The following is a 57,120-nucleotide window of genomic DNA, read 5'->3' as shown; positions in this document are numbered from 1 at the left end:
ATCTGCAATAGCCTGGCCGCCAGGGTCTGAGCAAATCAATCTTCTGACGTCTGGCTTGCTATAACTCACCAAAGGATAGCCTCATGGAAACGGTAAAACTGAATAACGGTCTCAACATGCCCCTGCTGGGCTTTGGTGTCTTTCAGATGACGGATGCCGCCGAGTGCGAGCGCGCGGTGATCGACGCCATTGAAACCGGCTATCGCCTGATCGATACCGCCGCCTCCTATCAAAACGAAACGCAGGTCGGCAATGCCATCAGGCAAAGCGGCGTAGCGCGTGATGAGCTGTTTGTGACAACCAAGTTGTGGCTGCAGGACACCCACTATGACGGTGCGAAAGCGCAGTTTGAACGTTCTCTGAATCGTCTGCAGATGGACTATGTGGATCTGTATCTGATTCACCAACCTTACGGCGATGTGCATGGAGCCTGGCGTGCGATGGAAAAGCTGCATCAGGCAGGCAAGATCAAAGCCATTGGTGTCAGTAATTTCCAGCCAGATCGACTGGCCGATCTCATCGCCTTCAATAAAGTTGTTCCTGCAGTCAATCAGGTGGAAGTGAATCCCTTCAATCAGCAGCTGCACGCCGTGCCGTGGATGAAGAGCAGAAACATTCAGCCCGAAGCCTGGGCACCGTTTGCCGAGGGCAAAAACGGTCTGTTCCAGCATCCTCTACTGGCCGCGATTGGCGAAAAGCATGGCAAGAGTGTCGGCCAGGTGGTGCTGCGTTGGATCTTCCAGCGCGGTATTGTCTCGCTGGCAAAATCCGTGCGCAAAGAACGTATGGCAGAAAACATCAACGTGCTGGACTTTGAACTTAACGGTGACGAAATGTTGCAAATCACCGCACTGGATACCGCCACCAGCGCCTTCTTCTCGCACCGCAATCCGGCGATGGTTGAGTGGTTGACGGGGCGTAAACTCGATGTTTAATCACGCAGTATGAAACCTGAAGGAGTGAGAAATGCAAAAACGCTATTTAGGCAACTCCGGACTTGAGATCTCAGCACTCGGCCTGGGATGCATGGGGCTGAGTCATGGCTACGGCCCGGCAACCGATACGCAGCAGGCCATTGCGCTGATCCGTGCGGCAGTAGAGCGTGGTGTGACATTTTTTGATACTGCCGAACTGTATGGGCCTTACCTGAATGAGGAGGTCGTTGGCGAAGCCTTAAGACCTTATCGCGGCCGGGTGGTTATCGCCACGAAATTTGGTTTTACCTTTGGTGACGATAATAAGCAGCAAATATTAAACAGCCGTCCGGAGCATATTCGCCAAGCCGTTGAGGGTTCACTGCGTCGCCTTAAAACCGATGTCATCGATCTCCTTTATCAACACCGCGTTGATCCGAATGTGCCAATTGAAGACGTTGCCGGCACGGTAAAAGATTTAATTAACGAAGGTAAGGTAAAACACTTTGGTTTATCAGAAGCGGGGGCGAAGACCATTCGCCGCGCCCATGCCGTGCTGCCGGTGACTGCGCTACAAAGTGAATATTCCATGTGGTGGCGCGAGCCAGAACAGGAAATCTTGCCGCTGCTGAAAGAGTTAGGAATTGGTTTCGTGCCATTCAGCCCTTTAGGCAAAGGTTTTTTAACCGGGGCGATTAAATCCGGCGACACCTTTGGTGAGGATGATTTCCGCAGCAAAGCGCCACGTTTTGCCGCTGAAGCCATTGCGGCAAACGAAAAATTAGTGGCTTTAGTCGCACAACTGGCAGCGGATAAAGGTGTGACATCTGCGCAAATCGCGCTGGCCTGGCTGCTGGCGCAAGCGCCGTGGATTGTGCCGATTCCAGGCACAACTAAGCTGCATCGGCTGCAAGAGAACCTTCAGGCGAGCGATATCATGCTCTCCCGGGATGACTTGCGCAAACTGAACCAGGCGTTGGATAAGATACAAGTAGTCGGCGAGCGTTATCCTGCTGCCTTACAGGCGCGGGTAGGCGGTTAATATTGATAAAGCTTGCGGCATTTTTTTAATGTGTGGCAAGCTTTTTAGTCGGTAAAATGTATTAGTCGCGACTTGATCTGACACTAAATATTGAAAGGTTGAGAGTTACTGGTTTGATATGGTTGTCGAACCCTTATACAAAACATGAGGTAACTCTCATGCTAATTCCATCATCTGTAGTAGCACACTGAATTTGGCCACCTGAACAGAGGTGATATCATCGCCTCACAGTCAAAACAGGTGACATTATGACCGGACGTAACAGATGCGATTTTAGCCCCGAGTTTCGCCCTGAAGCTGCCCGGCTTGTACTCGATCAGCATTGCACCGCTGCCTGACAATGAATATCGGTAAATCCACGATGGATAAGTGGGGCCGTCAGTTGAAAGAAGAGCGGGCGGGAAAATCACCCATACTGCTGTAGTCCAGGCGGATTGTGATTTTTGTCTGCCAATGTTTCATTTCGTTTTCCTGTCGTTTAAAATTCATCAGTCTTCTTAACCAAACAATCAACAGCACTGTCATTACAAGGGATTGATTATGTCAGCATTGCAGTTTCCCTGCACAATTTATCAGACACAGCACGGTTTTAACGATTACAGCTCAGATGACATGCGCTATGGCGATTTAACAGAAAAGCAGCTCAGGCAAGAATTCGGACTGGATGACGTGTCAGATGTTGTGAACCCTTGGACAGGTGAAGAGGTTTCACTGTTCAGTGCTTTCATTAACTCTCGCCCTAAATCAAAAACGGAAACAGCCAAATTGCTCTTTGAGGAGTTTCTGCGCCTGTCCATGCCAGCATACTATTTCGGGCAGCGGCAGTTGTTTACTGATTTGGTTAAGCATTTTTACAGTGGCCGGGGAAATGCGTTTTCCAGCCCCTTTCTCGACAGGGCTTACAGGGAACAAATTCTAAACGATAAATCTGAGAAAAGTAGTTCTTTGCTGGCGATCAAGAATACTATACGTGATGGTATAGACTGGGATAGTGGCATATTCTCTGAGTCAGCAGACAACAACTTCAATAAGAATATTCGTGGTACTGTTCTACCTAAATTCAGTCGTTGGATAGATTATTTCAATGGGTTAGGCATGTCAGTGCATGATGTGTATGCCACCAAGATTCAGATCATAAGTATTGATATTTATGAACATGATTTCACCGCTACTATTAAATATAGTGGGCAAGATCATTTCGGTCTCGACCGAAGTGATATTATGAATAATAAATTTCATTTCTTAAGGGCTTTTCGTATCTGGTTTGTACTCCAACGTTGGAAAGGATTTGGCTTTAAGCCATTTTTTACTAATATCAATGCTGTTGTCACAGTGAAGGGGAGGAAATAAACTTGTTTAAGAATAAGGATTTGGGTTTGTTTTTATTATTTTTATTGTTGGTTTCTTTTATTATTTTTAATTTTTTATTGCCAGTGAAAATAATTGCGGTTTATTCTGATGGAAGTTATGCTGATGTTCTCGTTAAAAACTTTCCATTAACAGACAATTCTAAGATAAAATGGTGGCAAAAAAATATTCCAATGATGAAAAAACGTTTTAATGTGCCAGAGCCTTCAGAGAATGGAGTGTTCCACGTCAGTTTTTGGAATTTTGATGATGGCTATAAACCGGCAGGCAAAGAAGATCTTCTGTGTTTCAACCAAATGAAATCTGAAGTCAGATGTGTTGAAAAGAAAAAGTTAATGGAAGTTAAGAAAAATAAAAATGGAGAAGTGAGTATTTTGACCGATGATGCTTATGTCCTTTCGAAAAAAAGTACTTTTATTAAGAGGGAGTAATTTTTCTTAAAAATAGCCAAATTAGTTTGTAACTAAATTTTCAAATATTCATCTCGGTTAGTTAGGTGTTTGATTATCCCTTATATGCTGAATTTTTAATAATCTAAGAGCTGAGTTACCTATCAATACATTGTGATAAAATCCTAACTAACGCAGCAATATCATGGGGTTGAAATATGCTGGTTGTGATTTAGTTTAAATAGCTGCGCCTAATACCACTACACATGCCATTTATGGGCATCTGGCAGGCACGTTAGAACTAAGCATGACAAGCCTGATGTAACGCCACATGGCAGCGAAAACGCCCCAATCCCCTATTACGCAAGGGATGACCAAAAGTGGAGCACTATTCCGCGCAGCTTAACCTTTGCAAACAGCGACCTGATGACCAGGTTAAGGTTCACTTCACTTATACAGCCTGTCGGCATTTCACTGCCGACTCCCTGCGGGAAACTCTCTCCCGCACAGGAAAGATGTTTCTCCGCACCCTGTTTATCGCTACTCCGGAGAAAACACCATGACTGCAAACGCGAATACTCCCCCTGCTTCAAATGGCTCTGCTTCTGGCTCTCAGAAAAAAGAGTATTTCAACCTTAACGTCAATGGTATCGGCTATCTCAGTTCGATCCGCCGCGTTCAGGGACCTAACGGTGAGTTTACCTGCGCCGTTATCAACGCCCTGACCGGTCCGACAGATAACGCGTCCTATACCCGTTTTGACGTCACCATTGCTGGCGCTGATACCACCAAGCTTATCAACCGCTGCCAAAAGGCGGTCGACGAAGAGGAGAAAGTCCTGCTGGGCTTTGTTCTCAGTGGACTTAAAGCCGATGTTTTTACCCTCCAGCCGGGTGAACATGCCGGGGAATCCCGTCCTTCTCTGAAGGCCCGCCTTATCAAGGTGGACTTTATCAAGAAAGGGCAGGAGGTGGTCTACACCGCGCCGAATGCGTCCAACACACCAGAACAGGGTTCAGCTTCTCAGGCTGAATACGACCCTAACTCGTTTTAACCCGATTTTTTTCAACCAATTATTCAACCTTCTGTCTGTCGGTAAATCTCTCTCGCAGGAGATTTACTGCAGCTTAATTACGGAGAATAGCGCAATGGAACACATCAACGGTTTTTTAGCAGCAGAAAATGGATATCAGTTACCCGTCGAGGTGCTGTCAAGCGGTCGCGGTTTTTATATTGGCACCGCAAACGAACAGGGACCTGTGTCCCGCGAGTCAGCTGAGTATTACAAAACCCGTCGGCAGGCCGATATTGCTCTCGAAAAGAGGCAGTGGACGCAGCGTAAATGGGCATAGGGGTAACATTATGGCAAGTCGTGGAATTAACAAAGTTACCCTCGTTGGCCATCTGGGCCAGGATCCTGAAGTACGTTCGATGCCGAACGGTAATGCGGTGGCCGGGTTAAACCTAGCTACTTCAGAAACCTGGCTACTTCAGAAACCTGGCGTGATAAACAAAGCGGTGAAACTCGTGAAAAAACCGAATGGCACCGTGTGGTGCTGTTTGGCAAGCTGGCAGAAGTGGCCGCTGAATACCTCCGCAAGGGGGCTCAGGTCTACATCGAAGGTCAGATGCGCACACGCAAATGGACGGACAACAACGGTACTGACCGCTGGACGACGGAAACGGTGGTGGGCGTTAACGGCACGATGCAGATGCTGGGCGGACGCCACGGCAGCGACACGGGCGGAAACAACGCTCAGCAGGGTGGCCGGGGGCAGTCTCAACAACCCCAACCATCTCAGCAGCCCCAGTCTGCGCCAGCGAATCCGGCGAATCAGCCACCGATGGACTTCGACGATGACATACCTTTTTAGGATTTACTTTTAAAAAATACCCTCCAATGCGCCAGTTTGACTGGCGCTTTTTTATGCAAGATAATCGTGTCAGAAGCGAGGTGCCTCATTAATGCCGGTTATACTCAGACTTAACGGATTTAAGTTTTTCTTTTACTCGAATGAGGGCAACCCTCGTGAACCAGCCCATATTCATGTCCGCAGCGCCGAAGGTGAAGCAAAGTTCTGGACAGACGATGGGGTAAAGCTGGGCAGAAATGATGGCTTTAATGCCCGTACGCTCAGGGAGTTAACAAAAATGGTTGAACAGAACCAAACGCTGTTTGTGGAGGCCTGGAATGACTATTTCAGCTAAGAATGTACGCTTTGATCAAACCACCATGTGGGTCGAATTGAGCGATGGTCGGGTGATGGGCGTTCCTCTGGCCTGGTTCCCGCGACTACTTAATGCTTCTGTAAAGGAGCGCAGCGATTATGAACTTAGTCAACGCGGTATTCACTGGGATGCGCTGGATGAGGATATCTCTGTGGACGGCCTGTTGGCGGGGCGCGGTGATGTGACCCATATTCCGCATCACGTTGCCTAACGGTGATAAACTGTTCTGACTAAGCGCCGAATGATCGGCGCTTTTATTTCGCCTGAATGGTGTGAATTTTCCAACGCATGCCCTGTACGCCTGACCGCCTTTTTTCTTCAATCCCAAGACATAGTTTCATACGCACACAGCAGGTCAGAGTACCCGGATCTCGCGCTGGAATGATGGCCTATGGCAAAGTGTCAGTGAAAGGAAAGCCGGATTATGCGAAGTGTGATGTCTAAAATTATTGCCTCGATATTCTTCCTGGTACTGGCCTTCTGCATTACAGCATGGGTCAAACCAATTAATCGCCTGTATCTTTGGTCCTCTTCTGAACTTTTTGATTTTTTGAGGTCCAGCCAGCTAATAAAAGGCGATTACGAATGGGGTTTGGATCCGGCAAGTAATATTATGCTAATAGTTTTTGTATTGGTTATAGCCATAGTGCTTTCGATTTTGTTTAGGGTTATTAAAAAAAGAGTGTAGTTGGCAGGCGATGACAATATTCACCTGCCTGGCAAACCTGGCGGTGCCACATTTGGCACTTCCTGCGCATAAAGACATTAACTTTCTGCGCTAATTTCCTACTGATCTCAGCACCCCTCATGCCGCGATAAGCATAGATCTGCTTAATCCGCTCGACTGAAGCTGGTATTTGGCCCGAAGTAGACGTAAATCATTGAGTCCAGTTCACTGATATTGATTTTGTCCAATGTCATATCTCCGGAAAGGCTGATGTCATAGCATAAAGGTACTCAGTGACCTTTATCCTGCAGAGCCTTACTCACTTTTTCTCTGACCAGAGATAAAAAGGCACCTGCAGTCGTTCCCCATAGTTCAGGTGCAAAATCAGAATCATAGCGCTCTCTGAAATCTGCCTCCAGGTTATCTGATTCTTCCAGGAAGAGGTCAATATCGGCAATCAAACCATGCTGCAATGCAAAGTGAGTATCGGCAATATAGGCGTCAATCTTTGGTTCAATTTCAGGACTGTCATCGATAAGGTCACAATCCTGCCCAAAGTAAACAGTGATAAAACAGTTAAGCTCATTGATGTTTATTTTGTTCATATTCAAACCTTCGGGATTACCCGATGCCCGGAGAGGGGCGGGTTTTATCTGCATCGTCAGATGTATAGATACTGTACGGCTGTCAGTATTCTGCATCCTGCAACGCCTTACTCACTTTTTCTCTGACCAGCGATAAAAAGGCATCGGCGGTCGTTCCCCATAGTTCAGGTCCAAAGTCATACTCATAACGTGCGTCAAAGTCTTTTTCGAGGTCGTCACATTCTTCCAGGAAAAGGTCAATATCGGCTATCAGGGCATGTTTCTGACCTTTATGCGAGGCTGCTATATAGGCCTCGATTTTTGGCTCAATTTCAATGCCATTTACGATGAGATCATGATCCTGTCCAAAATAAATTTTGACGAGATCATCCAGTTCACTGATGTTAATCTTTTCCATATTCAGATATCCGGAAATGCGGTGAGGATAAAGTAGGGTTTACCATTCCACTGTTTGAAGTCGAGAACAACCCGAACGCCGTAGCAGGCTTTCACTTCCTGCGAACCCCTTTTAATCATAATGCCGGTCTGGTGTGAAAAAGCACGATTCAGGCGCATTCTGGCTGGCACTCCCGGATGAGTGTGCTTCACCCACATCTCAATCTGGTTCTTGTTATCACGGAGAACCTTAGAGATTAATTGTTCAGCTTCACGGGTTGTTCTGAAGCTACTCGCTGCTCTCATGTCAGAGTTACTTGCCAGTCTCGCTTTGAGGTCATCCGGGGTTTTGCCAATATGTCTCTCCAGCGTGTGCCCCCCCGGCGTTCGTCCTGAAAGGGATTCATGCTTCGCCAGGCTAATTCGTCCACTGCGAATCGCTGCAACGCGTACCGCGCCCACCGCAGAAGCAAAGCCCATCGGGATAGCCAAATCCACGGTCATGCCGACATTCATCGCGGTGCTTTTATCGGCACCCAACGATTCTGCCAGGGCGACGGCGGAGTTATAGGTATCGGTATTGGTCTGACGCCCGCTCCAGATTTGCCGGACGGAGGCCTGAATGGTATCGAGACTGTGGGTACCGACAAACACACAACCTGCTTTTGTCAGCATGCTCGGTTCAGGGACGACACACATCACCCCGGCACCGAACATTTCCACCACTCCGCCTGCCAGTCCCAGCCCGCCGAACAGCCGGTTACTCAGCGTTTCGCCCTCACTGATGCTCTTGTCTGACAGTACCGCCGCCATTTGCACCGGGGATAAGGCGAGTTTTATTCCATATTCATCATCCATTTAAGTGAACTCCCTTATTGTTGAAATAACCCGCATAATAACAGCAATGACGTAACCTGACGCAATACCGCATCCTTGTCGTTGATCAGAAAGCTGCCCTAATCCATCAACCGTCCGCTTTTATTTTTGCAGACCCATAAACAATTTACTGCTGTAAGCCCTGCGGCTTTACGTCACTCTCCCGACCATCAGTTACCCGGGAGAGCCGCCTGTGCGATACACCAAACCCCTTCTTTTGCTGCTGATGATGTCAGCAATGTCTGTGATGCCGTGCCAGGCCTCTGAGAAAGACGAGCTGGCGCTGGTCATGCGTCAGCTGGACCAGGTGCAGGCCAGCCTTGACCGCGCCCGCGTGGTGGCCAACCAGAATCAGGACGCCCGCTTTTATTTCGACTATCAGCAGGCGACACGCGATATCACCACCATCAGGCAGGGGATTTCCACTTACCTCGAACCGTCACGCGCCCAGCCCTCATCTCGTTCTGCTGCGGTTAGCGGCCAGTACCGTGGCGAGGAGCCGTCATGGCGATGAACGCAGCCCAGCTCTCCGGCTGGAGTGCCGGCACCGGCAGCAGCCTGACGCCCGCGCAGCTCAATACGCTGATTCTTGGCTCCCTGGCCATTGTCCTGTTGCTGTTTGCCGCCTGGGCGATGGTGCAGGCCTATCGTGGGCTGGCCAGCAAAGCCGTGACGTTCCGCCAGTTCAACGAGCTGCTGATACGTCTGGTGGTGCTTATCCTCCTGACCTTGTTTCTCTTCTTCCACTGAAAGGACACCGTTATGAAATTCGTTACGCTATACCGTGCGGCGCTGCTACGTGCCAGGCTTCTGCTGCTGCCGGGGCTGCTCTGGGGCGGGCAGGTCATGGCAGATCTGCCCTCTGTTGAACAGCCGACCACCGGCGGCGGTGGCGGCACCTATAACACCGTGATGGGCTACATCAAAATGGGCGGTCTGGCGCTCGGCCTGCTGGTCTGCGTGGCTGCTTTTCTCGCCGTGGCTCACGCGGTGATCACTTCCTTCCATGATATCCGTCGCGGCAAGGGCTCCTGGACCGAGTTTCTGCTCTATCTGGTGGTCGGTATCGGCCTCATCCTGCTGGTTATCTATCTGGCCACCAAAGCTGCCGACATCATTTAAGGAGTTTTCATGGCCGTCATCGACTTTCTTCCTGACAGACTGAACAACCCCCCTGTGGTGTGGAAAGGGTTCACCTCCGGTGAGTTTTTGCTGGCGGCCGTTACCGGCATTCTGGCCGGCCTTCCGCTGGCCGTGCCGCTGTCGCTGGTGCCGTTTATCGGCTGGCTGGCATTCCCCACCTGCATGCTGCTGACGCCGCTGGTTGTGGTGTTTCTCGGCGGCGGCTGGATTGCCGGCTACAAGCGCGGCAAGCCGGAGAACTATATCTGGCAGCGCATGGAGGAGCTGCGCTGCCGCGCCCGGCTGTCGCGCTCGATGATCCTCGACAGCCGCGTGTGGGAGATGAAACGCGGCGCGCCGGTGAAGCGCGGAGGTCAGGTATGAGCCGTTTTCGCAACGGGATGACCGCGCGCGACAACCCTATTTTCTCGCTGCGCATCGCCTGCGTGCTGCTGTTTAGCGGCCTGTTATTCACCAGTCTTGGCTGGATGCGCGCGCCGTCTGAGCTGACCATCCATAACCCGCCCGATCTGCGCTCCGGCAGTACCCGTAAATGGTGGGAGGTGCCGCCGTCAACGGTGTACAGCTTTGCCTTTTATATCTTCCAGCAGCTCAACGCGTGGCCGAAAAATGGCGAGATGGACTACCCGGCGAAGATTGCGCAGATGAGCGCCTACCTGACGCCGTCCTGCCAGGACTTTCTCAACAAAGACGCGGAGATGCGTAAGAACAGCGACGAGCTGCGCGACCGCGTGCGCGTGGTGTATGAAATCCCACGGCGCGGCTACAGCAGCCGCAGCGTCACCATTATCGGCCAGGACAACTGGATCGTCCGGCTGGATCTGGCGGCCGACGAGTATTACCACACCGAACCGGTGAAACGGGCGCTGGTGCGCTATCCGCTGAAGGTGGTGCGCTGGGAGGGCGATGCGGAGCGTAATCCTTTCGGCCTGGCGCTGGACTGCTATGCCGCCACGCCGCAACGGCTGGAGGCCATGCCGCTGCCGGAAGCGGAGAAAAAGTCGGGAGCATTCAATTGAAAAAAATCACACTGATACTGCTGGCCCTGCTGCTGACGTCAGGCGCAGCACGGGCGGTAGAGCTGATGAAGTGGGAACGTATTCCACTACAGATCCCGTTAACGGTCGGTCAGGAGCGCATCGTCTTTGTGAACAAAAATGTGCGCGTGGGCTTCCCGTCCGTCCTGAATAATAAGCTGCGTATTCAAAGCAGCGGTGGCGTGGTCTATCTCGCCGCCAGCGAGGCGTTTGCGGTGACGCGCCTTGAGCTACAGAACAAGGAAAACGGTGAAATCATTCTGCTCGACGTCAGCGCTGAACCCGGCAAAGCCACGCGCGAGCCGGTAAAGATCGTCTGTGACGGTGAGGTGGCTAACGCCAGCGCCAGTGATAAACAGACGGTCAGCGGCGACGGCAGCGCACGCCAGCCACCTTCGGATGATGCGCAGGCCAGCCGTAAGCCGGCAAAGCTTAACGCCCCGCTGCCCGTGGTGCTGACCCGTTATGCGGCGCAGAACATGTACGGCCCGCTGCGCACGGTGGAAGCGGTGCCGGGTATCAGCCCCGTCTCCCTGAAGCTGCCGTCTGCCATCACCACGCTGATGCCGTCCGAAGCGGTGAGCGTGACGCCGATGGCGGCCTGGAGCCTGCAGGGCAGTAGCGTTATTGCGCTGCAGGTGCGTAACCGCGCCGCTGACAAGGTTATTCTCGACCCGCGCGTGCTGGAAGGGCAGTTTGTCACCGCCACCTTTCAGCACCGCTGGCTGGGCAGCTCTGGCACGCCGGAGGACACCACGGTGCTGTATCTGGTGACGGCGGGCCGTGCGGAAAGCGCGTTTATTGCCGAACCGGCGGTTAAAAGCAGCAGGAGAGCGAAATAATGAAAGCGCCATCTTCGAATCTGTTGGTGAAAGTAGCCGTTCCGCTGGTGCTGACCGGCGCTATCGTGCTCGGCGTCAAATCCTGTGCTGAAAGCAGCAGCCAGACAGCCGGCGGGCAGAAAACCAGCAACGTGGCGCTAAAGGATCTGACGCCGGAAGACCTGAAAGCGCTGGGCATTGAGGGAGATACGCCTCAGGACACGCTGCGCACCATCGTGGGTAATTTTCGCAAGGTACAGGAGCGTCTCGACGGGATTGCGGATGANAATAAAAAGCTCAGCGATGAGAACAAGGCGCTGAAAAAAACCAACGGCAACGTGGATCGGCAGATAAGCCAGGTGGTGGACAATGCCCGTGCCGAAGATACGCTAAAGCGCTCACAGCTCGGCGCCCAGGTTACCGATCTGAGCACCCAGGTCGACAGGCTGATGGAGCAGCTTCGAAACGGCGCTTCCGGCGCAGCAATGGTCGGTAAAAACAGCATTTCCGGCAGTGATATCCCGGTCGGTATGGGTTATGACAACGGCTCTGGCGTGAACGACAGTACGCCACCGGCAGACGGCATGCAGTGGGTCGAGCCGAAAGACGGTATCCCGACCGACGCCAGTGGTCGTCCGGTGTCGGGCAGCAACGGCAATAACGCCACCGGCTTTGCTTTTGCCAGCACCTTTGANGATGTCAGTGATGCCGGCAAGACGGTTAATGCGGCGACCTCCGCCGTGCAGAAAACGTTGTCTGAAGCCGAAAAAACGACTGACCCTGTCTATACCCTGCCGGAGAACGCCACGCTGGTTGGCAGTCAGGCCATGACGGCGCTGCTGGGGCGCGTGCCGGTTGACGGCAAGGTGACCGATCCTTATCCCTTCAAGGTGATGGTCGGCAAAGACAACCTGACGGCCAACGGCATCGAGCTGCCCGACGTGCAGGGAGCCATCGTATCGGGGACGGCGACCGGCGACTGGACGCTGTCCTGCGTACGCGGTGCGATTACCAGTATCACCTTTGTCTTTACTGATGGCACCGTGCCGTCACCGAACGGGCAGAACGGCAGCGGCGCTAATCAGAACGGCCAGGGCGGCAACGGCAATAACAGCAGCATCGGCTGGCTGTCGGANGACAACGGTATCCCCTGCATTTCCGGTACGCGTAAAAGCAACGCCTCCACCTATCTGCCGACCATCGCGGCGCTTGCCGCCGCCGGCGCGGCCGGNGACGCGCTGGCGCAGAACCAGAATACCACCCAGACCAACGGCTACGGCGGCGTCACCTCCAGCCTGACCGGCGATGCAGGCCAGGCCGTANTGGGTAAGGCGTTTTCCGGCGGCATGCGTGAAACCGTTGACTGGGTTAAGGCGCGCTACGGCCAGACTTTCGACGCCATCTACGTACCNCCCGGCCAGAAGGTGGCGCTGCATATCACGCGCCAGCTGGCGATCGATTATGAAGAGAAGGGCCGCAAGGTGAAATATGACTTCAGCCTGGCCGGTAGCGGCACGGGCATGGACTGATGGGGATAATGATGTACGACAACGATAATCTCAGGATGCGCAGGCATAACCTTCTGGTCGTCATGGTGCTGTTGCTGGCGGGTTGCAGTACCTCTAAAGATGAGATGCTGCCCGCCGGCGACAGCTCGATGCTGGAGCTGTGGAATAACGGCGCATCGTCCAGCCACGCCACGACGGAAAGCCGCACCACGCTGCGCAGGCCGGTTGCGGACAGCGAGCGCACGCTGGCACAGCAGACGCGCGACAGNTACAGCCGCAGCCAGCAAAATGAAATCCAGCAGACGTTTCCGCGCCTGCCTAACCCTGACATGGTGATGTACGTATTCCCGCACCTGGCGGGCGGTAACACGCCGGTGCCGGGCTACAGCACCGTGTTTCCCTTCTACGGGCAGGTGCAATATGCGCTGCCCGGCGAGCGCACCGAGGATCTCTGATGACATTCCCTCTTTTCCGCCGCAGGCCGAAGCGGCAGGACGCACACCAGTACGGTGACGGGCCGTTTGCCGTAAACGGTCATCAACCCCTGACCCGCGACGGACGCCTGACGCGCACCGACGAAGCGCGTCTGTACGCTACCGCACCGTCGGTTATCGATCATGTGCCGTGGGGCGAGTACCTCCCGGAACACCAGTGCCTGCTGCTTGATGACGGCGTGTCGGTTGGCGCGGTGTATGAAATTATCCCGACGGGCACCGAGGGGCGTCCTGCATCGCGACTGGACGAGATCCGCGACGTGGTGGAAAACGCGCTGCAGGACAGCCTGCCGGAGCTNGACTCCCATCAGTGGGTGGTGCAGTTTTACTGTCAGGACGAATCTGACCTCTCCTCTTATATGGATAAGGTCAGGGGCTACGTCAGGCCGTGGGCGCAGGGAACCGCTTTTACCGAAGCCTGGCTCAGCGAACAGGCGCGTCACCTGCAAAACGTTGCCGTTGAACAGGGGCTGTTTATGGATGACGCGGTGACCGGAGCCCCCTGGCGCGGGCAGATGCGCCGCACCCGCATGGTGGTCTATCGCTGGGTGGAAACGCCGTACCGTGACCCGATGGCTCCGGAAGTGCTGTTGAATCAGGTATGCGACCGGCTGACCGCCGCCATAAGCGGTGCCGGCATCCAGAGCCAGCGCCAGAACGGCGAGCAGATCCACAGCTGGCTGCTGCGCTGGTTCAATCCCGAACCGCAGTGGGTGGACAAGGCGACGCTGTATCGCTGCGCCCGCTACCGCGATGATGCGCCGGGCGATCTGCCGCTGCTCAATGATTTCAGCGAAAGCCTGTGGTTCACCCGTCCGCGCAGCNATGCGGAGAAGGGCGTCTGGTGGTTTGATGACGTGGCGCATAAGGCGGTGCCGGTTGCCCGTCTGCGTACTGCACCCTCGACCGGGCATTTAACCGGCGAGGTCAGGCGCGGCGACAACATCAACGCCATCATGGATCTGCTGCCGCAGGGCACCGTTCTGACGCTGACGCTGGTTATCCAGCCGCAGGACAAACTGGAGGAGAATTTTGCCCGTCTGAGCCGCGACTCGATGGGGGAGAACGTCGACTCGCTGCGCGCCCGCGAGGATGCCGCCCGCGCACGAACCTTCCTCGGGAACAAGCATAAGCTCTATCGTGCGGCCATCTCGCTGCTCATCAAGGCGCGGGATCTGGAAACCCTCGACAAACGCTATCTCGACCTGAGCAGCAAGCTGCTGAACTGCGGCCTGGAGCCGGTCAATCCGGAGCATGATATCGGCCCACTCAGCGGCTACCTGCGCGCGCTGCCCATGTGCTTTAACCCACAGCAGGATCGCCATCACTGGTATACGCGCCTGATGTTCGTTCAGCACTTTGCCTGCCTGGCACCGGTGTATGGCCGTGATACCGGCACCGGCAACCCGGGCTTTACCTTTTTCAACCGTGGCGGCGGTCCGCTTTCCGTCGACCCGCTGAATAAAAATGACCGTACCCAGAATGCACATAAGCTGCTGTTCGGCCCGACCGGTGCCGGTAAGTCGGCTACCGCACTCTGCGAACTGGCGCAGATGATGGCCATCTACCGGCCGCGCATCTTCCTGCTGGAGGCGGGCAACAGCTTCGGCCTGTTCGGGGATTACTGCGCTTCGCTGGGGCTGACGGTGCACCGTGTCAGCATCAAGCCCGGCAAGGTCATCTCACTGGCTCCGTTCGGTGATTCGCACCTGCTGATGCAGGCCAGGCCGGATGCCCTGCTGGTCAGCGAGGAGGCGTTGCCGGATATCGATGAAGACGATGAGGACAAGGATGAAGAGCGTGACGTGCTGGGTGAGATGGAGATTGCGGCACGCCTGATGATCACCGGCGGTGAGGCGGCGGAGGAAGCGCGGATGACGCGCGCCGATCGCGGCATGATCCGCGAGGCGATACTGATTGCGGCNAGAACCGCTTTTGGCGCAGACCGGCAGATGCTGCCGGAAGACCTGATGTATGCGCTACAGAATATCGCGCGTGATGTCAGCACCGGCGACGACGGCCGCGAGAAGCGCACGCCCGCACGCCGCGCCCGTGCCGAAGAGATGTCGGAAGCGCTGCGCATGTTTACCGAAGGCTTTGAAGGTGAGCTGTTTAACCGTCCCGGCACGCCGTGGCCGGAGGCCGACGTCACCATCGTCGACCTGGGGACGCTGGCGCGTGAAGGGTATGAGGCCCAGATGGCGGTGGCCGTCATCTCTCTGCTCAACACCATTAACAATATCGCCGAGCGCGAGCAGTACAGCGACAGAGAAACCCTTGTCCCGATCGATGAAGCGCATATCGTCACCGCCAACCCGCTGCTGGGGCCTTACGCCACCAAGATCGTCAAGATGTGGCGTAAGCTCGGTGCCTGGCTGTGGCTGTTTACCCAGAACCTGGCGGACTTTCCCGATACGGCGAAAAAGATGCTCAATATGGCGGAGTGGTGGATTTGTCTCGTTATGCCGCCTGACGAGGTGGAGCAGATAGCGCGCTTTAAGACGCTGACGGACGAGCAAAAGACCATGCTGCTGTCTGCCACCAAACTGCCGAGAAAATACACCGAGGGCGTGATCCTGTCGCGCAAGGTGCAGGCGCTGTTTCGTGCCGTACCACCGAGCCTCTATCTGGCGCTGGGGGTGACGGAGAAAGAGGAGAAAGCCGAAAGGCGGTCGATTATGAATGAACACCATTGCTCCGAGCTGGAGGCCGCTTTTCACGTTGCGCGGCGTCTTGATGAGAGTCGCGGTATGGTTATCTGACAGGGGACACGATGAAAAAGCTGACCATGACACCGCCGATGGTCGTGCCTGACAAGGCGCTGATCGCTTCCGTTATTTTTACCGTGCCGCCGCAGGGTACGGCATCCGTTGGCCAGTCTGACCGTCGGTCGCTTGACCAGCTACAGAGTGAAATCCTCAACCGGCTGGAGAAACCGGTGCTGCTGTCGGTCTATCCACACCGCGTTGGCCGGCGCAGCTGCGTGGCGGTGCATCTCTCTGACGTGCAGGATAAGACGCTGGATATTCTGGTCACCGTCACCGGNAATACGCTGTGGCCGGGTGAATCCGAATACAGAACGGGTATCCGCTGGAATATCTGTGTGCCCGATGCAACGGATATGCTCTGGGTGCTGAAGGAGATTGACCGGGTAACCGGCGAGCGGGGGGATAAGTAGAAGAACCCCGGTATTTGTCAGGCAGCGGGGTGTTGCTGCCTGGCAAATACCGGGGCTGCGGGTGCGGGCGGCATAGAGCCCGTGGTGGTGATTTATTTTTCTACAGCAGAGATGATTTTGAAATTTGGGGCATTATGAAACTTAGACTTAATTTGTTCTTTTGCCTGAGCAGCGCTGCTTGCCTGTACTCGCACCGTGGATGTATTACCGCTGGAACCATTAACAAACTTCACTTCAAAATACTTGCTCATTTTATGTCCTTATTTACCATCAATGATTATTTCAAATATCGGATAATCAGCTTGGAAACTATTTAGATCCTCACTGATTATGCGTGTCCTTAAATTTCCTGTCGGCATAAATACTTATTTCTTTAACTCTTCAGCCTGAACATCAGAATGACTCTTGAACCCACACACGGAGTCTTCCCATGCGCTATCCCTTTGAACTCGATCCGCAAATTATTCATCACATTATTTATAGCCAGGCTGGCTCGATTGGCAAGGCCCTTATTGAACTGATGATGAACAGTGTCGATGCCGGTGCCAGTATGGTGAGCATTGATATTACGCCTGAGGGCTTTTCCTGCCGTGATGATGGCCGGGGCTTTGCCTCATATGAAGACGTAAAGCGCTATTTTGGTCGTTTCGGTACGCCGCATAAGGAAGGGGATGCCACCTATGGCCGCTTCCGTTTGGGGCGCGGGCAGATTATGGCACACGCCCGTACGCTCTGGCGTTCGCAGCGCTGGCAGATGTCGGTGGACACGCTTGAGATGGGGTATCACTACGAACTCGAAGAGCTGGTGACCGCTGAACAGGGATGCTCCATCACCGGTGAGTGGTACGAGCCACTGACCAGCCAGGAGCGCATGTCATGTATTCAGGAAATCCGCGACCTGGTTCGCTATACCCCGAACACCGTACATCTCAACGGCACGATAATTACCCGTCAGCCGCAGCTTGAAAAGTGGGATGCCGAGGACGATGTGGCCTGGTACCGTTTACGCGAGGATGGTGCCGTCTCCATCTATAATCAGGGCGTGCTGGTACGCCATGACCCAGGGCACCAGTGGGGCGTTGGAGGGCTGATTATCAGCAAGCAGCCGATCGCGCTGAATGTGTCGCGCACTGAAATCCTCCGTAAAACTTGCACAGTCTGGAAGTCGATCGCAGCTCAGTTTGGAACGCTTGCCGCCGCGTTCTCTGACAACCAGGGTCATCACCGTAAGACTGAGGCTCGCCGGGAAAAAACCGCCAGAACACTGCTTGCTGGCGAAGGTGATGTGCAAAAACTGGTTAACGGTGAGGAGGTGATTACGTTGCTGCCAGGTAAGCAGCACGTCACGCTGGAGCATTTTCTGTGTAAATGCCGTTATCACCCCTCGGCGGTGGAGAAAAACTTCTTCACCATCGTTCGGAGCGCCCAGGACGTGCCGAGGGGGGAGCTGATTGCTCGCGGTGGCATTGCGCCGGTCGTCCATCCCGTCACCCTGACCCGCTTCGGCTGCTATGAGCCGGAAGAATTTATGGAGTGCCTGAGCCGCATTCGGGCGAATCTGATAGCCTGGCGCGAACAGCAAGAGGGGCGTCAGCGATGGGGATTCGGCTGGCAGTCAGAACCTGGTCTGATTGATTTCGCTACCCTGAGCGCAAATTTTATCGATTGCACGCAGATGGTCAGTGAGAAGCAGCTCGATAAAGAAACCCGGCGTGCATGGACGGCGTTGCGCTGGTGCCTCCGAGAGTACGCTGCGCTGTGCTCTGGCGGCGAGGAGTGGTACCAGGCGAGTACGCGCGGAGGGATTCGCTTTCAGATCCTGCTGGGTGAATCGACATCGGCTGAGGCGTGGACCGATGGCCAGACATACATCACCTATAACATCGATATCGTGCGCCGGCTGAAAACCGACCCGCTGCGCACGGCCAGCCTGCTGTTCAGCCTGACCGAGCATGAGGTGTCGCATCAGGGAGACAGTATGGACTGTGGCCACGATGAAGCTTTCTACCAGCGCTTTCACGATATCAGTACGCTGCATGCCCCTGATAGGCAGCGTTATATGCACGTCTGGCTGATGAAATATACCACCAGTCTTGAAGCGGAAGGTAAACGTGCCGCTGGTATCGCCTGGCGTGAGCGCTGGCTTGAAGAACGTGCCAGCATTGGTCGTGAGAAAAAAGGTTTGTCCGCCGTTATTGACGATACTGACTTGGTGGAGGCCATTAATGCGCCAGAGGAGCCAGAAGATACCGCGAGACTTAACTTTCTTAATCTGCAGCTAGCCGGTGCGGGTGCAGCCGCGCCAGAGGGGCCGGACTGGGAGGACGTGATAGCGCAGGGTATTGCAACAGCGCTGAGTAACCAGGCGCAATACCGTGAGTGTCATCAGCGTTATAACGAGTTGATGCAGCAGCCGGAAGATGGCTCCGAAGCGCAGGATCAGGAAGCTGATCGCCGGCAGATGATCGAAGAAAACCGCAATTGTTACCTGTCGATGCTTCCCGATGCCACGGCTGAGCTGCTGACGGATGAGGTGGTTTGCTATCTATTGGAGCTGGATGCCTGGACGCGTCGTACGTGGGAACAGGGCGGCCCTTATCGCCTGATCTGAACAGGATGAGTTGATTTGTAGGTGTAGTGTCGGGTTCAGGACAAAGTAAGCCGCCGGTATTCTTCGGCGGTTGTGCCAGCGAACGAAGCGACTGCGGTTTTGTCCTATCTATATTTTTTTCAGTGAAAGACCGTGAGGTATAGCTGCGCGCGTTACAGTTAAATCTGGAGGCGGCTATGTGCCAGGAGCGGACGTTGCTTGCTTCACTATGTCTTCATAATTGGGGTGCAGGCCACTCAGCTGTATCTAACCTTAAGGAAACATCATTTTAACCAATTGATTTTTATTCCTTTATTTTTACGATCAACTTGTTGTAATGCGTTGATTTTAGCCAGATTAAGTAGGAAAATGGAGAAATTTATAGGGTTCTTCAGGGATTTGCACAGATGGGTATGTTAGAGTGGAAAAGAAAAAATGGCACAGATAGCTTAGTTCTTTTTATACATGGGCTTAAAGGTGGAAGCGACACGTGGTCATTTAATAAGTCTATTTCGTTTCCTATGCTGCTCTGCTGTGATATCGAGTTGGAAAATTACGATATTGCTTGTTTTGAATATTTCACTAATTTTACCAATTTGTTCGGTAATAAAACAGGTATGTTACGAAAGCTTTTCAATAATACGAAGAAAAGAGAAATTAACCTTCCTGTAAGCGAAATATCTCAGCTCTTAGTTACAGAGATGGATTTACATTTAGGCCAGTACAATAATATCATAATTATAGCTCATAGTATGGGGGGATTGATTGCAAAGTCATGTATCCTCAAACTGATCAACTATGAGCGTTCAAGAAACATTAAGGGGTTCATTTCTTTGGCTGTGCCTCATTCTGGCTCAACCATTGCAAATATCATGTCATCTTTAGTTACTAAGAATATTCAAGCGTCAGATTTAAATGTCTTTAGTAATGAGACAGATGCTTTAAATCGCGATTGGCTTAATTCTCATAACTTGCCTAAGGCAAAATTTGTTTATGGCACTAGCGATAATATAGTTAAGAAGCAAAGTGCACTGCCATTGCATATTCAAGAAAAAGACTACATTGCGGTTAATGAAGATCATCAATCAATTTGCAAACCTGAAAGCACTGAAAACAATGTATATGCTATGGTCAAAAAATTCATAATTGAGATTTCTAACGAAGAATCTGATCTACTCACACAGGCAGAATTTATTGACGAAAACCAATATGATAATGAGTTTTTTGTTTTAAAATTAATGCTTGCAGATGTGCATAATGATTTCACTAATCATGCCAAAGAATATTACTATAATGCTGAGTTGGCTCGTAATTTATTTACAAGCGATCATGATAGAAATCTATTGGATAAAATTTACAGAAAAATTAAAAGTCTTTATCAAACACAATACCAATTAGCATTATCCAACAGATTGTCTTCAGATCAATTAGTTGCATCAATACATAGTAAGATTGATCAAGAAGATAAAAAGGAATTGTCAACTATTTTATCTACTTTAGATAATTTGCACAAGAAAGGAATGCTTCATCAGTTAGCTAATAAATTGAATAGAGATATTGTTTGGTCAGCAGATACAACAGTGGAATCTTTAAGTATTCTTAAGGGTAAAAAATGAATGCATTACCATACATTCCCTTGGATGAAGAGCTATCATTAAATTTGGCTATTTTCTCAAAGATATTACACGTACTGGGGAAGAACAAACTTGGCAAACCAACTATGGATATAGACAAAGCCAAGATTTTTATGTATCTAATAAAAAACCCATCAAAAATAGAGAGGGTCATGATATTAGCGGATAAAAAACCTCCTTCAATTGAAACGACTGAAATATATACAATAAAAAGCATGTCAATCAATGTTGATATCCTGTTCTCTAAAGAGAAAATTAAAGAAATATTAATTAATATGTCAGCCCTAGGTTTCCTAACTGTAAAAAAGATTGAAGAAGTTACCTTTTTGGAATTATCAGAGTCTGGAGTAAGTTTTGCAGAGTCGTTAGCAGGTGGATATTATGATCAGATATATTTATATATTGATGGAATTTCTTCTTTGAAATCATTAAATGCTAGTAAACTTTATAAGATTTTAAACAATGTTTTCACGGAGGCAGAATGAAATCTTATCTACGGATTGATAGATTAATATTGGTGGGAAACCGGAAAAATTATTTTGTGAATTTTGATGATGGATTGAACGTCATTCATGGAGATTCTGATACAGGAAAATCCAGTATTTTGGAATTTGTAAATTATTTGCTCGGTAGTAGTAACATTGAACTTGCTGATGAAATGCTAACTTCTCTTGAATATGCTTCCTTAGAGCTAACAATTAATGATGAACCATGCACAATAGTGCGGAATATATTCAAGCCTAATGAGCTAATTGACGCTTATAATTGTAATTTTCATGATATATCAAATTATGTACCGAAAAAACTCGCACCTAAATTTAATTCAAAACCTGGTCCGGATGGTTTTTTTTCAGATTATTTAATGGATTTATTAAACTTCCCAAAACTGAAACTTAAAGTATCACCTACACAAGAGAGTTCAAAGTTTAGGCGGCTAAGTTTTAGGGATTTAATGAAGTTCTGTTATGTAGATCAAGACGACATGGGTAGTAAATCTCTACTACATTTAACCGAATGGACAAGATACGCTCATGTTAAAGAAGTTTTTAAATATATATTTAATGTTTTTGATGCTGATATTTCTGATTTAGAATCTCAAATATCCGAGAAAAATACCCAGCTAAATACACTGTCAAAAAAGTATGAAAATGTATCTGATTTTTTACGCGAAACTGGTTATGAGTCGGTTTTATCAATTGATGATGAAATAAATTCTTGTGATATTTCACTTATAGAGATTAACGAGACTATTGGTGCTCTTAATCAGAACATGACTTCGGATTCTGAAACCTACAGAGAACTTAAAGCATTCCATACTGAGTTTAATCTCAAACTTAAATTAACCATTAAAAAAATATCGGAACTATCAACAAAACAAGAACAGTATATTCGGCTAAAAAACGATTATAAAAATGACATATCCAAAATACAAGCGATACACTTAGCCAATTCAAAAATAGGAAAAATTAATGAATTGAAATGTAATTGCCCTATTTGTGATAATGTTATTAGTATTAATGATGCTGGTAGCTTGAACAAATCAAAACCCGAAAAACTTGATGAAGAATTAGGCTCTCTTATTCGTAGAGTGAAATCCCTTGAAGATCTCATTTTTGCTCTTGCCAATGAGCAGATTGTGCTGAATAAGGCGAAAGTTTCACTTGAAGAAGATTTGAATAAATCGGCATCTATGATTGATACTGAAACTAAGGATATGATAACTCCGTTCTTGACTCAGCGAGATGCATTCTTGAAAGAAGCAAATGACCTGAAGAACAGAAGAGCTAGTTTAGTATCGAGTTTAAGAGTAAGAAATCATCAAGAAGATATTCTTAATGCACAGAGCAGGCTGAAAGATAATCTGATAAAACTACAAGATGAACTTGAAAGAATGCGTAGTGAAGCACCTGACATTACAGGTATTTTATCTTCTTTAGGAGATAATCTCAGTGAGTTCCTTGAGCATGTTAACATTAAAAATAGGACTGGTATCTCTATTCATTCAACAACATATTCTGCAGTTGTAAGAGGTAGAGACTATTTCAAAATCACCTCTGGAGGTCTTAGAACACTTATTACAATTGGATATATGACATCTATACTTAAATACTCTATTTTCAATGATATCAATCATCCAAAGTTTTTGTTATTGGATACGGTGGGTAAATACTTGGGGAAGAGCACGAAGCAACAGTATCTTTCTGGTACTGACGTTAAAGAGGATGTAATAGAGGGTACTTCTGATCCGAAAAAATATGAATTAGTCTTTAGTGCCTTAATCGAACTTTGTAACTTAGCCGAAAATAAACAAGTTCCGTGTCAAATAATCGTTGTTGATAATGACGTGCCTACTGTATTAGCTGATTGGCTCAAAGAAAGAACTGTTGCTCAGTATAGTTCAACTGGAGAGAATGGTTTACTTAAAGGATTAATAGACGATATCTAATTGAGAAGTCCCAATTAAGGGGGTAATTTAATATGAATTGTTGGCGTGGAGTTAAGATTGAACCATTGGTGGTAATCCCTCCAAAAAATAGATGCCGGTGTAAGTATTCCGAAAAAAATACATCATTCACATTATAAATTATTTGGTATCACTTTATGAAAAAAACGTCTGCTGTTCGCTCATAAGGGACAACCATACTCAAATTTCCCACATTGCAGGAGATTTGAGTATGAACACGTCACCGTGGAACAAAGGGAAGAGATCACCCCGTTATCTCACGGAACGTGGGGTATTGAATTTTCAAATTTTCTTTTTAGCGATAAAAATACAGTAAAAATACAAAGTTTTGATAATGTGATTAATGCTATGTACCTCGCGAAATAATAGTAATAGCTTCCGCATAAAAGACATGAAACTAAGTTCGTTATATTTAGTGCGTTCCATTCCTTCCTTAGCGTAATAGTAGGTTACCATCTGAGTTGACTCTTTATATTCATATTTATAATGTGCAATGCCATTTCGCAGTTTGTTGTCTAAGGCATAGAGATCAACTATATAAAAACTATCATCCAATCCGCTTGTCTTTGTGCCTAAATCAACGTTTGCATATTCGTTGAGACTATAAAATCCTTTAATCAAATCGCCCTTTTTATTTAGTCTTACTGAATCATCAAAAATATTATGATCTCCGCGTTTTAGTAAGTTATTCAATCCGGCCACAATTATTAATTGCCGAGAGAATACTTCAGATAAATCTTTGTAAAAATTGTTACAGTCATCAAATTCGGCAGTAGAAACTCGAGCAGGAATCATTGATAAATCTACGTTTTTATCATAATCATAATAAAGCGCTGGGCGTGAAGGGAGTTCAAAGTCAAGCATTTTTGGATATAGGCTTAAACAATCGAAATGCAAGCTTTTCAGAAATCCACTTCCAATAATATCATCTAAAAAATTGTTTAGCTGTTTTGGATGGTTTTTCTGAATGTAATGAAGGAATTGTGGCATTTTTTCACTAATTTCAGCATTATGTGCATGTATTGTAAAGGGAAATGACATTGCAGACGTTGCTGTATACAGTGCTGAAAGAATATCTTGTATTTTTAGCGAACGTGGTTTTTTCAGAGTAGGTAATTCTTTCATTAGGTTACTGAAAGTATTGTAATTTCCTTGTTTGTATTGAGTAATGAGTCGCTGAAGCTTATCGCGATATTTATAAATATAATTCATTCCATTCAGATGAGCGTTCAGTATTAAGTATTTTTCATGACCAATTGCACTTGTTACTTTTAAGAATGCTGTTTTTCCTATTTCGTGCTTTCCAAAGCCGACGGGAAAATCTAAATGCAAATCAATGAATGGATTTGTTGTGCCAAAGTCATTGTTTTCTATAGTTTCCGCACCGTTAAATACTGGATCTCCCTCCCCAAGAGTAAAAGATATATTATTCTCACAATTGGGGCATGCAAATTGGAACGGTTGTATGTCTCGATTAGACATACCTATTCTTGTATCAATGACCGTGTCACATACAAGGCATTTAAATTGCTGTAAAAAATTCATAAATATTTTGTTAATCCTATAAATTATAAGTTAAGTATTAGTCTTTTATCTACAAACCAAAGCCACTTTACTAGTTTACCTAACTGCACTTTGAAAAACATAAGTGCTTGCCTTTAAATAGGTAGTCAAAATATACCTATCTATTCAAAATCAACGAGAATTTGAGGCTCCTATGTGAGTAGAAAACTATGAACTTCATGCAATGCTTTCAATAAATTTCTTCAGTTATCCAGCAACTTACTGGATTAACAATTTGTAGTTTTTCCAACCACATTACCGCGCGCAGTGTGACCCCATACTTTAGAGGTAACCTTATATTTTTCCACTAGTTGTTTACGGTGCATCAAATAGGCAAGCAGTATGGCAACAAAGAACATGAATTTTTTTTGGGAGTATTAGGAGCATTCTTGGGTCCAAGCCAAGGTAACTGTTCCAATTGATTTTGTATTTTGGGTGTATCGAAGCTTACACCATTCCAGCTATGCCCAAAAGCATTTCTAATGCTACGCAGAGTGTTTAGTTCTTTGTATTCGTGTTCCATTATCAGTCCTAACGCATATGCTAAGCCTGTCCTGGCAGCAAAAGATGATAATGGCGCTGTTGCACCATTCAGTAGACCTTTAGCTACTTTGTCATTTAACCGGTGAGCCTAGATGATCTCGGATAACCACTCATCGAAAATGGATGCTGCTATTAGCACAGAGCCACGATCTGATTCTTTATTTAGTTCGGATAAAAATTGACCGAGTTCAATTTGGGTTTTATCACTCACAGACTCTGGAACTCCTTTCTCAAAAATTAAACATGAGGGCGCTTCGGTCGCATATCAATTTTAACCATTAGATTATGAAATTGTGTTAGGTCTGGGTACAAACTATGTACAAAAAACAGAAAAAAATTATTGTGGGGTTATTTGGGGGGGGCAATGGTGTTTTTGCAATAATTCATTCAATATCAATAAATTGGCGCGTCTTTTTGAGTTCCTATTATCGGTTTAGGTCCGCTTCACGCCCTGAGACATTCGACAAGCTTTTTATGGCTTCAGTAAGGACGAGTGTCGCGCTTCGAGAGCCAGCAGATATTTTGCTTCGTTGTACTTGACCCGCTCCCCATTAATTATCACCATCGCGCTAAGAGTTAATTACTGACCTGACGCGTCGCTGCACGCACCCTGAGTGGGTTATTCACTCTGGGAGTGTTCTTGATGAAAATACCCGTCTGCTGCCTGGCAGCACTGTTCCTTTCCTCCGGCACCCTGGCCGGCACCGTTATTTATACCGACAATGCGCATCCCGTCGCCGATGGCCTCGCTGCGGACGTTACCGTCGTCGAGCTTGATGCCCCCGACCGTTTGCAGGCGCAGCTGTTTGGCGAACTGCCCACTGACCCTGTGCAGGCAGAGCGGCAGGCGCGTGCGGTGATAGCTTCGCCCCTCTTTCTGCAGCGCCAACAGCAGCTGGCCGGGAAGTATGCCGGCGTGACCCGTGCCTGGTCGCTGGGGTTGGAGAAATATCCCGCCGTGGTTTTTGACGATAAGTGGGTGGTGTACGGTACCACCGACGTCGCCGTAGCAACGCGGCAGCTGAATGTCTGGAAGGAGAAAGCTGAATGAACATCACTTTCTCCCGCCCGCGCCGGCTGGCGCTGGCCACGATCATGGCCTGTAGCGGCACCCTGGCCAGCGTCAATACGGCAGGCCTGCTCGCCAGCGCCGCCAGTCCGGACTGCATCAGCTGGCGCGTCAGCGGTATCTGTTACTGGCTGATGTGTACGCCCTTAGGCTGCACGGTCAAAACCTCCGTCAAGGTGACGCACTTTATCCCGCAGGCCGTTGTCTCCGCCTGGCTCAGTCCGGGCGACAATCCCTGGACGGAGATGTCTGCGCTCAGCGCCACGGCAGACGGCGCAGAAAGCGTCCTGTTGGGCGGCGCGGCAGGCGTGGCAACCGGTGGTGGTCGTCAGGAGATGAAAGTCCCCGGCATGCGCAGTCAGAACCTGCATTTCTATTACGCCGGTGCGTATGGCCATCCTGCGACAAAGATTATCGGCGGTATGGTTCCCGGCTATTCCTGTGACAGTGCCGCCACGCCGTTTATTCCCTATTTCGTCAGCGCGCTCGATGCGCTGGCCTGGCGCACCGGCGTGCCGGAATCGGTGTATCCGGAGGCGTTGATACCCGGCCAGCGCGAAGTGGGCAGCACGCCGTCCGGCAATATGTGGGGCAACGTCTACCCGCGCAGCGGCTTTGTCACGCAGACCGACGGCTACAAATCAGCTGCGGTGGTGGTGCAGCGCGTGGCCGACATCATCACCCGTCAGGGGCAGCTTCACGTCTACAACCCGCTGGTCGGGCAGCGCTCAGCGGGCTACTGGCCACCGGGAGCGGTCAGCGAAAACAGCGGCTCGAAAAACCATAAGTGGCAGCGCCTTTCACCCCGGCTCTCGCAGAGCTGTGCGGTGTTTCCCGACGTCGGCGGTCAGATTGCGCAGAACGGCAATTACGCCTGGGCGCTCTGGCAGCCCTACAGCTGCTGCAAACGTCGCGGTCAGACCTTCCTCTACAGCACGGATTTCTCATAAAGGGTGTAAGCATGAACAGATATCTTCTGATGACCGGCATTTGGCTGGCAGCATCCTCGCTGCCGGCAGCGGCCGTTGACGCGTCACTCTCTTCTTCAGGCGGATCGGTAAGCGGGGCGGTCAGTGATGGCCTGTTTTATTCCATCGGCGGTGGATCGGTGACCTCTCCGCCGCCCAGCCGCAGCAATATGTCCCGTCTGGGGCTCAACGGCGGCTGGAGCAGCGACCTGATGTGCGGCAACTTCGACCTGAAAACCACCGTGGGTAACCAGCTCAACGGTATTACCAGCGGCTTCAAGGATCTGATGGGCAACGTTATCCAGGGCGCGACGGGGGCGGTGATGAGCATGCCGGCGATGGCCATCCAGCGGGCGAATCCGGGGCTGTATGAAATGCTGACTAACGGCGTATTGCAGGCGGGTATTAACTTCGACAAGGGGCAGCTCAACTGCCAGAACATGTCGAAGAAGCTGGCCGACTATACAATGGGCAGCAAATGGCAGCAGGCTGCGGTGTCGGAGGAGTATAAGGATATCGTCGCTGGCAGCGGCGGTGATGCCGTCTCCAGCGACCAGAAATTGCAGAAAGCTACCGGCGAGGAGGGCGTCACCTGGGTAGGGGGCGAGAAGCGCGGAGGCAAGGGGCAGCGCGCCATCCAGCCAACCCGTGACCTCGCTAAAGCGGGCTACAACATGATGAACGGCCTGCCGGTCACCAGCAACAACAGCGTTGCTGCTGCCAGCTGCAACGGCAGCGCCTGCCAGCGTTACAAAACCTCTGACGAGGCGTCGGCGGCGGTGGTGAAAGTGCTGGGCGACCGCTCCATCCGTACCTGCCGGGAAACCAGCGAGTGTGCCAGCGGCGGGAGCGAAAACCAGCCGGGCAGCACCATTGCCGGTAGCGGTTTCTCACCGCTGCTGGAAGATGCCACCAAAGAGAACCTTGAGCAGCTGGGTAAGCTGGTTAACGGCCAGCTGCCGCCGACCGCCGATAACCTGGCCGGGATCAGAACCGGCAGTCTGGTGGTCACGCGCGGGGTGATACAGGCACTGCGCGACGATCAGGATAAGGCCGCGCTGGTTCAGCGTCTTGCCGGTGAACTTGCTATGGCCGACACCGTGGAGACCGCGCTGACCATGCGCCGTATGCTCACCACCGGTCAATCAGAACCTAACGCCGCCGGGCAGACGGAAGCCATTGCCGAAGGTGACCGCCGCATTGATGCGCTCGATCGCGAAATCGCCGCCCTGCGTAACGAGATGGAGCTGCGTAAATCCATCAGCAGTAACAGCCTGCTGACCACGCTGGAGCGTCAGGGGGCGCGCAATCAGGACAACCGCCTGCAGCAGACGTCCGGCAGTGAGGATCAGGGGTTCGGCAGGATGGGGCAGACGCAGCCGACGGGAGCGAACTGATATGAAACTGACCCTGTTCAGCGGCCGCACCGGCCGCGTTGTTATCGTTCTGCTCCTTGTGCTGCTGATGACGGTGGCGATGTTCGCCGTTGCCTCGCTGTTTATGGCTTACGATCCGGATGGCCATCTGACCCGCAGCTGGCTGCACCAGAGTCGCTGGGGGCTGTTTGGCTGGCGCATCACCCTCTATGTCGGCCTGGCGCTCGTCTGGCTGTTGAAGGTGCGGCCGCATGCAGTGCGATGCTGGCCGCAGATCCGCCAGCGCCTGCCGCGTACCGAGCTGCTGGCGGTGCTGTTTATGCTCGCCACGGAGTACGTGGCCTGGACCAGCGCGACGCAGGGAGGCTGAAATGACCGCGAACAGTTATCTGGAGTATTTTCTCGTCCTGTTTGGCTGGGTGATGAACAATGCCATGTGGAGCATCCTCGGCAGCACCGGGCTGTTTGCCCTGCCGCTGGTGTTTAAGGTGCTGGGCGTCTGGCTGAAGGTCAGAGAAGAGGGGGCCGACGAAGGCAACAAGGGGTTGCTGGCACTGCCGCGCATCGAGCACGCTATTTACGTTTCGTTTCTGGTGATGCTGTTCTGCTGCATTCCGCTGCTGCCGGTCGATATCAGCACCATTAAGTTCGACAGCTCGCGCGCGAAGCAGTGCGGCGTCAGTGTCCCGACCCCGCAAAACTCCGGCTATAAGGGGCTTATCAATGACTTTGACGGGCGCACCGCCGAAGTGCCGGTGTGGTGGTACCTGCTGCATTCCATGTCGAAAGGCACCACTCAGGCGATGATAGCCTCCATTCCCTGCGGCACCCAGCTGCGTCAGATGCGTTTCGACGTGCAGAACACCAGACTGCGCGACCCGGTGCTGTTGCAGGAGGTGCAGGAGTTTGCCGATCAGTGCTATTCACGGGCTTATTTCAGGCTGAAGAACAGCAACAGCCAGCTGAGCGATGCCACCATCAACGCGGTGGGCTGGATTGGCAGCAGCTACTTCCTGAACACCGCCGGGTATTACGACGACTATACGGCGATGAAGCCGCGCAGCCAGTGGCCGTACGACAGCAGTCGCGACAGCGGTTACCCGGATACGGGCCAGGGCGGCTATCCCACCTGTAAAACCTGGTGGTCAGATAGCACATCCGGACTGAGCAAGCGCGTGCTGGCCAACTTCAGCGACGGTACGCGCAGAGAGATGCAGCGTCAGTTTCCGGGGGCGCAGTGGGAGGAGCTGACCATGCGCTGGCTGGTCAGCCCGCGTAACGCGGGGTTGTCCGGAGCGGGAACCACTTATGCGGTCGGTGGTAACGATACGACCTCGGGCCTGGCCGGAAATATCACGCGCCTGACGTCTACCATCGGGCTCGGCCTGAAACAGGCTGAAGCGCTGCCGGGGTTTGATGCGCTGAAGCAGGCTCTGCCGATGATACAGGCGCTGTTGCAGATGATGATCATCACGGTGATACCGGTACTGATGATGTTCAGCGCCTATGAGCCCAAAACGATTGTGACCATCTCGTTTGCACTGTTTGCGCTGCAGTTCATCACCTTCTGGTGGGAACTGGCGGGCTGGCTCGACGACCGTCTAATCACCATTCTTTACGACAATATGGCAGAGCAGGGGATCTCCAACAGCAGCGTGCCGTTTGCAGGGTTCTTCAGCTCCACGGCCGATGGCTGGATTATGAATCTGGTGCTGGGAATGATGTATGTGGTGTTTCCTGCGTTCTGGATGGGGATGCTGAGTTGGGCTGGGGTAAAAATAGGGGGAGTTATGGATTCAGCGATGGTTTCTGCTTCTAAAATGCCACAACAGGCAGGTATTGAAGGTGGGAAAGCAGCCAAAAGCGCAGCAAAATCTGCGATAACAAAAGGGACAGGTTGATTATAGACAGACTAAATCAGTTATAAAGTTGAGCTGGTTTAGTCTTTTACACCATTTCTGTAATATCCATACCCTTGTGAACCATGCATCCAGCCCTCTGAACCGACCGGTTCACAGTTCTCGTCAATATTATCATGTGTGAGAGTTAGCAAGGATGCAGTGCTTGCTAGGATTGCAGCGCCACAATTTTGGGTCGCACTTGAAAATGTAACGGGTTCCTGAATCTTACGCTCCAGCCTGGATTCATCCTGGATAATATTGCGGCGTTTGCTGGCGAAACGGGCAAGAGTACTGCTCAGATCATCCGTTTTAAATCCATCTTCACTCATAGTNAAAGCTCCTTAAACCATTGATTGCAAAAACTCGTCATCAATNACCCGTTGGCCGGGTGTAGCTGGCAGANTTTCTACCCCATGTTTGATGTCACCAGGTTACTAAATTTCACTGGTACTGACAAATTTTGTACAACCCATCAGGAAATTATCATGGGGTGATTTCGTGCCACCCATTATTATCAGCTCATCATAAAAGAGGCAAAACCATAAGTTGATATTTATGGCTACCCAGTTAGCCCGGAGCAGACCAAGCTGTTAAGTGCGCACTACATGTCGACTAGCTCTCATTAAACCTAACTAAATATGCCTGCATCTCTGCGGTCAGGCGTGGGGATGGTACTGAAGTGAGCATTAGCCACGGAAACCACCATACAGTGATGTTGGCGATCATTATGAGAGGGAGTGCATGCCAGCCGAACGTTTGTGCGAAGAGGTAAACCATCAGGGTAAGGGTGACGGTAGCCAAGGGCAGGTTGATCCGCGTGAAGAACCACCATTCACGTCGGTACCATTTCGTATCAAACTCGATCCGCCCTTCGCATTCTTTTAGCAAGCTACGCCAAGGTCTCAGGTAGCGTGCCCGTAGATGGTAGCGCGTTGACATTAGGATCACGGCATCCTGTAGACGTGGCTCAATGATGCCGGTTAGTTTGGCGTGGCAGTGCTGTTTTAGCTCAAGTGCGATTAGATCGCGGGTGTTCGGTTCGAGATAGTCGAGTGAAAGCATTTTCTCCAACCGTTGTTTCCTGATATTCAGTAGCCAGCGCATAAAAATTACAGGATCGGTTTTAACCAGCCATGCATGAAGGGCGGTGACCACTATGCCAGCCAGAACAAGCAGCAAACCGGGCCAACCGTGCTGCCAAATCCAGTCCAACATCTCTCGGCTCAACATTCGTAACACCTCCAATTTATGACTGGTCGCTGGTATCCTGCTGGCGGTAACACTCACAGCAGGATACCAGCTGGCAGCGATCGGGCATATGCAGTATATAGGAGTTGTGGAATATGCGATGGGTGTCGGCGTATAAAAAGGCATCATCTTTCCATTGCCCTTTTAGTTGCGCCCATTAATCAGTTGCAAGCAGTCTCATCGATAGGTGTTTACAGCGTTTCAAGGCGCTCTTCTGGCAGCCAAGCATTCATCTGATGAACGTAAGGATACTATTACTGGCAGTGGGCAAGTTGCTTTTTATAGAGGTAACTTCAGAAAATAACCAACGGGGATTGAGATGTCAGAATTACATGCCTGGCTACAGGAAAAAGCCACTGATGAGCATTTTCTTTTTATCAAAAGACTATCAGCGAATGATACTGGGGCTACCGGGGCTCACCAGGTCGGCCTATATATACCAGCAGATATTGTCGAGATGCTGTTTCCGTCAATAAATCACTGCAAAAGCGCAAATCCCGATACTTTTCTCACAGCAAGAATTTCATCGCACAGTTGTGTCGACAGAGAGGTTCGGGCGATTTACTACAACAATAAATTTTTTGGGAAAACGCGTAATGAAAAACGAATTACCCGCTGGGGAGGAGACAGTCCGCTTCAGGACCCAGAAAATACCGGAGCTCTGTCGATTCTGGCATTCAGGAAAGATGATGCTGCTGATGCTCAGTACGTCGATGTCTGGGTTTGTGCCACGGCAGGCGATGAGGACATTGTTGAGTCAGTAACGGGAGAAGTGATCCCTGGAGTATTTTATGCCGGTAGTGGCAATAAGATCCTTGGAGGGTTTGCGCTGTCGCCTGTCGACGTTAAATACAGATATAAACTTCCGGTGGAATGGGCATCAGTTTTCCCAACGGGTACTGAGATTATCCGCTTTGCGGCAGGTCACTATTGCAGTAGGGAAACCGATCCGGATAAAAAAATAATGGAACGGCGAAAAAAAGAATATGAGATCTTTCTTCTCATCGAAGAAATGCATGTTCTGGAGATTATTCAAAAGGGATTTAACTCAGTAGATGAATTTATTTCCTTTGCCAATTCAGTCAGCAATCGCCGGAAATCGCGAGCTGGAAAATCGCTAGAGTTACATCTTGAACAGATTTTCATCGAGCAAGGACTATCCGCTTTTAGTACGCAGGCAGTTACAGAAGGCAACAAGAAACCTGATTTCCTATTCCCGTCAATTGCTGCTTATCGTGACGAGACGTTTCCGGAACAGCATCTGCGTATGCTTGCTGTTAAGACAACCTGTAAAGATCGCTGGCGCCAGGCTTTGAATGAAGCCGATCGTATCGGCACAATACATCTATTCACCCTTCAGGAAGGGGTTTCGGTATCTCAGTACGCCGAAATGCAGAAGGAAGGTGTACAGCTGGTCGTGCCCGCTTCCCTGCATGTGAAATATCCCAAGAGTGTCCAGGAAACACTGAAGACTTTGGGCGATTTTATTGCTGAGCTGTTGGACATCTATATTGAGCTTGGGTTGATACCCCGCAGGTCCTAAGGGCCTGCGGGCAGAGTCTTACTTTGAGGATGTCTTTTTAACAGCCTGTTTAATGACTGGTTCCAGCAATTTTGCTACAGCCTCAAATACAGGTACTACGACCGAGTTACCAAATTGCCGATAGGACTGCGTGTCTGATACCGGGATACGAAAGTGTTTTCCGTCTGGTTTTTCAAAACCCATGAGCCGGGCACACTCACGCGGGGTGAGGCGTCTTGGTCGCCGTGTCTGATTACTCTCATTGGCAAAGTCAACCTCCCCAACTGCCATGTCCCATCCCCGGTCAATGAGGATCTCGGAGCCATCCTTATGATAGCGAGCAGACAGGGTCCTGGCGACGCTGCCTGAATTGGTTGGATCGACCAGCCCAAATCCGAAACCGTTACCCTTCGCGGCATGTTTTTTAGCGTAGTTATAGAGATATTCCCAAAGGCGTGGCGTAAGGATGTATTTACTGTCCACTGTTTTCTCGAGAAGCGACCCGAATTCAGGACGCTTATCCGGGAAGTACCGGCTGATGTTACTCAGGGTGAAGTTCTGGTGAATATTCAGATCTCGGCGAAAGCCAACCAGTACGATTCGCTCGCGATGTTGTGGAAGGAAGTTTTTGCCGTCGATAACCTTTGGGTCGTCCCTGCCGGTAGCAGCAGCATCTGAAACTTCATAACCGAGCTCATCAAGAGCCTCCATAATGACCTTAAACGTTTTTCCCTTGTCATGGCTTTTAAGGTTCTTGACGTTTTCCAGCATAAATATGGCTGGCCGTTTGGCCCGAATTATCCTTGCAACGTCAAAGAATAGCGTCCCTTGTGCCTCACATTCAAAGCCGTGGGCGCGACCAAGAGAGTTTTTCTTACTTACCCCTGCCAAGCTAAAGGGCTGACATGGAAAACCGGCAAGCAGCACGTCATGATCCGGGATTTCTTTATCAATATTACGGTAGGCGTCGTCCTCACGAACTTCCGGCCTGTCGCTGAGAGTCACTTCCCGAATATCAAAGTTAAAACGATGTACTTCTTCATCGTTGTACCAGTTGGCCTTATAGGTCCTGACTGCATCTTTGTTCCATTCGCTGGTAAACACACACTGCCCACCAATCTCCTCAAAGCCCTTACGTATACCTCCAATGCCTGCGAAAAGGTCGATGAAACGGAAAGCATAGTTTGGGTGATGTACAGGAGCTGCGGGGAGCATTTTGTTCAGCAGGGCTTCTTCAGTAGAAGTCAGTGATTTAGGGCTGCATTTTCCATTAACCCAGCGGTTCAGTGTTTCACGAGTCCATTCATTTTTACCGAGGCTTCTCAGGAGTTCAGCGACATACTTCTGATCATAGATTTCCAGTACCCGACCTATCAGTCTGCGGTCCTGCTCTTGGCGCTGAATTTCTTCTTTTTCTGCCTGTGCGACCAGGTCCTGAGCCACTGCTTCAAATTCGGACATATTTCCTCCCGGGGTTCTATGGGTGAAAATGTATCACTCATTTGACCCAGAAGAAACCATTTTATCTGGGTATTTAACCAGTACGTTTTGGCCAATATTATCTGTGGAGAGTTATCGACAGCTTTAAGCTAAAGGATTGGCCGCAAGAGGGTAGAGATTAACCAATAATTATATGTTGAAAATGTGCCTTAGCAGCAAAGATAAATTATAATCTAACCGTCTTGTTCGATAAAAAATTATTGTTTCTATGCGGGTGTGAAATTTATCCAAGAATTGTAATTTTTGGGGGTTTTCCATTCTTATAAATTGTTGTTTTATTTTATTAGTACCTGTTTTTTTTAATTTATACTTATTCGTAAGTTTCAATGGGTTTCTTCGGTTGGTGCTGATGTATTATTTTTTATAGGGTGGAGTTGGGCCTATTAATATGCTATTTTATTTCCCTTTTCGTACCCTGGTGAGGATGCATGCTTTAATTCTCTCTTGTTAATTACTCACTCCTGTGGTGGTTGTTGTTGATTTTATTTATGAGCACTTTTCTTATTGAGTGCCATTAATGGTTTTTCTCTTTTTTTATATTTCTGATTGATGAATATGTGCTAATTATGGGGCTTATGAGTATTATAATTACTCTTAAGGTGATTTGGCATGAAAGGTTGTGGGTAAGTAAATTTTATTATGAGAAATAAATTTTTCTTCATTTCACTGGCATATCCTTATAAAAATGACATGGATTTATGACTTTTATCTTTAAAGATTTACTTCTCAATCCGGACCAAATTAGCACCTTTTTATGCCCAATCGACTGACAGGTCTTGAAAAAGTATCTCAGTCCGATCTAATATCGCCCTGTTGTAACGTTGCACTAAGCAACATGCCAATGTTCCGGTGATTTGAGAGGAACGCCTTCGGGTAATCACATGCCAATGCCGTTATAACCTGAGAGACGGCGCTTTCGGGCGGTAACTTCGTTTAACCTTTGAAAACGAAGATCGTACAGCGATTAAGGTCCTTTCCACTGTTTCAGCCAGCTACTGGTTTGCCACTGATTACGGGTTTCGCCCGTCTCCGTTTTACTTTTCACTTTGATTTGACGCTGAAGTCCGGTTGCGAACTTTGCGGCGTGGGTATGNCCATTTGGCACATTTGGGCATCTTCCACGACGGCATTGAGAGCAGAGGAGCGCGGCGTCACTTGTGTACGAGTAAAACGAGTACCAAGTGACGCGCGCAGCGCATAACNGGCAGAGCTTACGCACTGCCGCTTCAACGACAGTTTTACCAACTGACCAACACGTACTGAAGGGTTTAAATCACCACAATGACGTCTTCCCAAACATATTCGTTTGTTTATCAACCTGGTGTTCTGTCCGTCACAACGGCCCAGAACTTCACTATCTAAGGAGAAAATCGGCACGACATCGATGGCGACACCAGCTTGCTGGTGTGTGGAGGCAGTCTGATTCATTTCAGCCCGGCGCAAGCCGCGAACAGGTCAGAGACCTGGGGAGCCTCGCAATAACTCAACATTTCGCCGCCCCGATGCACAGATGTCTGCCGTGACGCAGGAAGCGCAAAATCAACCGTGCCGTCGGGGTGAAATTTCATCGTCTGTTGTTAATTCGCAGCCGGTGACAGCGCTTTTCCGTTCACGCAGACGGAAAAGCGCTGTCACCTGTTTGAATGGAGGATTGATTGTGGCAAAACTGAATAAAAATTTGATGACGCTGGCAAGGCAGGCCGGCGGAAGTTTTAAAACCGTCTCCGATCGCATGAAAATAGCTGACCGTTTTGCTGAACGGNTGCTGAAGCTTAATATTCAGNTCAGGGACGTGAAAAATATCAAAACCGGCCACGTTGAATTATATATTCGCAGTCGGCTTACTGAGAATATCTCTAAACGAACGCTNCAAAATGAGATGGCCGCCATCCGTGCNTTACTGCGCGTTGCCGGAAAAACCTTTATGGCAGATCCCTCACATGAAAAACTGAGCAATGAAGCGCTTAATATTTCAGGTACAAGCCGTGACGGGACAAAAGTTGCTATTACGGATGANTATTACCGCCAGGTTCTTTGTTCAGCAGAGGAAAAAGATAAAGGCGTTGCCTGTGCNATAAGATTATCCCGTCTTTTAGGGTTGAGAACGGAAGAANCGGTGCAGTCTGTAAAGTCACTGCGAACATGGCAAAAGANCCTCGACAATAACGAGGGAAAAGTTCGTATCGTTTTTGGTACGAAAGGTGGGCGGGCAAGAGATACGACCATCATAAAGAGAGAAGAAACCATTCAGGCAATCAGGCAGGCTATACAATATGCTGAAGAAAATAACGGCCGCTTAATGAATAAGTCGTCATTACATCTCGCCATAGAGCGATACAGAAATGTCGCACGCGATGCGGGTCTGGTGGGCGAGTTTGCACCGCACAGCCTGCGCTATGCCTATACGCAGGATGTGACCGCATTTCACCTTAATGAAGGATTCAGTCTTAAAGAAGCGCAGGCGCTGGCNTCTATGGATTTAGGTCATGGCGATGGAAGAGGGCATTATGTTGCGCGCGTTTATAATAAGACCAAAAATTAGTTTTAAGGCAGGTATCCCACGCGCCATTATTATNGATTAATTTTTTTCGCCGGGGCTTGATGTAACGTAAAACCTGAAGTACGATAATTTTGCTAACCGTTGTCATCACGACAACATGCCAATGTTCCGGTGATTTGAGAGGAACGCCTTCGGGTAATCANATGCCAATGCCATCATAACCTGAGAGATGGCGCTTTAGAGCGGTTCAGCCTGTTTAACCTTTGAGAACAGGGACCCTTGCGGTTAAGGTCCAGTCAACCTGCTTCCTGATTTATCTACATTCCCNCGGGACAACGCTTCCCGTCATGGGTGGTTGTTTCCCTTACTCACGGAGATACCACCATGTTTTTACTGAATACCGTTCATTCTGTTGCCGTTATTGCTGAAAGGGTCATCTGCCGTATTGCGCCTGAANCACGTTTTTCAGGGTGGCTTTGTTGTTTCAGAAGTGACGCAGAAGCGTTATGTCTGATCGCTGATGAACTTGAACGCGCTGCAACCTACACCCGNCCGGAGCATAAGATGCTGGCTGAATTCAGCGTTTACCACGCGGCTTACTTCTTCGCAGATCGCCAGTATCACGGCATGATGAAACGCTGGCCCCGGGCATTGCTCAGGTCACTGGCCAATAGCGGTTTACGCCTTGATGCCACGCAGTGGCGGGAAGGCTGTAACCAGGCGAGGTCGTCGCAGACCGTGACGTCTGATCCATGCACTTCAACATGTGATCACGTCTGACCTTTCTTTCAAGAGTATGCCGTGTTTTTCGATGAGCTTCAGTTATCGCTGAAGCTGAATTGAGAACAGGGACACTTGCGGTTAAGGTCCATTCAACATACTTCCTGATTTATCCACATCCCCACGGGACAACGCTTCCCGTCGCGGGTGGTTGTTTCCCTTATTTTCGGAGATACCACCATGCATTTACTTAATATTACCCATTTTGTTGCCGCATTCGCTGAACGGGCTGCCTGCCTTTTTGCGCCTGAAAGGCGTTTTTCGGCATGGCTTTACCGGTTCAAGTACGGTGCAGAAGCGCTACGTATGGCCTCTCAACTTGAGCGCCTCAGAGCTGAACTTGAGCGCGCCAAAGCTGAATTTAAGCGCATCAACGCTGGCTGCCAGTTTGAAGATAGTTGGCATAATGAGAATTTTGCCAAGTTTATTCGTACTTTTTCTGTTTCGATCATTCCAGCACAGTCTGCTATAGGTTTTATTGCAGTCATCTCTGAAGCTGAAGGTTTACTTTTGTCAATACGCGCTCTGAATCGTCTGGCTGTAAATGCGGAGGCTGGTCCAGAGGGGTATAGCCAGGGAGCATGGCAGGTTTTCCGGATTGCGGAAGTAATAGGTTTTTCCTGTGAGGCTAAATTCATTTCTCAAGATCTGTTCGAAAAATATGTTACAGATCTGATTCTTCTCGGAAATGAGATTGATGCCAGAGCCTGGAACCATGGTTTCAACGAAGGTATCAAACGTGTCCTGGATGTTGAATATAGGATAGTCAAAATGCCGCAGTCATTTTCTTAAGGCTCAGGCTAACCACTTACACAAACGCTTTTCAACCCGCGCGGGGAAAACCTCCCTGCAGCTGCGGTGAGGATTTCTCCGCTTTTTAACCAAAGGAGAAATCCATGAGAAGTATACTTCTTTCACTGATCGCCCATGCAATGGCCGGACTCAACCGCCTTTCTTTGGCACTGGATCCGCAGCAGTCTGAATGGTTTACCAACCGCAGCGGCCACAGCAGTTTCCGCCCGGAGATTATTCCGCAAGGGAGTGGCTTTAACGCCGTGATATCCCGTCGTACCGGGTACAGCTCGCGCGACTGGCGCTATCAGCCGCATGCCAGCGCTGGCCAGTTCTCCTCCGCACGTAAGGCTTTACGCGCGGGACGAAGGATGGCCCGGCAGATGGCCGAACTGCGCTACCGCTTTGACTGAATGTTCTTGATAAATTAACTCACTTCCCGGGGGGACTTTCCCTTCCGGGGAGGTCTCCTCCTTATGTCAGGAGGCATGATGATCCGCTTTACCTCAACTCAACTTCGTCCGGTTTTATCTCAACGGGGAGGGATGCAACGCCCTCTGATACTTGAGAAAAATTTGGGCATCTACATCCGTGTTCCGGATGACAAAAATCCCGGTGAATGGCTTAAAGCCTGGGCCGTGGGCTGCAATCCTTCAACCGATAACAACTGGTCAGAGAACGCCGATGCCCTGATTGCTGAAAAGGAGTACTCGTTTCAGACCTTTATGGCGCAGAGCTCGTTTGACGCGGTGCTGAATGATCACCATGACCTGTTAATGACTCCGGTCAATAACCCTTCGACCGGTATGACGGTTAAGAAAGAGACGCGTCCGCCGCAAAAGGTGTACGTACCGGTTGGCGAGTTCCGCAATCAGGTTCAGTGGCTTCACGACCAGTCCCTCAGGCACTTCCACGCCTGCGTGAGTAACTCCGAACGACTCAGCTGGCGATCGCAGGCGCTGTCTGTGCTGGACCAGGTTATCCGGCTTGATGCAAAGCGCGCCAAACCTGCCGATCGCGAGATGTTTGACAGCGCGGTGCGCAGCGTACGCGACCGCATCCGCCAGGTGATGTCGGACGGCTTCGTACGGTATGCCTGATAACTGATTTACCCACTCACCGGTGGCGCATCGTCCGCCACCGGGACGGATGCGCCCGATACTCAGAGGTTGCATCCCCATGAAGAAAACCCCACGCGGCCGCAAGGCTGCATCCACTCAACGAACTGACCTGTATCAGCAGGTCACCGATAAAATCATTCTGGCACTGGAAAACGGTGTGCCCCCCTGGCGACGGCCGTGGCGTTCTGCACAGAACGTGCACGGCAGCGCGCTGCCGGTGAATGCCACCACCGGCCGCCACTACAGCGGTGTCAATATTCCGCTGCTGTGGATGGCTGCCGAAGAGCATGGCTATACCTCCGACCGCTGGCTGACTTACCAGCAGGCGAAGACCGCCGGTGGTCAGGTCAGAAAGGGCGAGCGCAGCGCGCTGGCCATTATCTACAAACCGTTTGAAAAACAGGCGCGGGACAACAGTGACAACCTGCTGTTCCGGGACGGTGAACCGGTAATGGAACAGCTGGCGATGCTGCGCCCGCTGCAACTGTTCAACGTTGCCCAGTGTGACGGCCTGCCGGATACGATACGGGGCGGCCTGAGGGAAGAAGCGCCAGAGAACAGCGCGGTGCTCAGTGCGGAGCGACTGCAACGGGTGCAGAGCATCGTTAACGCCACTGGCGTCAGCTGCGCTCACTACCGGCAGAACCGGGCGTACTATCAGCCGCTGTCCGACCGCATTGTCATGCCAACCGTTGCGCAGTTTGCATCAGAGGCGGACTACTGCTCCACGCTGCTGCACGAGCTGGTGCACGCCAGCGGTCACGGCAAACGTCTGAACCGTGTGGGTATTACCTCGTCGTCCAGAAAATTCGGTGACCCGGTTTATGCCTTTGAAGAACTGATTGCCGAAACCGGCAGCGCGTTCCTCTGCGCTGAGCTTGGCGTCATCGGTGAGGTACAGCACGAAAGCTATCTCGCCAGCTGGCTGAAGGCGCTGCGTGAAGACAAAAAAGCGTTTTTCCGCGCCTGCCGGTTTGCCCGGGAAGCATCGGAATATCTGCTACAGCCGCTGAACCGTCAGACGGTGCAGGCGGCTTAACTTAACCCGACGACTGCGGTCGTCATCATCCCCCTGAGGGTATCTTCCTCAGGGAGATGCCCTCTTTTCGTTTCAACCGTAAAGAGGAGTACAACTATGTTTTCATGGTGCCATAACCGTCTGGACATCACCGGTAAGTCTGTCTGCATCGATGTGATGCAGTCGTGGATCGTCGGCACGGAAACCCCGCGTTACCGCCACGCCATCCGCCAGGCCATAAAGCTGTTTCTGGCCGGCTGTGCCGGGATACTTAAACCGGTAAAAGCCACCACGTATCCGGCTTACCCGGCGCTCACCGCGTCAGGGTTGGGAGCGCAGACGTCTGCTAACCACGCGTTCCAGCACTTCCTCGAACTGCTGGAGAAGGACGCCTGGCTTGACGGTGCGACGCTTTCCCGCATGGAGAAAATCTGGCTGCAGTCCGGTATCGATGGGCTGAAGTGGGAGAATATTCCCCTGGCAGCGCGGCAGATAATATCGCAGCTGGTGGCGGTTCATTACGCAGACTGGTTCGGCGTCGCCAGCGGCGCAGGGCAGTTCGACCCGCAGGAGCGCTGGGATTCTCTCAGCATCATGCCGGAGACAACCTGTCCCTGCGACATGCTGATGGTGATGCCGTCACGTCTGGCGACGGAGCTGAACGGCACCAGTGGCCTGTTCAGCGGACTCAACACCACGTCAGAGCTCTATATGCAGCTGTTCGGCATGGAGTTTCCGGCGGGGCACCAGGCCCGCTGGAGTCGTGAGGATATCAGCTCGCTGGCGCTCACGCTGTCATCGCCCGGGTATCCACCGTCGGGTGAGGTGATGGGGCAGATGTCGTCGCTGTTTGACTGCGAAATCCGCCACTACTGGATCTCTCAAGATACGGGACTGTCGGGTTATAACTGCTTTGACCGTGGAGATCACGTCGACAGCGGACCTTATCCGTCTGACGTACGGGATGCAGCGACCGGCGGTGAGGGCGCACGCATATATCTGCTGGCACCCGAGGCGTCTGGCGCTGGTGCTGCGCAGTACGGCAGCGTCCGCGCATAGAACATACTGCCGGCTTATCCGGTCAGGCATACCGGTCACCGCGCAAGCCGTGGCCGTTTTTTTCACCCACAGGGGAAACACCGTTTCCCCTGTGGATGGTGTTTTCCTTTTTACCGGAAATACCTGTGAAAAACGCCATCAACCATGAGAATGCCTTTATCTCCCTCTTTGACCAGACTGCCCGTTATCATCACCGGTATCAGGTTTTTGAGGATTTCATCAGCTGTAGCGTTATCGCGCTGCAAAACGGTTTGCAGTTCTGCGACAGGCGCGAGCAAAAATATATGCGCATCGTGAGCAAATACCAGAAGCCGGATGTCACCAATATGGCACAACTGCTGGCGCACGTTGTCAGCGGCCTTGAAGAGTCACCCGGAGATTTTCTCGGGCGCGTCTTTATGCTGCTGGAGCTGGGCGACAAGTACCGTGGACAGTTTTTTACTCCGTGGAGCGTGGGGGTGATGATGGCTCAACTGCAACTCGGCAACGTGGAGGAGCAGTTCAGGGATAAACCCTTTATCACCCTGTCAGAACCGACCTGCGGCGCGGGCTGCATGGCGCTGGCCTTCGCCAGCGTTCTGCGGGAGGTGGGTTTTCCACCACACCGGAGGATGTGGGTATCGGCTACCGATATCGATCCGCTGGCGGCGGGGATGGCTTATATCCAGCTCTCGCTGTGCGGCGTGGCCGGAGAAGTGGTTATCGGGAATGCACTCAGTGATGAGCGCCGGCGAGTGCTGTATACGCCGATGCACTACTGGGGAGGATGGCCATACCGCTTGCGATCCAGGATAAATCGGGACAGCGCTGTTGCTGTGTAGCAGCGGTTTCAATTATTACTACATCAGACAGGTCGGGAAACCGGCCTGTTTTTTTTGTGGTATTCATCTTCAGCAGGTGATGGAGGCGCGGCTATTTTACTTTTGATAACAGTGAATTAGTCAGGTGCTGCTTCCCGTTCCTGAGGATTTCTTACGTATCACCATCACCGGCCATACCTTACGCGCAGGACTACGCCAGCGCCACTGGCGGAACAGGATCTCCAGCTGCATCACGGCTCTTGCCGCTGGCGTAAAGGGGACAGAGAACGCCCGACAGCGGAAGTGCCGGCCGGACTCTGCCAGATGCGCTTTCAGACGAGTGGCCCGGTTCGTCGTCAGCAGGTGGGATGAGACGATAACGGTGCGGTTTTTCTGCAGTGCCTCGCAGGTTGACCGATTCACGCTGGACCAGAACGCCCGGATCTGTTGTGCTGAAAGTCTTACCGTGGGTTGCCAGGGCGAAAGATGGACGTAAGCTCGTCCTTTACGACGGCTTGCCAGACTGAGGTGCGGACGAAACTGTCGCTCAAGCCAGCCCAGCGGCCGCAGCAGAAACGGCATGCAGAATATCAGCGGCCATACCAACAGCAGCCAGCTGGTGCCTGACGTATACAGGATGCTGACACCTGCCGAAATACCCAGCCAGATAATAAAATACGCCACGATGATGGCCTGCTGCATAGTCAATCCCCTGAAAAGTCTGCTCAGACTGAGGCAGTAAAGAGAACATCCTGAATGCCGGGAAGCAGCCGGAAACTGTGAAGCCGGGTCGTGGAATTTAAGCAAGCGGGATTTGTAGCGCCGGGCATTCCGGGTTTTCCATTGTCATTGCGCTGGGGTCTTTTAGCGTAGCGTCATTTTCAGGAGCCGAATAATGACGGGGCAACGATGCGCGGATTGAAATNGTTAACCGGCAGGAACGTAAAGGCGGGTGCGGGACGCCTGGCCGTGCCAGAGCAGTATGGACGCAATGCCGCTGATTCGGCAGGCTTTCATCCGTTAAAAACCGGCGCTGTGCTGCTACAGACGGATGAGCGTCGTCGTCTTATCCGCGTGCTGACTGAGAACAGTCCGCTGTCAACGCCGGTTACGGAAGCCTGGTGGCTGCGACCGCTGGAGGAGATGGCTGCCCGCGTACAGGAGTGCCCGGCGGCCTGGAACGGGCAATTTTCCGGCCCCGGCGGATTTACTGACCTGAGCCTGAACGTGGCGACGCGGGCAGTAAGACTGGTGCGCGGCATGATGCTGCCGCCGGGTGCCACGCCGGAGGAACAGGCAGAGCAGGGGGCTGGCTGGGCCTGCGCCCTGTACTGGGCCGGGCTGTTTCATCACTTTGAATGGCTCACGCAGATGGAAGGGGCAACGAAAAGCGGGCGACCCTGGTATCCGGGGCTTAACGTACCCGCAGACCAGTGGCGGGTGCGCCCGAAAGCGTCGCCGGCCGGAGGGATGAACGCCATGTATATGGCCATCCGCCTGCTGCCCGCAGAGGGACTGATTTGGTTGCAGAGGTGGCCAGCCATTTCTGACAGCCTGCTCGGTTTCCTTGCCGGAAGCAGGGCGGGATCTGGCCTTCTGAACAGTATCGTCAGCGACGCCCGCAACAGCTGCGGTTTTACCGGAGGCACGGTTACCGATGTACCGCCTCCGGCTGCAGTCAGTCCGGTCGTGACTGTTCCGGAAACGGGCCATACCCCCCCGAAACCAGATGAAAACGAAGCCGTGCCATTGTCCGGTGCCAGCGATGCGGTGGCATCTGAAAATCATATTGCCAGTGCGGTCCGTTCGGAAAATGAGGCGCATTCTGTAACGTCCGGCAACCTTGCTCAGGATACTGCGCTGTTGTCAGCACTGGGCAGCGAAGAGAGCATTCCGGCAGATAACGAAAGTGACGATCGGCAGCAGCAGGTGCCCGGCGGAAACCTGATGTCCATGCTGGATCTGATGGCAGAGGGGCAGCCCCTTCCGTCAGCTGATGAGGCACCGGTGCTGCCGGAGTCAGCGCCGGCAGGGGAAGAGAGCATCAGCGAAGTCAGCCGGCAGGAGAGCGGTAAGACGGAAATAACGGACGGCGAGAGATTTCTGCAGTGGCTCAGGCAATCCATCACTGACGGCACGCTTTCCGTTAACGAACGTGACAGCGTGCTGCACATTCTGGCCAGGTTTATTTTTGTCGCCTCACCGGACGTTTTTTATAAGTACATCTCATCCGCAGGTGATGATATTCAGGATAAACATCAGCTACAGAAAAGTTTTGAAGCGCTCTCTGTCCATCATTCACGAAATGGAAAGGGGCTTTATCATTACCATAAATACGACGCGCCGGATAAAAGCGGACGCTTTATAAAGGTGTCAGGTTATATGATTGAGACTAATCTTATTTTCAGAAAAGGGAGTTGTCCGCCGGACAGTATATGGCTTTCACCAAGAAGTTAATGCGTAAGGCATTAGTGAAAAAACGAGGGATTTATGGCTGATGTGATGACGTTTGATGATGTATTGATTGACTATTTTTTCAGTAAGTCTCTGCGTCCTGCGACAGAGTGGAGCTATAGAAAAGTGGTTAAGTCTTTCATCAGCTTTACAGGTAATGAAGTAGTGCCTGAAGAAGTAGATAAAAAACTGGTTCTGCAGTGGCGACGCAAGGTCATTATTGAAGACGGACTCACTAAAATTACATGGAATAATAAGCTGACACATATGCGCGCCATTTTTAACCATGCTATTACGCAGGGGCACATCTCTCAAAGGGAAAATCCGTTTAATGGCACCGTTGTCCGGCCAGATGTCAAACGCAAGAAAACTCTCAACGATGCACAGATTAAAAAAATATACCTGCTTATGGAGGCACGAGAGGCTGAAGAGCGGACGGGTAGGGTTGGCGCATGTAAGAATGCGCTAAGGCCTGCCTGGTTCTGGATGACGGTTGTGGACATATTACGCCGGACCGGGATGAGGCAGAATCAGTTGCTGCATATACGCCTCTGTGACGTTAATTTCGAACACAACTGGATCAGCCTTCGCCCGGAAGGGGCAAAAAACCATCGTGAGCACCGTGTGCCCATCACAACACACCTGCGACCACGACTGGAAAGGCTTTATGACCAGTCAGTCGGGCGGGGGGCAAAGATGGCCGATCAGTTATTTAATATCTCACGCTTTGACGGACGCAGGAAAGAAACCAGCGAGAATATGGATCATCCGCCTTTACGCGCCTTTTTCAGGCGTCTTTCTAATGAGTGCGGATTTGTGGTAAGCCCGCATCGTTTCAGACACACGATTGCCACGAACCTGATGAGCTTACCCGACCGGAACCTCAAGATGGCGCAGGATCTGTTAGGGCACTCCACACCGGCCGTTACGCTGCAATATGTCGAGAGTGATATTGAAAAGGTGAGGTTCGTGCTGGAACAGCTCGATGCGTCCTAAGGAAAATCTCAAGTCAGATCTAAGCGTTTGTTTATAAAAATGGAAAAAAAGAAGAGGAAAGCTTTACAAAATATTGACACTGAGAGAAGGAGAGGGTAAATACGTTCATGAAAGGTTTTTAATGGATGTGAAAAACCCGGAGGATGCACTAACATCCTCCGGACTTTTCAGTCCCGTGTTTAACTGTGGTGTGGTAAGCAAAGTACCATCATCAAGTTGGGGACCATTTTACATGCCCGTCAGGAGTTTAATCTCTTAACGAACAGGCTCTGAAGATGGTGCCCGGACTCGGAATCGAACCAAGGACACGGGGATTTTCAATCCCCTGCTCTACCGACTGAGCTATCCGGGCAACGGGGCGCATTAAACCTTATGCTATCCCAATCGTCAACGGCTTTATGAGAAAAAACAGCTCAGTTGCACCCTTTTTCACCAATCCACGCTTGGAACACCGCGCCAGTGCTTCCTCCCCCCTGTGATTGAACAGGCACAGATATCTTCCGGCGCGAGCAATTGCGGAAAGAAATTTCTGGCTATGGGCTGGAATTATCCGACTGGAATAAACCACCACCAAGAAATTTGAGTATGATTATTAGTACGTTATGTTTTTTTATAGGTTGATAAACCTGTGTGCGCAGGTTGAACCCGCCGTCAAAAAATGCCATTATTGCGCAAATTTTAACGCCCCATTCCATCCGTATACTGAGGTAGCCGTTATGGCAGGTTCATTGCTGCTTACCAGCTTCTTTAAACGACATCATACGATGCCGTTCTGCCTGTTATCTCGCCGTGATGTCTTGTTTATAAGCCGCCTTACCATGCGGTGAGCCTACCAACGCTTGGCTGTTGGCCATGAGTAAAAACAGAAGCGATCTGATTTTACTGATGTCTACCGGGCGAAGCGAAAAAGTATTCTGCTGAACACCAGGTTGACAACCTTCGCCGGGAATACGTGCGCTTGCTCATGTTCCTATTGCTGTGCCTCAGGCACCCACTCATCCTTGACCGCTTGGGATTTGTGCTATGACTCCTTTAAAAATTGCAGCCAGCACCACCGTGGCTATTCACCTTCGCACCGGGCGTGAAGTCGTTACGCTGGATAACACTGATTTCACCGACGTGGCGGCAGTGGTGCTCTCCGTCAGTGACTCTCGATCCGGCATGTTGGCGCTGTTGCGCCATACCGGTTTTAACCTGCCGGTATTTATTGCGCTGGACGATATCGCGCAGGCGGTGGACTTACCGCAGGTTGATGGCGTGCTGGACGGTGATGCAAATGATGCTGTGCTGCTGGAGTCTGCGGCTGCAGAGTACCAGTCAAAACTGCTGCCACCGTTCTTTCAGACGCTGACTAAATATGTGGCGATGGAGAACAGCACTTTTGCCTGCCCGGGCCACCAGGGCGGCGCCTTTTTTAAAAAACACCCGGCGGGACGCCAGTTTTTCGACTTCTTCGGTGAGAATGTTTTTCGTGCCGATATGTGCAACGCCGATGTGAAACTGGGTGATTTACTGATCCACGAAGGCTCTGCTAAACATGCGCAGAAGTTTGCCGCACGGGTATTTAATGCTGATAAAACCTACTTTGTGCTGAACGGGACTTCCAGCGCGAACAAAGTGGTGACCAATGCGCTGTTGACGCGTGGCGATCTGGTGTTGTTTGACCGCAATAACCATAAATCAAACCATCATGGTGCGCTAATCCAGGCGGGAGCCACACCTGTCTATCTTGAAACCGCGCGTAATCCGTTCGGATTTATCGGTGGTATCGATGCGCACTGCTTTGATGAAGGCTGGATCCGTCAGCAGCTTGCCCAGGTCGCAGCGGATCGTGCCGATGATGCACGCCCGTTCCGCCTGGCGGTGATCCAGCTTGGCACCTACGACGGTACGGTTTACAACGCCCGTAAGGTGATCGACAGCATTGGCCACCTGTGCGACTACATTCTCTTTGACTCGGCGTGGGTCGGTTATGAGCAGTTTATTCCGGTGATGGAAGCCTGTTCACCGCTGCTGCTCGACCTGCAACCGGGCGATCCCGGTATTTTCGTCACGCAATCGGTGCACAAGCAGCAGGCCGGGTTCTCACAGACCTCTCAGATCCATAAAAAAGATAACCATATACGCGGACAGCAACGTTTTTGTAGCCATAAGCGCCTGAATAACGCTTTTATGCTGCATGCCTCTACCAGCCCTTTCTATCCGCTGTTTGCCGCGCTGGATATTAACGCCAAAATACATCAGGGCGAGGCTGGCCGGCGCTTGTGGCATGAATGTGTGATGCTGGGTATTGATACGCGTAAAGCCATTCTTGAGCACTGTGCAATGATTAAGCCATTTATACCTGATGAAGTTGATGGGCAGCCGTGGCAGAACGCACCCAGCGCGATAATCGCCAGCGATGCGCGTTATTTTAGCTTTGCCCCAGGCGCGCAGTGGCATGGTTTTGCAGGCTATGAGAAAGATCAGTACAGGGTCGATCCCTGTAAGCTGCTGCTAACCACGCCGGGCATCAACGCCGCCAGCGGTGAATATGCCTCATTTGGTATTCCGGCCACTATTCTGGCCAACTATCTGCGCGAGAATGGCGTGGTGCCGGAGAAGTGCGATCTGAATTCCATTCTGTTCCTGCTGACCCCAGCGGAGAGCGCAGATAAGATGGCACGGCTGGTGGCGAAGCTGGCGCAGTTTGAACAGCACATTAAAGACGATGCGTTGCTACGCGATGTGCTGCCGACTATTTATCGTAAAAATGCGGCGCGTTATGAAGGTTACACCTTGCGCCGTCTGTGCCAGGAGATGCACGACCTGTATGTCAGCCACGAGGTTAAGGATCTGCAAAAGGCGATGTTCCGCCAACAAAGCCTGCCGAAAATAGCGATGAACCCGCAGGATGCCAACATCGAATTTATTCGCGGCAACGTCGAACTGGTGCCCATTTCTCAGGCTGCAGGGCGTATTGCGGCTGAAGGCGCACTGCCTTATCCACCGGGCGTGCTGTGCGTGGTACCCGGCGAGATATGGGGCGGGGCGGTTCAGCGCTACTTTTTGGCGCTGGAAGAGGGGCTAAATCTGCTGCCGGGCTTCTCACCGGAGTTGCAGGGCGTCTATGCGGTTGCCGATGAAAAGGGCATTAAGCACCTGCAAGGTTATGCGATCGTCGAATAGGCTGGTATGGGGCGACCGAAGAGGTCGCCCCTTTATGGAGATGTGAAAAGTCCCGGCCTGTTTATCCTGTTGCCAGCACATCCTCCCGTGCCTGGCGCACGATTGCTCTGGCAACCCACTTACCTATATCCTGCAGCTCGTCGTTATCACAGCCCCAGACGTCTTTCATCACCAGAAAAATCTCAGAGCCGTATATCAGTGATAATGCACGCACTACGCGGTCGATTAGCTGCGGCGTTAGCTCGTCGTTAAGCGGCTGCGTGACCAGCTTAAGAACCGCTTCGCGATTACCGCGCACCAGCTTCTCTTTTAACGGAGGAGCATCGGCGGACTGCGACTGCGCCCACTGCGTCAAAGACAGATGCAGTGCGGCACGCAGCGTGCCTTCATGCTTTAGCATATGTGGAAATGCGAAGCTCAATAATTCGTTTATGCGTGCAATGACATCCTGATGCGCGGGCTGCCAGTCTGCCATCGGGCTTAATGTTGCAGCAACAATGGCGGAAACCAGCGCACTTTGCGTGGGGAAGTAACGATAGGCGGTGGCGCGTGACAGCCGTGCTTCATGCGCGACTTCCGTTATTGAAGGAAAGGCACCGCTGTCAAAAAGCCTTATTGCGGTGTCAATCAGCAAGTGACGTGTTCTGGCGCGTGTTCTCGTTAATACCAGAATGCTGGCAGAATCCCTCTGTTCCACGTTAACCTCATTTTCCATTTAAGTCAGTCTGTCCTAAGAACGGTAGTCAGTACCACATCACTTACGGCGGTGATTGTCGGAATGTTAGTGCCTGCTACCCGGAATGGTATAAGTAGTAAAGATCATTGCCATACTCACATTACATTTAAAATATTTATCTTTATTTATTACTAAAACGTGAGGTTCGTCTAATGATTTCTTCACGTTATCAATGTCTTTTTTGTTTTAATCCTTCCATTTCAATGTTTTATTATATTAACTGGTGGAAGGGTAAAGCGCGGATCCCGATGATACAGGATTTTTTCAGTCTAATCCTACAACAGATACTAAACTAAAATAACGGTTTTTCTGCGAATAACTGATATTGTGCGCCAATCAATGGTGGTGACAATGAACATGTTCAGCCCCAGCCTGGCTGTGCTTCTATCCACAATATTCCGCCGGGCAGTCAGCTGCTTTCCGTGTGGGTAGCCGTGAATGCCCGCAACGCCGGTATGCAGGACTCACCGGCATATAAATATATCGGGTTGGGCTGGCGCTAAGTGGATTTTGGCGGACCTGAACTACCGATCCGCCAGGATAAAAAAGAGGTGGGTTATCACTAGTAGCGGTGGTAGCCCTTCTGTGCGTTGTTCACCTTGTACAGGTAACGACGCGATTCAGCTGACGGATGCTTGTTGGTTAGCGTCTGGTAGACCTCAGAAGGGGGCAAGCTATTGATCGCGCTGAAAGCACGATCTTTATCGCTGGAGAACACCCGCAGCACGCTGCCCGCGCCACCGTTGTATGCGGTGATCACCGCATAGCGACGTGAGGTTGGGTTACTGATACCGGCAAGATAACTGCCCTGTAGCAGGGACAGATAGGCCGCTCCGGCATCGATGTTGTTCTCCGGGTCCAGCAGGTAACTGCGACTGGGTTTGCCCCATTTCCCCTTCATACGGAAGACGTCAAGACCGGCAGTATGCTGCACAACCTGCATCAGGCCCAGCGCATCAGCATGGCTGACCGCATACGGGTTAAAGCTTGATTCAATCTGCATGATCGCCAGGATCAGCGATTGATCCACGCCGTAACGCTCGGCGGCTTTGCGTACCATAGGCAAGTATTTGTGTGCGCGTTTGTCGAGATGGTTCGGAATCATCGGGACGGTAACCGACCAGATCACATGCAGGCCGGAATTACGGCGCTGCAGTTTGTTCTGAATCAGGTAGTCAGCAAAACTGGCGGCACGTCCCTGCCAGCGAATAGCCTGTCCGGTATTATCCAGTACCTGGCCGTACAGCAGCGGCTCCTGGCCTGTCTGAATATCGTTGGCGTCGGAATAGAGGTCGACGTCGCCGGGATCTTCACCGATCAGTAGGGTGGTAATGATCGCCTGGCGCAGGCTGGCCATCGGGTCAGTTCCGGCGATGGTTTCAATGGTGATGCTACCGGCGTCAAAGTTGATATGGCTACGCGTGTAGTACCCATCGCTGTACTTCACATAGTCTTTCGGGCCGGCGATCAGCACCTCATTGATCCCCCAGATATTTTCGATGTTGTGGGCAAACTGTCCCATCAAAATATCGAAAGCGTTAGTGTCTTTAACCCACTCTTCATGGAAGACGTTCTGTTTCTTGCTTGAGCAGGAGATCAATAACGGTGCAATAATTAGTAAAGAAATCAGTTTCTTATTCATTTTTTTGTACATTGCCCACAATGTATAAGGCCTCCTCATTGAGGCCCAACGCTTATTCTTCCGGCGGGGTATAACCTTCGATATGAACCTCATGGCCTTCGAACAAGAACTTAATCATCTCCTGTTCCAGCAGTTTGCGGTCATCAGGATTCATCATACTGAGTTTTTTTTCATTGATCAGCATGGTCTGTTTTGCCATCCATTTTGACCAGGCATCTTTCGAAATCTCATTAAAGATACGCTTACCCACTTCACCGGGATATAGCTGGAAATCTTGCCCTTCGGCATCACGTTGCAGAAAGGTACAAAAAATAGTTCGGATCATTACTCTTCCTTTATTCTGTTGCGCCAGCGCTCAGCGCCATTTGTTGCGGCTGGCGCAGCTGCTGTAGCAGGCGTTCCACCGGTGCGGCCAGCCCCACGGCGGGCGGCTGCGCTAAGTTATACCAGAGACCCGCGCCATCATCCATTGCCACTCGGGCAGAAGGCAGATCCAGCCACATGGGGACAATATCCAGGTGGAAATGACTGAAGGTATGGCGGAATGCATTCATCTGTTGCAGCTGGCCGTCATCGACCCCGCGCGCGCGTAGCGCCAGGCGCAGCTCGCACTCGGTAGCGTACTGCGGGAAGCAAAACAGCCCGCCCCACAGCCCGACCGGTGGGCGCTGTTCCAGCCACACATCCTGGCCCTGCTGCATCAGCAGCAGCCAGCCGGTGCGCTGCGGGATAGTCTGTTTGGGTTTTTTACCCGGATACTGCGCCCAACTGCCGTGTGCATAGGCAATGCAGCCGGTATTCAGCGGGCAGATTTCACATTTTGGCTTCGAGCGGGTGCAGACCATTGCGCCAAGATCCATCATCGCCTGATTAAACTGGCGGACGCCGTTGGCGGGAGTCACCTCTTCACTGATTTGCCACAGGCGTTTTTCCACCTCTTTTCTGGCTGGCCAGCCCGCTACGGCGTAACAGCGAGCCAGCACGCGCTTAACGTTGCCGTCAAGGATAGGAAAATGCTTACCCAGCGCCAGCGACAGGATGGCACCGGCAGTTGAGCGGCCTACGCCAGGCAGATCGGCGACTTCTGCGAAAGTGTGCGGGAAAACCCCGCCGTGCTTCTCCACCACGGTTTGCGCCGCTTTATGTAGATTGCGCGCGCGCGCGTAATAGCCGAGGCCGGTCCACAGATGCAGCACTTCATCAAGCGGGGCGGCAGCCAGGTCGCTAACGTTTGGGAAGCGCGCCATAAAGCGCTCGAAATAGGGAATAACGGTGGCGACCTGTGTCTGCTGCAGCATCACCTCAGATAACCAGACCTTATAAGGCGTTTTTTCCAGCTGCCACGGCAGAGTTTTACGACCATAGCGCTGATACCAGTCCAGTACCTGCTGTGAGAACTGTGATGCCTGCATAATGTCTGTTTCCGCCTGTCATTCAGATAAATCAGGCAGGGATTCCAGCACAGACAATAATCAGTGTAAACCGGATATTCACTGCATTTTATGAATGGTGCTGACGTGAAGGAACTCCAGCTTCAACTGCGGCTATACTGACAGCCAGCTAAACGTATTCTACGCCAGACAGGGTAGCCTTTATGTTTTCACTCCCTGAGGGCATAATGCCCGCTTTCTACAGTGCACAGTTGCAGGCAGAATCATGAAAAACGATGTTATCTCACCGGAATTTGACGAAAACGGTCGCGCTATACGCCGCATCCGCAGCTTTGTACGTCGCCAGGGCCGCTTGACCAAAGGTCAGCAGCAGGCGCTGGATCAGCTCTGGCCGGTGATGGGCGTCGAGTATCAGCCGGAACCGGTCGATTTAACCGCTCTGTTTGGCCGGGAAGCCCCGCTGGTGTTAGAAATTGGCTTTGGCATGGGCGCTTCGCTGGTCACCATGGCTGCCAACAATCCACAGCAGAACTTCCTCGGTATTGAAGTACATTCACCGGGCGTGGGGGCCTGCCTGGCAACGGCGCAAGAGGCCGGGGTGAATAACCTGCGCGTGATGTGCCATGATGCGGTAGAAGTGCTGAATACGATGATCCCGGATAACTCGCTGCGTATGGTGCAGCTGTTTTTCCCGGATCCGTGGCATAAGGCGCGTCATAACAAACGCCGCATCGTGCAGGTTCCGTTCGCCGAGCTGGTGATGCGTAAGCTGAAACTGGGCGGCGTGTTCCATATGGCAACCGACTGGGAAGCCTATGCGCAACATATGCTGGAGGTGATGAACAGCATCGACGGCTATAAAAATCAGTCACCAAGCGGCGACTGGGTTCCGCGCCCGGAATCCCGACCGCTAACAAAATTTGAGCAGCGTGGTCAGCGTCTTGGCCACGGTGTATGGGATCTGATGTTTGAGAGGGTTAAATAATGGCTACACAACGCAGTCGTCGTCTTCGCAAGAAAATGCACATTGATGAGTTTCAGGAGTTAGGTTTCGCTGTCGGTTTCACTTTCCCCGAAGGAAGCGACGAACAGACCATCGACAGCACCGTTGATGCGCTTATTAATGAAGTGATTGCCCCTAACGGACTAGCGTTTGACGGTAGCGGCTATCTGCAGTGGGAAGGCCTGGTCTGCCTGCAGAAAATCGGCAAATGTACTGACGAACACCGTGAGCTGGTAAAAAACTGGCTGGAAGCACGCCAGCTGGGTGACGTGAAAGTGACCGAACTTTTTGACGTCTGGTGGGACTGAGTATATCAGGATGCAGATGAAAACCCCGGCGGAAGCTGAAGCAGCGTCCGTCTGCGGGGCATGCACCATTGTTTAACCTGGGGTGACCGTTTTATCGGTCGCCCCTTTTTTCTATCAAGGAGTAAAACCATGCGCAAAATGCTTTTCAGTGGAGCATTGCTGCTGCTGGCCGCAGGCCAGGCTCAGGCAGATTACCAGTGTCGCGTTAACCCTCAGGACGACATTGTTATCAGCCCGCAGCAGGTGAAGGTGGTGGGTGCCAGCGGCAATCTGTCGATTTCACCTTCAGGTGACGTGCAGCGTAACGGCAGTCTGGTGAGCACCGACCCGGCGACCCGCCAGAAAGCAATCGACTATCAGAACGCGCTGCGTCGTGATTTAACGTGGATTGACAACGGCGCGAAACAGCGGCTGGAGAAAGGTCGCGTGGCGCTGGACCGGGTGATTGTTGATAAGCTGGGTCAGAACAGCAACGTGCGTAAGCGCCTGACCACGCTGGATAGCCAGCTAAAGCAGCAGATGAACCGCATTATTGAGCATCGCAGCGACGGTCTGACCTTCCACCATCAGGCGGTGGCAGAAGTACGCCAGGACGGTGAGCAGCTGGTGCAAAGCGCCCTGGGTGGCGTGGTGCAGGACAGCCTGAATGAGATGGGCACTAAATCGGTCGGCAATGGTGATAATCCGCTGCAGGCGATTATGGGCAACCTGGGGGGCTTACAGCAGTCTATTCAGGCTGAATGGAACAATCAGCAGCAGGATTTCCAGAATTTCGGTCATGAAGTCTGTAACCGCGTGATTAGCCTGGAAGACCAGCGCAAGGCGTTGATTGCCGGATTGAAGTGATAAGCAGGCGGCCTGGCAGCCAGAAATTTTTTACTGCTGGCTGCCTTTTCAGCTTATGTGGCAAGTGCAGAAAGAATTTATAAGAAAAACGTTAGTCATATGCCAAAACGGCAATTTATTGATAAAAAATGAGTAATGATTCTGGTTGGTTGGATTTGTGCATCAGGATTTTGAGGTTTACACATAGCTTGCGTTAACGTTCTTTGCCCCGTTGTGATTCTGCTTTGGTTTATCTGCGAACCGGATGAGCAGGGGAGCTTTGTCAGCAGCAAAACGCGGCAGCACTGGGACTGGTATGCATACAACACCAAAACAGGCGGCATTCTGGCCTGCACCTTTGGCCCCTGCATGAGGTTACGAACGGGCATAAAAAGCCTGACTCGTAAAACAATCTGATTTTCACGTCATAATTGAGTTGCATGAAAAGGTCACTGTGGCCTTCATCGAAAAGTATATTTACCCCTAATTGGAGTCATCGCCTTATTATTCATTAAATCAGGCGAGTTCCGATTTTTTATGTGAAGGGGAAATGGTAGGTTAAAAGTGCTTTTAGTCAGTACAGTATAAGTGCTGTATTCAGGCAGTAAATTCAATTAATTTCATTTTTTAGAAAAGGATGTTAAAATTATGATTTTTAATAAGTCAGTGCTAAATGTCCTGCTATTTTCCGGTCTCTGCAGCAGTTTTGTCTGCGCAGGCGATATAAAAAAAGCTAACCACCTCTCAAAAGATAATAATGAGACTCAGCGCTTGGTCTGCTATAAAGAGAAAAACCTGAAAATATATAATCATGGTTTAAGTTCTGCTTTAGTGGTACATAAATACAGTAAGGGTTCGGGAACGCTTTTAGGCACAGATAATTTATTTTTAACCAATAATGCAAGTGTAACTGATCCTGTTGGCAAGAAAGTCACAGGGAAAATATGGCTTAACTATCATCACCGTGATTGTAATGAGCAGAGTAACGAAATCAGCAGGAATGTTGTCGTTGAAATTGATCAGGTGCTGGCGTCCGGTGATGGTGGTCTGGACGATTATGCCTTGTTGAGTATTGATCCTTTTGATTTTAAGTATGCGAATGTGAAAAGGTTATTTGGTGGCCTGGAGGTCAGCAAAAATAATCCAGACATTGGTGAAGATTTATATATTACTCAGTATGGAAATGGTATTAAAATGCCTGCCCGTGTATCAGACAAGAAAGATGGTGCGCCCTGTACATTAATAAATGCATCCGGGGTTCTTGATTACAACTGTGAAGCCGTATCAGGGGCATCTGGCGCACCAGTACTTTCACAGGTTAGCCATAAATTAGTTGGCGTGAATTACTCCGGCCCTCTAAATGTTAATGATGTAAATCATGCAATGAGCGCAGAAAAAATAATGAATGAGTTATCCGCTTTCATTACTGATGAAAATAACCGTGAACAGCTGCCGCTCCAGCATGATATTGTGGCAAGACAGGCAACAATAACCCCAAATTCT

The 57,120-nt window shown here is 50.9% G+C and carries 55 protein-coding genes, 1 tRNA gene and 4 pseudogenes (2 of these 60 cut by a window edge); 46 read left to right on the top strand and 14 right to left on the bottom strand.

The genetic code is table 11. From position 1 onward, the window contains the following. The 11 genes and pseudogenes from EPYR_RS15285 to EPYR_RS15240 all read left to right on the top strand — a co-directional run. Positions 1-11 (top strand): annotated as a pseudogene (locus tag EPYR_RS15285) (alpha/beta hydrolase) (it extends 990 nt beyond the left edge of the window). A gap of 72 nt (positions 12-83) precedes the next feature. Then, positions 84-935, top strand: coding sequence for an aldo/keto reductase (locus EPYR_RS15280; protein ID WP_012669280.1), 852 nt, complete (start codon positions 84-86; stop codon positions 933-935). Positions 936-966: 31 nt separating this feature from the next. Next, on the top strand, positions 967-1,956 hold the full coding sequence (locus tag EPYR_RS15275) for an aldo/keto reductase (protein WP_012669279.1): 990 nt from the start codon (positions 967-969) through the stop codon (positions 1,954-1,956). Between the two features lie 248 nt (positions 1,957-2,204). Continuing rightward, positions 2,205-2,368 (top strand): annotated as a pseudogene (locus EPYR_RS21180) (transposase); the annotation flags it as partial. Positions 2,369-2,496: 128 nt separating this feature from the next. Next, positions 2,497-3,306 (top strand): DUF3289 family protein, encoded by an 810-nt coding sequence (locus EPYR_RS15270; RefSeq protein WP_012669277.1) that lies wholly within the window; start codon positions 2,497-2,499, stop codon positions 3,304-3,306. 2 nt (positions 3,307-3,308) lie between these two features. Next, positions 3,309-3,755: a DUF943 family protein gene (locus EPYR_RS15265; protein WP_012669276.1), complete on the top strand. Its 447-nt coding sequence runs from the start codon at positions 3,309-3,311 to the stop codon at positions 3,753-3,755. A gap of 517 nt (positions 3,756-4,272) precedes the next feature. Then, positions 4,273-4,767, top strand: coding sequence for an STY4534 family ICE replication protein (locus EPYR_RS15260; protein ID WP_012669275.1), 495 nt, complete (start codon positions 4,273-4,275; stop codon positions 4,765-4,767). Positions 4,768-4,861: 94 nt separating this feature from the next. Further along, on the top strand, positions 4,862-5,065 hold the full coding sequence (locus EPYR_RS15255; protein WP_012669274.1) for a hypothetical protein: 204 nt from the start codon (positions 4,862-4,864) through the stop codon (positions 5,063-5,065). Between the two features lie 10 nt (positions 5,066-5,075). Beyond that, positions 5,076-5,587 (top strand): annotated as a pseudogene (gene ssb / locus EPYR_RS15250) (single-stranded DNA-binding protein). A gap of 91 nt (positions 5,588-5,678) precedes the next feature. After that, the gene (locus tag EPYR_RS15245; RefSeq protein ID WP_012669272.1) at positions 5,679-5,921 is read left to right on the top strand and encodes a DUF4160 domain-containing protein; all 243 of its coding nucleotides are present in this window, start codon (positions 5,679-5,681) and stop codon (positions 5,919-5,921) included. Further along, entirely contained in the window at positions 5,905-6,153 is a 249-nt protein-coding gene (locus tag EPYR_RS15240; protein ID WP_012669271.1) for a DUF2442 domain-containing protein, read from the top strand. The genes EPYR_RS15245 and EPYR_RS15240 overlap by 17 nt, the downstream gene beginning before the upstream one ends. 746 nt (positions 6,154-6,899) lie before the next feature. Here EPYR_RS15240 and EPYR_RS15230 read toward each other — a convergent pair. From EPYR_RS15230 to EPYR_RS15220, 3 genes are all read right to left on the bottom strand, one after another. Beyond that, on the bottom strand, positions 6,900-7,214 hold the full coding sequence (locus EPYR_RS15230) for a contact-dependent growth inhibition system immunity protein (RefSeq protein ID WP_012669270.1): 315 nt from the start codon (positions 7,212-7,214) through the stop codon (positions 6,900-6,902). A gap of 82 nt (positions 7,215-7,296) precedes the next feature. Next, entirely contained in the window at positions 7,297-7,611 is a 315-nt protein-coding gene (locus tag EPYR_RS15225; RefSeq protein ID WP_012669269.1) for a contact-dependent growth inhibition system immunity protein, read from the bottom strand. Between the two features lie 2 nt (positions 7,612-7,613). Then, positions 7,614-8,447 carry an RNase A-like domain-containing protein gene (locus EPYR_RS15220; protein WP_012669268.1) on the bottom strand — a complete coding sequence of 278 codons (834 nt, stop codon included), beginning with the start codon at positions 8,445-8,447 and terminating at the stop codon, positions 7,614-7,616. Between the two features lie 211 nt (positions 8,448-8,658). On the opposite strand from EPYR_RS15220, the gene EPYR_RS15215 reads away from it, so the two are divergent. The 10 genes from EPYR_RS15215 to EPYR_RS15170 all read left to right on the top strand — a co-directional run bounded on the left by EPYR_RS15215 (position 8,659) and on the right by EPYR_RS15170 (position 16,646). Continuing rightward, positions 8,659-8,979, top strand: a complete 321-nt coding sequence (locus tag EPYR_RS15215; protein ID WP_004168501.1) for an integrative conjugative element protein, RAQPRD family — start codon at positions 8,659-8,661, stop codon at positions 8,977-8,979. Continuing rightward, a complete protein-coding gene (locus EPYR_RS15210) occupies positions 8,970-9,215 on the top strand; it encodes a TIGR03758 family integrating conjugative element protein (RefSeq protein WP_004168502.1) in 246 nt (81 codons plus the stop codon). Before EPYR_RS15215 ends, EPYR_RS15210 begins: the two co-directional genes overlap by 10 nt. A gap of 12 nt (positions 9,216-9,227) precedes the next feature. Beyond that, positions 9,228-9,587, top strand: coding sequence for a TIGR03745 family integrating conjugative element membrane protein (locus EPYR_RS15205; protein ID WP_012669266.1), 360 nt, complete (start codon positions 9,228-9,230; stop codon positions 9,585-9,587). Positions 9,588-9,596: 9 nt separating this feature from the next. Further along, positions 9,597-9,971 carry a TIGR03750 family conjugal transfer protein gene (locus tag EPYR_RS15200; protein WP_012669265.1) on the top strand — a complete coding sequence of 125 codons (375 nt, stop codon included), beginning with the start codon at positions 9,597-9,599 and terminating at the stop codon, positions 9,969-9,971. Continuing rightward, complete coding sequence (locus EPYR_RS15195; RefSeq protein WP_012669264.1) at positions 9,968-10,627, top strand: PFL_4703 family integrating conjugative element protein; 660 nt, start codon at positions 9,968-9,970, stop codon at positions 10,625-10,627. The genes EPYR_RS15200 and EPYR_RS15195 overlap by 4 nt, the downstream gene beginning before the upstream one ends. Continuing rightward, positions 10,624-11,487 carry a TIGR03749 family integrating conjugative element protein gene (locus EPYR_RS15190; protein WP_012669263.1) on the top strand — a complete coding sequence of 288 codons (864 nt, stop codon included), beginning with the start codon at positions 10,624-10,626 and terminating at the stop codon, positions 11,485-11,487. Before EPYR_RS15195 ends, EPYR_RS15190 begins: the two co-directional genes overlap by 4 nt. Continuing rightward, the gene (locus tag EPYR_RS15185; protein WP_014539450.1) at positions 11,487-12,995 is read left to right on the top strand and encodes a TIGR03752 family integrating conjugative element protein; all 1,509 of its coding nucleotides are present in this window, start codon (positions 11,487-11,489) and stop codon (positions 12,993-12,995) included. Before EPYR_RS15190 ends, EPYR_RS15185 begins: the two co-directional genes overlap by 1 nt. 35 nt (positions 12,996-13,030) lie before the next feature. Continuing rightward, on the top strand, positions 13,031-13,429 hold the full coding sequence (locus tag EPYR_RS15180) for a TIGR03751 family conjugal transfer lipoprotein (protein ID WP_041474206.1): 399 nt from the start codon (positions 13,031-13,033) through the stop codon (positions 13,427-13,429). Continuing rightward, complete coding sequence (locus EPYR_RS15175) at positions 13,429-16,230, top strand: conjugative transfer ATPase (RefSeq protein ID WP_014539448.1); 2,802 nt, start codon at positions 13,429-13,431, stop codon at positions 16,228-16,230. The genes EPYR_RS15180 and EPYR_RS15175 overlap by 1 nt, the downstream gene beginning before the upstream one ends. An 11-nt stretch (positions 16,231-16,241) precedes the next feature. After that, on the top strand, positions 16,242-16,646 hold the full coding sequence (locus tag EPYR_RS15170) for a hypothetical protein (protein WP_012669259.1): 405 nt from the start codon (positions 16,242-16,244) through the stop codon (positions 16,644-16,646). Between the two features lie 92 nt (positions 16,647-16,738). On the opposite strand, the gene EPYR_RS20810 is transcribed toward EPYR_RS15170, so the two are convergent. Continuing rightward, on the bottom strand, positions 16,739-16,897 hold the full coding sequence (locus EPYR_RS20810; protein ID WP_004171975.1) for a hypothetical protein: 159 nt from the start codon (positions 16,895-16,897) through the stop codon (positions 16,739-16,741). A 179-nt stretch (positions 16,898-17,076) separates the two neighbouring features. On the opposite strand from EPYR_RS20810, the gene EPYR_RS15165 reads away from it, so the two are divergent. The 4 genes from EPYR_RS15165 (at position 17,077) to EPYR_RS15150 (ending at position 23,316) form a co-directional block, all read left to right on the top strand. Next, the gene (locus tag EPYR_RS15165) at positions 17,077-19,257 is read left to right on the top strand and encodes an ATP-binding protein (protein ID WP_012669258.1); all 2,181 of its coding nucleotides are present in this window, start codon (positions 17,077-17,079) and stop codon (positions 19,255-19,257) included. A 386-nt stretch (positions 19,258-19,643) separates the two neighbouring features. Beyond that, the gene (locus EPYR_RS15160; RefSeq protein WP_012669257.1) at positions 19,644-20,852 is read left to right on the top strand and encodes an ABC-three component system protein; all 1,209 of its coding nucleotides are present in this window, start codon (positions 19,644-19,646) and stop codon (positions 20,850-20,852) included. Next, positions 20,849-21,355 carry an ABC-three component system middle component 4 gene (locus EPYR_RS15155; protein WP_012669256.1) on the top strand — a complete coding sequence of 169 codons (507 nt, stop codon included), beginning with the start codon at positions 20,849-20,851 and terminating at the stop codon, positions 21,353-21,355. The genes EPYR_RS15160 and EPYR_RS15155 overlap by 4 nt, the downstream gene beginning before the upstream one ends. Then, on the top strand, positions 21,352-23,316 hold the full coding sequence (locus EPYR_RS15150) for an SMC family protein (protein WP_012669255.1): 1,965 nt from the start codon (positions 21,352-21,354) through the stop codon (positions 23,314-23,316). Before EPYR_RS15155 ends, EPYR_RS15150 begins: the two co-directional genes overlap by 4 nt. A 300-nt stretch (positions 23,317-23,616) precedes the next feature. Here the strand turns inward: EPYR_RS15150 and EPYR_RS15145 are convergent, their stop codons facing one another. After that, complete coding sequence (locus EPYR_RS15145; RefSeq protein ID WP_012669254.1) at positions 23,617-24,879, bottom strand: hypothetical protein; 1,263 nt, start codon at positions 24,877-24,879, stop codon at positions 23,617-23,619. 1,204 nt (positions 24,880-26,083) lie between these two features. Between EPYR_RS15145 and EPYR_RS15140 the strand changes: the two genes are divergently transcribed. From EPYR_RS15140 to EPYR_RS15120, 5 genes are read left to right on the top strand one after another with little or no spacing between them, the layout of a single operon-like run. After that, on the top strand, positions 26,084-26,491 hold the full coding sequence (locus EPYR_RS15140) for a TIGR03757 family integrating conjugative element protein (protein WP_012669253.1): 408 nt from the start codon (positions 26,084-26,086) through the stop codon (positions 26,489-26,491). After that, entirely contained in the window at positions 26,488-27,459 is a 972-nt protein-coding gene (locus tag EPYR_RS15135) for a TIGR03756 family integrating conjugative element protein (RefSeq protein ID WP_012669252.1), read from the top strand. Before EPYR_RS15140 ends, EPYR_RS15135 begins: the two co-directional genes overlap by 4 nt. A gap of 11 nt (positions 27,460-27,470) precedes the next feature. Continuing rightward, on the top strand, positions 27,471-28,874 hold the full coding sequence (locus EPYR_RS15130; protein WP_012669251.1) for an integrating conjugative element protein: 1,404 nt from the start codon (positions 27,471-27,473) through the stop codon (positions 28,872-28,874). Between the two features lies 1 nt (position 28,875). Beyond that, positions 28,876-29,223 (top strand): hypothetical protein, encoded by a 348-nt coding sequence (locus EPYR_RS15125; RefSeq protein ID WP_012669250.1) that lies wholly within the window; start codon positions 28,876-28,878, stop codon positions 29,221-29,223. Between the two features lies 1 nt (position 29,224). After that, positions 29,225-30,754, top strand: a complete 1,530-nt coding sequence (locus tag EPYR_RS15120; protein WP_012669249.1) for a conjugal transfer protein TraG N-terminal domain-containing protein — start codon at positions 29,225-29,227, stop codon at positions 30,752-30,754. Positions 30,755-30,792: 38 nt separating this feature from the next. Here EPYR_RS15120 and EPYR_RS21175 read toward each other — a convergent pair whose 3' ends face one another. Then, on the bottom strand, positions 30,793-31,083 hold the full coding sequence (locus EPYR_RS21175; RefSeq protein WP_226060750.1) for a hypothetical protein: 291 nt from the start codon (positions 31,081-31,083) through the stop codon (positions 30,793-30,795). Between the two features lie 283 nt (positions 31,084-31,366). Next, the gene (locus tag EPYR_RS15110) at positions 31,367-31,969 is read right to left on the bottom strand and encodes a hypothetical protein (protein ID WP_148217840.1); all 603 of its coding nucleotides are present in this window, start codon (positions 31,967-31,969) and stop codon (positions 31,367-31,369) included. Between the two features lie 352 nt (positions 31,970-32,321). Here EPYR_RS15110 and EPYR_RS15105 point away from each other — a divergent pair, with 352 nt between their 5' ends. Then, positions 32,322-33,545 carry a type II restriction endonuclease gene (locus tag EPYR_RS15105; protein ID WP_012669247.1) on the top strand — a complete coding sequence of 408 codons (1,224 nt, stop codon included), beginning with the start codon at positions 32,322-32,324 and terminating at the stop codon, positions 33,543-33,545. Positions 33,546-33,563: 18 nt separating this feature from the next. On the opposite strand, the gene EPYR_RS15100 is transcribed toward EPYR_RS15105, so the two are convergent. Beyond that, positions 33,564-34,985 (bottom strand): DNA cytosine methyltransferase, encoded by a 1,422-nt coding sequence (locus tag EPYR_RS15100; protein WP_012669246.1) that lies wholly within the window; start codon positions 34,983-34,985, stop codon positions 33,564-33,566. 1,696 nt (positions 34,986-36,681) lie between these two features. Between EPYR_RS15100 and EPYR_RS15095 the strand changes: the two genes are divergently transcribed. From EPYR_RS15095 to EPYR_RS15060, 7 genes are all read left to right on the top strand, one after another. Further along, positions 36,682-37,566 (top strand): integrase domain-containing protein, encoded by an 885-nt coding sequence (locus EPYR_RS15095; RefSeq protein WP_041474185.1) that lies wholly within the window; start codon positions 36,682-36,684, stop codon positions 37,564-37,566. 918 nt (positions 37,567-38,484) lie between these two features. Beyond that, positions 38,485-39,096 (top strand): hypothetical protein, encoded by a 612-nt coding sequence (locus tag EPYR_RS15085; RefSeq protein ID WP_012669242.1) that lies wholly within the window; start codon positions 38,485-38,487, stop codon positions 39,094-39,096. 104 nt (positions 39,097-39,200) lie between these two features. Beyond that, entirely contained in the window at positions 39,201-39,509 is a 309-nt protein-coding gene (locus EPYR_RS15080; RefSeq protein WP_012666833.1) for a hypothetical protein, read from the top strand. A gap of 78 nt (positions 39,510-39,587) precedes the next feature. Next, positions 39,588-40,196, top strand: coding sequence for a hypothetical protein (locus EPYR_RS15075; RefSeq protein WP_012666834.1), 609 nt, complete (start codon positions 39,588-39,590; stop codon positions 40,194-40,196). A 79-nt stretch (positions 40,197-40,275) separates the two neighbouring features. Next, positions 40,276-41,256: an ArdC family protein gene (locus EPYR_RS15070; protein ID WP_012666835.1), complete on the top strand. Its 981-nt coding sequence runs from the start codon at positions 40,276-40,278 to the stop codon at positions 41,254-41,256. 96 nt (positions 41,257-41,352) lie between these two features. Beyond that, positions 41,353-42,294 carry a DUF1281 domain-containing protein gene (locus tag EPYR_RS15065; RefSeq protein WP_012666836.1) on the top strand — a complete coding sequence of 314 codons (942 nt, stop codon included), beginning with the start codon at positions 41,353-41,355 and terminating at the stop codon, positions 42,292-42,294. A 95-nt stretch (positions 42,295-42,389) separates the two neighbouring features. Further along, positions 42,390-43,115, top strand: coding sequence for a DNA methyltransferase family protein (locus EPYR_RS15060; RefSeq protein WP_012666837.1), 726 nt, complete (start codon positions 42,390-42,392; stop codon positions 43,113-43,115). Between the two features lie 120 nt (positions 43,116-43,235). On the opposite strand, the gene EPYR_RS15055 is transcribed toward EPYR_RS15060, so the two are convergent. Continuing rightward, positions 43,236-43,796, bottom strand: a complete 561-nt coding sequence (locus tag EPYR_RS15055; protein ID WP_012666838.1) for a hypothetical protein — start codon at positions 43,794-43,796, stop codon at positions 43,236-43,238. A gap of 207 nt (positions 43,797-44,003) precedes the next feature. Between EPYR_RS15055 and EPYR_RS15050 the strand changes: the two genes are divergently transcribed. Next, positions 44,004-45,551: a TraI domain-containing protein gene (locus EPYR_RS15050; protein WP_014539441.1), complete on the top strand. Its 1,548-nt coding sequence runs from the start codon at positions 44,004-44,006 to the stop codon at positions 45,549-45,551. Between the two features lie 33 nt (positions 45,552-45,584). After that, the gene (locus tag EPYR_RS15045; RefSeq protein WP_012666840.1) at positions 45,585-46,544 is read left to right on the top strand and encodes a tyrosine-type recombinase/integrase; all 960 of its coding nucleotides are present in this window, start codon (positions 45,585-45,587) and stop codon (positions 46,542-46,544) included. Positions 46,545-46,820: 276 nt separating this feature from the next. Here the strand turns inward: EPYR_RS15045 and EPYR_RS15040 are convergent. Continuing rightward, positions 46,821-46,896: transfer RNA gene (locus tag EPYR_RS15040), tRNA-Phe, on the bottom strand. Between the two features lie 671 nt (positions 46,897-47,567). Here EPYR_RS15040 and EPYR_RS15035 point away from each other — a divergent pair. Next, on the top strand, positions 47,568-49,712 hold the full coding sequence (locus tag EPYR_RS15035; protein WP_012669239.1) for an ornithine decarboxylase: 2,145 nt from the start codon (positions 47,568-47,570) through the stop codon (positions 49,710-49,712). Positions 49,713-49,773: 61 nt separating this feature from the next. Here EPYR_RS15035 and EPYR_RS15030 read toward each other — a convergent pair whose 3' ends face one another. From EPYR_RS15030 to mutY, 4 genes are all read right to left on the bottom strand, one after another. After that, positions 49,774-50,427, bottom strand: a complete 654-nt coding sequence (locus EPYR_RS15030; RefSeq protein ID WP_012669238.1) for a TetR/AcrR family transcriptional regulator — start codon at positions 50,425-50,427, stop codon at positions 49,774-49,776. 583 nt (positions 50,428-51,010) lie between these two features. After that, positions 51,011-52,090 (bottom strand): membrane-bound lytic murein transglycosylase MltC, encoded by a 1,080-nt coding sequence (gene mltC, locus EPYR_RS15025; protein ID WP_041474140.1) that lies wholly within the window; start codon positions 52,088-52,090, stop codon positions 51,011-51,013. Positions 52,091-52,142: 52 nt separating this feature from the next. Continuing rightward, on the bottom strand, positions 52,143-52,415 hold the full coding sequence (locus tag EPYR_RS15020; RefSeq protein WP_012669236.1) for an oxidative damage protection protein: 273 nt from the start codon (positions 52,413-52,415) through the stop codon (positions 52,143-52,145). Between the two features lie 10 nt (positions 52,416-52,425). Next, positions 52,426-53,502, bottom strand: a complete 1,077-nt coding sequence (mutY, locus tag EPYR_RS15015; protein ID WP_012669235.1) for an A/G-specific adenine glycosylase — start codon at positions 53,500-53,502, stop codon at positions 52,426-52,428. Between the two features lie 244 nt (positions 53,503-53,746). Here mutY and trmB point away from each other — a divergent pair, with 244 nt between their 5' ends. The 5 genes and pseudogenes from trmB to EPYR_RS14995 form a co-directional block, all read left to right on the top strand. After that, positions 53,747-54,466, top strand: a complete 720-nt coding sequence (gene trmB / locus EPYR_RS15010) for a tRNA (guanosine(46)-N7)-methyltransferase TrmB (RefSeq protein ID WP_012669234.1) — start codon at positions 53,747-53,749, stop codon at positions 54,464-54,466. Beyond that, complete coding sequence (locus EPYR_RS15005) at positions 54,466-54,792, top strand: YggL family protein (RefSeq protein ID WP_012669233.1); 327 nt, start codon at positions 54,466-54,468, stop codon at positions 54,790-54,792. Before trmB ends, EPYR_RS15005 begins: the two co-directional genes overlap by 1 nt. A gap of 129 nt (positions 54,793-54,921) precedes the next feature. Then, positions 54,922-55,638 carry a YggN family protein gene (locus EPYR_RS15000; RefSeq protein WP_012669232.1) on the top strand — a complete coding sequence of 239 codons (717 nt, stop codon included), beginning with the start codon at positions 54,922-54,924 and terminating at the stop codon, positions 55,636-55,638. Between the two features lie 228 nt (positions 55,639-55,866). Further along, positions 55,867-56,104 (top strand): annotated as a pseudogene (locus tag EPYR_RS19570) (IS1 family transposase); the annotation flags it as partial. Positions 56,105-56,265: 161 nt separating this feature from the next. Next, positions 56,266-57,120: the 5' portion of a trypsin-like serine peptidase gene (locus EPYR_RS14995; protein ID WP_012669230.1), read on the top strand. The gene runs 375 nt beyond the window's last position; 855 of the gene's 1,230 nt are visible here — the first part of the coding sequence; it begins with the start codon at positions 56,266-56,268; its stop codon lies off the right edge, out of view.

Origin of the sequence: Erwinia pyrifoliae DSM 12163 (assembly GCF_000026985.1) — a bacterium.
In the GTDB taxonomy this organism is placed as follows: Bacteria; Pseudomonadota; Gammaproteobacteria; order Enterobacterales; family Enterobacteriaceae; genus Erwinia; species Erwinia pyrifoliae.
This window is presented reverse-complemented; position numbering and strand designations above follow the sequence as displayed.

What these genes read in the sequence shown, in the direction of transcription:
- EPYR_RS15280 (WP_012669280.1), top strand. Translation starts at nt 84, where the DNA reads ATGGAAACGGTAAAACTGAATAACGGTCTCAACATGCCCCTGCTGGGC.
- EPYR_RS15275 (WP_012669279.1), top strand. Translation starts at nt 967, where the DNA reads ATGCAAAAACGCTATTTAGGCAACTCCGGACTTGAGATCTCAGCACTC.
- EPYR_RS15270 (WP_012669277.1), top strand. Translation starts at nt 2,497, where the DNA reads ATGTCAGCATTGCAGTTTCCCTGCACAATTTATCAGACACAGCACGGT.
- EPYR_RS15260 (WP_012669275.1), top strand. Translation starts at nt 4,273, where the DNA reads ATGACTGCAAACGCGAATACTCCCCCTGCTTCAAATGGCTCTGCTTCT.
- EPYR_RS15255 (WP_012669274.1), top strand. Translation starts at nt 4,862, where the DNA reads ATGGAACACATCAACGGTTTTTTAGCAGCAGAAAATGGATATCAGTTA.
- EPYR_RS15245 (WP_012669272.1), top strand. Translation starts at nt 5,679, where the DNA reads ATGCCGGTTATACTCAGACTTAACGGATTTAAGTTTTTCTTTTACTCG.
- EPYR_RS15240 (WP_012669271.1), top strand. Translation starts at nt 5,905, where the DNA reads ATGACTATTTCAGCTAAGAATGTACGCTTTGATCAAACCACCATGTGG.
- EPYR_RS15230 (WP_012669270.1), bottom strand. Translation starts at nt 7,214, where the DNA reads ATGAACAAAATAAACATCAATGAGCTTAACTGTTTTATCACTGTTTAC.
- EPYR_RS15225 (WP_012669269.1), bottom strand. Translation starts at nt 7,611, where the DNA reads ATGGAAAAGATTAACATCAGTGAACTGGATGATCTCGTCAAAATTTAT.
- EPYR_RS15220 (WP_012669268.1), bottom strand. Translation starts at nt 8,447, where the DNA reads ATGGATGATGAATATGGAATAAAACTCGCCTTATCCCCGGTGCAAATG.
- EPYR_RS15210 (WP_004168502.1), top strand. Translation starts at nt 8,970, where the DNA reads ATGGCGATGAACGCAGCCCAGCTCTCCGGCTGGAGTGCCGGCACCGGC.
- EPYR_RS15205 (WP_012669266.1), top strand. Translation starts at nt 9,228, where the DNA reads ATGAAATTCGTTACGCTATACCGTGCGGCGCTGCTACGTGCCAGGCTT.
- EPYR_RS15200 (WP_012669265.1), top strand. Translation starts at nt 9,597, where the DNA reads ATGGCCGTCATCGACTTTCTTCCTGACAGACTGAACAACCCCCCTGTG.
- EPYR_RS15195 (WP_012669264.1), top strand. Translation starts at nt 9,968, where the DNA reads ATGAGCCGTTTTCGCAACGGGATGACCGCGCGCGACAACCCTATTTTC.
- EPYR_RS20810 (WP_004171975.1), bottom strand. Translation starts at nt 16,897, where the DNA reads ATGAGCAAGTATTTTGAAGTGAAGTTTGTTAATGGTTCCAGCGGTAAT.
- EPYR_RS15165 (WP_012669258.1), top strand. Translation starts at nt 17,077, where the DNA reads ATGCGCTATCCCTTTGAACTCGATCCGCAAATTATTCATCACATTATT.
- EPYR_RS15160 (WP_012669257.1), top strand. Translation starts at nt 19,644, where the DNA reads ATGGGTATGTTAGAGTGGAAAAGAAAAAATGGCACAGATAGCTTAGTT.
- EPYR_RS15155 (WP_012669256.1), top strand. Translation starts at nt 20,849, where the DNA reads ATGAATGCATTACCATACATTCCCTTGGATGAAGAGCTATCATTAAAT.
- EPYR_RS15150 (WP_012669255.1), top strand. Translation starts at nt 21,352, where the DNA reads ATGAAATCTTATCTACGGATTGATAGATTAATATTGGTGGGAAACCGG.
- EPYR_RS15145 (WP_012669254.1), bottom strand. Translation starts at nt 24,879, where the DNA reads ATGAATTTTTTACAGCAATTTAAATGCCTTGTATGTGACACGGTCATT.
- EPYR_RS15140 (WP_012669253.1), top strand. Translation starts at nt 26,084, where the DNA reads ATGAAAATACCCGTCTGCTGCCTGGCAGCACTGTTCCTTTCCTCCGGC.
- EPYR_RS15135 (WP_012669252.1), top strand. Translation starts at nt 26,488, where the DNA reads ATGAACATCACTTTCTCCCGCCCGCGCCGGCTGGCGCTGGCCACGATC.
- EPYR_RS15130 (WP_012669251.1), top strand. Translation starts at nt 27,471, where the DNA reads ATGAACAGATATCTTCTGATGACCGGCATTTGGCTGGCAGCATCCTCG.
- EPYR_RS15125 (WP_012669250.1), top strand. Translation starts at nt 28,876, where the DNA reads ATGAAACTGACCCTGTTCAGCGGCCGCACCGGCCGCGTTGTTATCGTT.
- EPYR_RS15120 (WP_012669249.1), top strand. Translation starts at nt 29,225, where the DNA reads ATGACCGCGAACAGTTATCTGGAGTATTTTCTCGTCCTGTTTGGCTGG.
- EPYR_RS21175 (WP_226060750.1), bottom strand. Translation starts at nt 31,083, where the DNA reads ATGAGTGAAGATGGATTTAAAACGGATGATCTGAGCAGTACTCTTGCC.
- EPYR_RS15110 (WP_148217840.1), bottom strand. Translation starts at nt 31,969, where the DNA reads ATGTTGGACTGGATTTGGCAGCACGGTTGGCCCGGTTTGCTGCTTGTT.
- EPYR_RS15105 (WP_012669247.1), top strand. Translation starts at nt 32,322, where the DNA reads ATGTCAGAATTACATGCCTGGCTACAGGAAAAAGCCACTGATGAGCAT.
- EPYR_RS15100 (WP_012669246.1), bottom strand. Translation starts at nt 34,985, where the DNA reads ATGTCCGAATTTGAAGCAGTGGCTCAGGACCTGGTCGCACAGGCAGAA.
- EPYR_RS15085 (WP_012669242.1), top strand. Translation starts at nt 38,485, where the DNA reads ATGCATTTACTTAATATTACCCATTTTGTTGCCGCATTCGCTGAACGG.
- EPYR_RS15080 (WP_012666833.1), top strand. Translation starts at nt 39,201, where the DNA reads ATGAGAAGTATACTTCTTTCACTGATCGCCCATGCAATGGCCGGACTC.
- EPYR_RS15075 (WP_012666834.1), top strand. Translation starts at nt 39,588, where the DNA reads ATGATCCGCTTTACCTCAACTCAACTTCGTCCGGTTTTATCTCAACGG.
- EPYR_RS15070 (WP_012666835.1), top strand. Translation starts at nt 40,276, where the DNA reads ATGAAGAAAACCCCACGCGGCCGCAAGGCTGCATCCACTCAACGAACT.
- EPYR_RS15065 (WP_012666836.1), top strand. Translation starts at nt 41,353, where the DNA reads ATGTTTTCATGGTGCCATAACCGTCTGGACATCACCGGTAAGTCTGTC.
- EPYR_RS15060 (WP_012666837.1), top strand. Translation starts at nt 42,390, where the DNA reads ATGGTGTTTTCCTTTTTACCGGAAATACCTGTGAAAAACGCCATCAAC.
- EPYR_RS15055 (WP_012666838.1), bottom strand. Translation starts at nt 43,796, where the DNA reads ATGCAGCAGGCCATCATCGTGGCGTATTTTATTATCTGGCTGGGTATT.
- EPYR_RS15045 (WP_012666840.1), top strand. Translation starts at nt 45,585, where the DNA reads ATGGCTGATGTGATGACGTTTGATGATGTATTGATTGACTATTTTTTC.
- EPYR_RS15035 (WP_012669239.1), top strand. Translation starts at nt 47,568, where the DNA reads ATGACTCCTTTAAAAATTGCAGCCAGCACCACCGTGGCTATTCACCTT.
- EPYR_RS15030 (WP_012669238.1), bottom strand. Translation starts at nt 50,427, where the DNA reads ATGGAAAATGAGGTTAACGTGGAACAGAGGGATTCTGCCAGCATTCTG.
- mltC (WP_041474140.1), bottom strand. Translation starts at nt 52,090, where the DNA reads ATGAATAAGAAACTGATTTCTTTACTAATTATTGCACCGTTATTGATC.
- EPYR_RS15020 (WP_012669236.1), bottom strand. Translation starts at nt 52,415, where the DNA reads ATGATCCGAACTATTTTTTGTACCTTTCTGCAACGTGATGCCGAAGGG.
- mutY (WP_012669235.1), bottom strand. Translation starts at nt 53,502, where the DNA reads ATGCAGGCATCACAGTTCTCACAGCAGGTACTGGACTGGTATCAGCGC.
- trmB (WP_012669234.1), top strand. Translation starts at nt 53,747, where the DNA reads ATGAAAAACGATGTTATCTCACCGGAATTTGACGAAAACGGTCGCGCT.
- EPYR_RS15005 (WP_012669233.1), top strand. Translation starts at nt 54,466, where the DNA reads ATGGCTACACAACGCAGTCGTCGTCTTCGCAAGAAAATGCACATTGAT.
- EPYR_RS15000 (WP_012669232.1), top strand. Translation starts at nt 54,922, where the DNA reads ATGCGCAAAATGCTTTTCAGTGGAGCATTGCTGCTGCTGGCCGCAGGC.